Source organism: Pseudomonas sp. P1_F1_2 (genome assembly GCF_056405815.1).
Genome location: NZ_JBFUBK010000026.1, coordinates 1 through 57,671, shown reverse-complemented (window position 1 = coordinate 57,671; position 57,671 = coordinate 1). Strand labels below are relative to the sequence as shown.

Sequence of the window (57,671 nt, the reverse complement as noted above, 5' to 3'; positions counted from 1 at the left end):
AGCTCGATAAGGCCTGCAGTTTGCTCGGCGTTGAGCGCCAAGGGTGGAAGCCCTTGCTCGGCACGTGCTTGTAATTGTTGTACGTAGGTCTCAAGCACTGGGTTTCTCCTGTCATACCGCGTGTTGTTGAGTGAGCGAACAGCGTGCGCCCGCAAAAATAAAGGCAGGTGCAGTTTTTCGGTTGTCGAGGGTGACCACCCGAAACTATCCAATCAACTGCGCCTGCAAAAGGTGTTCTGTCCCGGAATCGGGAAGGCACAGATCTGCATCTGCGCCAATCGGAGGTTTTCGGCAACGGTGGATATTGTCGACACTATCTCGTGATTGAGCCGGAATATAATGATTATCCGCAGGTCAATCAACTACATTGTCGACACATTTGAATCACCGCCCAAGTCGTCACCATAAGGGCAGCGGGCTCAATCGTTCACTTGTGACTATTCGCACATCGATTCGACTGATGACAGCCAGCGCTCTGCGCCGCGGTTTCAGGTGGGAGGCTGAGACTTCACGCAGTCGCCTGCGAGGGATACATGCCTTTGGCATTCACGCGACTGCAAATCAGTCAAAAGGAACGAAAAACCGTAAGTCGATATTGATTGGGTTTGTCCCACGCCATTGGACTGCAGGACTTCGAAAAGGCGCTGTCATGAATAGCCAAGAGACTGTCGCAAAATGAAAAGCGCTCCCGGGCCGGGGGCTTTTTAATGGGCGCTGAAAAGTCGATTGAGCCGATTGGGTCGGTGACACGGCAAATGTAACGAGGCGGGCACTCTGCTAGCCGGTGCAACGCGATGATTTTTCCAGTCCTGTTTGTAGGAACTGCCAAGCCATGGAGGGCCGATATCTGGATTAGGGCCGTACAACTTACCGCCGCTTGAACCGATGGATGCGACTGCACCGCCTGCGTCACGAATGCCTGGTACGCCAGGCAGGAGAATAACAATATGAAATTCGTGAAAAGTCTGCTGGCTACGCCACTCATGATGGCGCTGACCATCGATGCACAAGCCTATGTATCCACTCAGGATGCCGCCCGACTGGGCACCAGCCTGACGTTGGTAGGCGCCGAAAAGGCTGGCAATGCCGACGGTTCCATTCCGGCCTACAACGGAGGCCTGACCACCGCCCCGGCCAGCTTCAAAACGGGTGACAGCATGCGCCCGAACCCCTTCGCCGATGAGACACCACTGCTGGTGATCGATGGCAAGAACGTTGATCAGTACAAAAGCATGCTGACGGCTACCACGGTCGCATTGGCCAAGCGCTATCCAAACTTTCGCATCGATGTGTATCCGACCCACCGCACGGCTTCGCTGCCAGAGGCAGTGCTGGAAAACAGCCGCAAGAACGCCACCGGCGCCAAATCCCTCAACGGTGGGATTGCCTTTGAAAACGTATTGCCCGGTGTGCCGTTCCCGATCCCGCAATCGGGCGCCGAGGCGATGTGGAATTTCCTGCTGCGCTACCAGGGCGTCAACATCCATTCCAAGTACGACTCCTGGAGCGTCGACTCGGCAGGTGTGGCAAGCCTGGCGGTCTCCGGCGAGGCATTCGTGTCCTTCCCGATTTACGAGAACATGTCGAAGCCGATCAACAACTCCGACATCTACTACCAGCTGAAACTGGCCTATACCGGACCCGCGCGACGAGCCGGTGAGTCGGTCATGCTCAAGAACGCCACCAACCCGCTGCAACGTCCTGGTCGTGCCTGGCAGTACCTGCCGGCCCAGCGCCGGGTCAAACAGATATCGATCCTGGCCTACGACACACCGAACCCTGGCACCGCCCGCGCCCTCGAACTGTATGACTGGACGCTGGTGGGCAAGCAAGAAATGATCGTGCCCTACAACACCTACAAACTGACCTATGCCCGGGATGCCAAATCGCTGACCACCCCCAATTACATTTCCCCGGACTTCGTCCGCTGGGAAAAACACCGGGTCTACGTTGTGGAGGGCAACCTCAAGCCCGGTGCAAAGCACATCTACCAAAAACGCCGCTTCTACCTGGATGAAGACACCTGGGCCGCCGTGGCCTCCGATCAGTACAACACCAGTGGCCAGCTCTACCGTGGCTCCTTCGCTTTCCTCAGCCAGAGCTACGACGAGCAAGTCCCGGATGCCACCCCGTTCATGACTTACGACCTGTCGCTTGGCACCTACAACATCAATGGCGTGGTCGGCCCACATGGCGGTATCCACTACATCGAACCGCTGTCGACGGCGCAGTGGGTGCCGGAGTCCATGGCGGGTGCTGGTATTCGCTAAGCCCCCAGTGATGCAGAACCCGATGTCTTGAGCTAGACGCTGGCGAGGGGTCAAGCTCCCTCGCCACAGGTCATCACCGCTTTTTCGTCGGCATATAAAACGCCAGTCCTTTGCCAAGTCGAAAAAACAGACGGTTCTACTGATGTTTCTGGACAGCCGAAGCCGGCGGGACATCCCGTTTTGCCGGTGCGGGTACGCACGAGTTCAATAGCTATATAGCGTGAGCGAGATTCCCATCGCATCTTCGACGTACTCTGACGAGTAGAATGCCAACGCTACTCAGCACTAATGGGATTTGTGGTGGTCAATAAACCCCGCACGAACGTCAGCGGTCGTACTGCTCGGTGCCGACCAGTTCCGCATCGGTATTTTGACCAAGGACAGTGAAAGCATGCTCATCGCCACATAATCAGCAACCGCCACTACGGGGTTCCGTGAATCGGGACTGGCCGTACGTTTACCCCTCAATCCAATTCGAAGATCTAACGCATGTACCTACGCAAAATTGCAGTTGGGCTGTCGGCCCTTGTTTTGCTTTCCACCGGGGCAGAAGCCCGCAGCCTGCTGGATCTCCTCAAGCCGCCCACCCAGCATCAGGACCCAGTATCCCGCTCGGGTTCGATCAGTCAGAACGCGGCACTGGACCTTTATTCAAACAAACAAAAACAGGCATCGTTCGATGGCTGTGCAGATCTGTTCCCGGCAGCCAAACCAATCAACCTGGCTTCCGTGCCTGCAACAATGAACCCCTTGGCCCTGTGTTCCGACAACTTTGCGGTGCTGTACTCGCAAACCAGCAAGACGCCGCTGGTGGTGGTGGAGCGTCTTAATGCAGCCCAGCTTCAGGATGCAAAAGGGGAGGAGCGCACTAACCAGTTCTATCCAGATCCTCGCATTCCCAAGAGTGGACGGGCAGAGTTGAGTGACTACCGTAGCCAACACCCGGCTGTGGACCGTGGCCATCAATCCCCGGCCGCCGATGCACCGAACCCCAATGCAATGGCTCAATCCTTTGCGCTGTCGAACATGGTGCCGCAAGACCCAACCAACAACCGGAAGATCTGGAGCAAGGTTGAGTCTGATGTCAGGAAGTTTGCCAAGCGAGCCGATGGCAATGTTTTTGTCTTTACCGGCCCGCTCTTTGACCCAGGCCATAGCACCATTGGCGACAACAAGGTCTGGGTACCGACGCGCCTGTTCAAGCTGGTTTACGACGCATCGTCCAAACGGGCCTGGGCCTACATACTCCCCAACGCCGAAACCCGTATTGAGAGGCCGATGGACTATGACGCTTTCGTAAAAAGTACGGGGCTAAAATTACTGGGCAATCTACCCGTCACAGGCTCCGTGGGCCGCACTTGAGGGTTCACATTTAACGGGCGGTGGGGGCGCTTGCTCCCTCGCCACGAGTCACTGCTTTTTTACGCGGGCATACAAACGCCAGTCTTTTGAACTGGAGTGGCGTTCAAAAAATTCGACACGCCTCGCTAGAACCGGGCTTTACTGGAATCAGTTGTGCAGATTGCCGTGTGTTGCCGGCTTCCGAGGTCAAAACTACAGCCGTCGAGGTTGAGGACGAGCCCTTGTCCAAATTCCGGTTCCTCCCCTTCAGGTTTTTCCCGCTGCTGCTCGCCGGCTGCACCACTACGCACATGCCCCACGACTTCAGCGAGACGATACCCGCCAGCGATTCGGCTTTCGGGCGCTCGATCCAGGCTCAGGCCGCCGAACATCAGGGGCTTTCGGGTTTTCGCTTGCTGCCCAACAGCAGTGAGGCGTTCCGGGCCCGCGCCGAGTTGATCCGCAACGCCCAAAAGAGCGTCGATCTGCAGTATTACATCGTGCATAACGGTCTGAGCACCCGGGCCCTGGTGCGTGAAATGCTGGCGGCCGCCGATCGAGGCGTGCGTATACGCCTATTGCTCGATGACACGGCCAGCGACGGTCAGGAAGAAGTCATCGCTACCCTGGCCGTGCACCCGAACATCTATATCCGTGTCTTCAACCCTTTGCATCTGGGGCGCAGTACTTTTGTGACCCGAACCATGGGCCGTCTGCTTAATCTTTCGCAGCAGCACCGGCGCATGCACAACAAACTGTGGCTGGCCGACAACAGCGCCGCCATCGTTGGCGGACGCAACCTGGGGGATGAATACTTCGACGCCAAGCCCGATCTCAACTTCACCGACATGGACCTGCTATGCATCGGCCCGGTCGCCCAGCAGTTGGGGCACAGCTTCGATCAATACTGGAATAGCAGCCTGAGCCATCCCATCAGTGACTTCCAGCTCAACAAGCCAACGCCCGAAGACTTGCTCGAGAGCCGTCAACGCCTGGAACAATCGCTCGACAGCACACGGATCGAAAACAAGGCCCTGTACGAGCACCTCATGACCTACCGGACGCACCCGCAACTCGATCATTGGCGCAAGGAGCTGATTTGGGCCCATGGCAAAGCGATGTGGGACGCCCCGAGCAAGGTGCTGGCCGATGACGAACCGGCCCGCGCGCTAATGATGGCCACGCAACTTCGACCTGATCTGGATAGCATCGACAAGGAGCTGATCTTGATCTCGGCCTATTTCGTTCCCCAGGAGTCGGGCATGCGCTACCTCCTGGGTCGTGCCGAGGCCGGGGCTGATGTACGCCTGTTGACCAACTCACTGGAAGCCACTGATGTGCCAGCCGTGCACGGCGGCTATGCGCCTTACCGCAAAACCCTGCTCGAACACGGCGTGAAGCTCTATGAGTTGCGACGACAGGCGGATGACCCCGGTCGCGGTTCTTCGTTTGGCTTCAGTGGTGGCTCGGACTCCAGCTTGCACACCAAGGCCATGATCCTGGACAAACAGAAGGTGTTTGTCGGGTCCTTCAATTTCGACCCGCGTTCTGTACTTTGGAACACAGAAGTCGGGGTGCTGGTCGACAGCCCTGAATTGGCCGGCTACGTACGCGAACTCGCGTTTGAAGGCATGTCGCCAGCCGTGAGTTACCAGGCTCGTCTGGAAAACGGCGAAGTCGTCTGGGTCACTGAGGACAACGGCCGCCTGCATACCTTGTATAAGGAGCCTGGCGGCGCGTGGCGCAGTTTCAAAGCGTGGCTCAGTGACAAGATCGGCATTGAGAAAATGCTCTAGGCCGAAGCCGGCCCCGATCACGCAGTGCGCTGCTGCGCCAACAATCCTTTGCCCTTAACGACGGTTTCACCGGCTATTCCGACAGCGGAACAACCAGGGTCAGCCAGGTATTCCAGCCCTCTGGGCGATTCTTCGCGTCAAACTCGTAGTAACCCTTGAGGTTGGCGTACCAGAGATCTTTACCGACTTTGAAGAAGTGTCCCGCCTGAGGACCTATGGCACTGACCTGGGATTTGAAGTCGCCCAGTGTCGCGCCGCTGCCGCTGTCCCCCGTGACTTGATGGTAAACGTAGCCGACAAGGCCCAGTTGGGTCTGATCGGTGATGAAGTGCGAGGCACTCAGGTCCAGGTGCGCGTCGATGCCGTTTTGATAGTTTGTGTCGGTGTTTTCCCAGTTGTAGGTCATGCCCGCCACGGCGGAAAACTCGTTCTTTTTGTCGAAGTAGGTGTAGCCACCACCGGCATCCAGCGCCGAGTGTCCCAGGCCAATATTGACCAAGCGATTGGGGTCATAAGCACCCACGGGAATGTTGCCCATGCTATAGGCCATGAAATTGTGAACGCCATGGTTCCATTTCATCGTGCCCAGCACATACACGTCGCTCCCCCCCTTGAGGGTGTCTTGGGTTCCACCGGAAAAGCCGCGCCCGCGCGGCCCGACTTGCGTAACGTCGACACTGGCCTCGTCGCGGCCAACCGCGGCCACCACCGAAATCGCAGCCTGGGCCCCGAGTAACGGTTCGGCAAAGGTATACGTGGGGCTGGCGAACAGCAGATCTGCCTTGGCATCCAGACCGAAGGTGGTCCGTCCGCCTCGTGGTATCGCATTGTTTTTATCGTCACTGGCACTGACGTGATAGTAGATCAGCGGCAGACTCCAACCCGGTTTGGTGGGTGCCGCGGCCAGCGCGCCGAACTGGCCAGGTAACCAAAAGCTGATACCGCCGTCATCTGCCTGAGCAAGCATGGCCGGCAAAAACACCGCCAATCCCAGTACAGCTTTATTTCTTGCAATCATCGAAACCCTCAATTCTCGGCCTACCCAATAGTCGCGTGCGCGTTACAGCTTAGTAGCTGTTTCAAGAATGAGCAGGATTGTGGCCAGGGATGGCGCTGGAAAGTCGAGGAGGCGGGGGCAATGGCGAAAGCTCTGATGCCACCGCCCCGATTGTGCCTGTCGTGATTACTGGCTGGAGCGAATGGCCCCGCCGTCAATCAACAGATTCTGCCCGGTGAGGTAGCCGGCATGGCTGCTGCAAACGAAGGCGCAAAGTGCACCGAATTCCTCGGGGGAGCCGAAGCGTTTCGCCGGAATTTCGCTGCGGCATTCGTCAAGGAATACCTCACTGTCTTGTCCCGACTCTTGGGCGGCAGCGACCAGGTTGCCACGCAGTCGATCGGTGTCGAATGAGCCCGGTTGCAGGTTGTTGATCGTCACATTACGGCTGGCAATGTTGTCCTGTCGGGCAAGCCCGGCGACAAATCCCGTCAGCCCGCTGCGCGCACCATTGGACAAGCCCAGGCTTTCGATAGGTGACTTCACCGCACTCGACGTAATGTTGATGATTCGGCCAAATCCGCGAGCGGCCATACCGTCTACCGTGGCCTTGATCAACTCGATTGGGGTGAGCATGTTGGTATCCAGCGCCTTGAGCCAGGCATCGCGATTCCACTCGCGGAAATCCCCGGGAGGAGGGCCACCCGCGTTGTTGATCAAAATATCGAAATGTTCGTGGGCCCCGAGGGCGGCCGCCCGACCCTCAGGCGTTGAAATGTCTCCGGCTACGGCGATGACGGTCACTTGAGGATTGATCGCTCTGAGCTGACGGGCTGTTTCATTCAGCGTGTCTTCGCCTCGTGCGGTGATCACCACGTTCACACCTTCGCTGACGAGTGCCTGAGCGCAGGCTTTACCCAGGCCTTTGCTGGCAGCGCATACCAGCGCCCAGCGTCCTGCTATTCCAAGATTCATGCGTGTTGTCCTGAAAGAAGGTAGCTCAAAGAAAGGGGGTGCCTATTCATGCATGATCCACGGTTGCAGACAGGTTTGGCGATTGGGCATCGATGCCCATGAAGCGTCGCACTCTCTCTCCTTCGGCATCGCGTCGTATGGTTTCAGGTGCGGCATCCAGTTGGATATTGCCGTTCTCCATGAACACGACCCGGTCAGAGATCGACATCGCAAAGTCCATTTCGTGGGTCACGATCAACATGGTCATGCCTTCTTTGGCCAGGTCGCGGATCACGTTCAACACGTCGTTGACCAGTTCCGGGTCGAGGGCCGAGGTCGGCTCGTCGAACAGCATGATCTGCGGTTCCATCGCCAGGGCCCGGGCGATCGCCACGCGCTGTTGCTGGCCGCCGGAGAGCTGGTGCGGGTACTTGTGGGCGTGGGCCAGCAGGCCGACTTTGTCCAGCAGCGCATAAGCGCGATGTTCACTCAGCTCGCCCGGTTGGCCGTGGTAACGCGGCGCCAGTGTGACGTTATCGAGAATGGTGCGGTGCGGGAACAGGTTGAAGTTCTGGAACACCATGCCGATTTGCCGCACGCCTTTGCGCAGACGAGAGCTGTTGGGTTTGTCCGAGGCTTCGATGAATGTTTCGCCGAACAACTGAATGTCGCCCGTATCGATGGTTTCCAGGCCGTTGACCGTGCGGATCAGCGACGTCTTGCCGGAACCCGATGGGCCAATGATCGAGACCACCTGGCCGTATTCGACATTCAGGTCGATGCCCAGCAGCACTTTGTGCGTGCCGTAGCTCTTCTGGATGTTCTTGAGTTGCAGGATTGGGGTGGCGTTGTTGCCGGCGGCTTTGCGCGCAATGTCCGGTAGCGCTTCGGCGCTGGCCTTGAACTTGGCGATGGTGGCCGCGTCGAGCGTGTGCGGCTTGCGGAAGTTCAGGTCCAGGTAGCGCTCCAGGCGCTGCAGGAAAAAGCCGAACACGGTGACGATCAGCACGTAGTAGACGCCTACCGCCGCCAGGGTTTCCATGACCAGGAAGTTAGTGGCATAGAGGCGTTGGCCGACCGTGAGAATTTCGGTCAGGGAGATGACCGAGACCAGCGACGTCAGCTTGACCACCGTGATGTATTCATTGATCAAGGTGGGCAGCGAAATACGAAATGCCTGGGGGATCACGATCAAGCGCTGCATACCGAACAGGCCGACACCCAGTGCGCGCCCGGCTTCCCTCTGGCCCTTGGCCACGGAAATCAGACCACCACGATGGATTTCCGCCATGTACGCCGCTTCGGTGACCACCAGGGCCAACAGTCCGGAGTAGAAGGGGTTGGACAGAATCGGGCCGCTGCCGGGAAATAATTGCGGCAAGTTGTAGACGAAGACCACCAGCACCAGCAACGGGATGCTGCGGAAGAACCAGATATAGACCGCTGCGGGAATACGCAGGAAGGGCGATTGGGAGAGCTTGGCCGTGGCCAGGAGAAAGCCCAGCAGCATGCCAATGAACCAGGCCAGGGCACTGAGCTGGACGACCGTGATACAGGCATTCCAGAAGTCTGGCAGGGAGAACAGCGAGAAAAAATACGACCAATCAAATTGCATAGGGCACCTCGATCTGCCGCCTCCATGCAGGGGCGGCAGATGACCAGACTACAGGGACGCGTTCTTAGTGGGCAGTCGGTTCTTCCAAGGCATATTTCTTAAGAATAGCGGCATATTCACCGCTCTTTTTGGTCTCCTCAAAGGCCTTTTGCACGGCCTGGAACGTTTCGTCATTACCTTTCTTGACGAAGATACCCAGGGTTTGCTGATAGATCGGGTGGTCGGTGGTGATCACCACGCGGCCATTGGTCTTTTCCGCGATCAATTTTGCGGCGCCGGCGATTTCAACCTGAGCCTGAATATTCTTGGACAACAGGGCCTGGGTCACTTCGGGGGCCGAAGGGTACTCGCTGACGGTGATAGCGCCTTTGTTGTTCGGCACGCAGTACTCATCGGACAGCTTCCTGAATTCCTTGACCCAGGTAGTGCCTTGTTCCAGACCCAGTTTCAAGCCGCACAGGTCTTCAGGTTTCTTTGCATTGATCTCGCTGCCCTGGGGCACCATGACCGAGGCCCCGGTGTTGGCATAGGCGATGGTCTGGGCCTGAGTCTGGCGCTCCGGTGTGATGTACATGCCGGAAATGACCGCGTCGTACTTGGCGGAGTTCAAGCCCAGGATCAGGCTCGGGAACTTGGTGTCGACGAACTCCACCTTGGCGTTCATGTGTTTGGCCAGGGCTGTAGCCAGTTCGGGGTCGGAACCCACCACGTTTTTGTCCTTGTCGTAGGACTCGAAAGGAGGGTAGGTGATTTCCATGCCGACCTTGAACGTGTCAGTCGCGGCCATGCTCACCGAGGCACCGAACATACCGGCTGCCAATACGGCCATGCTCAACAGGGCTTTGTTATTTTTTTTCATTATTTACTGCTCCGGCGTAGGTAAGGGGTTAGCTGAAAACTTCAATCAGGACGGTTGAACCTGATTTTTCAAATGTCCAAAACTGGCGGGCTTGCGTGCCTTACCTGGCAGTTGAACTTCCCCATTGGCCACCCTCTGGCGCAGATATTGATACGTCTGCAGCGCCTGGCCATACATGTGTTCGCCGATCGTGATTTCCTCGTAGTCGTTACCAGCCTGGGCGAACCCGGGCAGCGGTTTGATCTGGGTGTGGTAGTCGCAGGCATAGAACAGGGGGAAGGAATAGCGCTCCTCCCTCACGCTGCGCACCCGGTGCGCGGTTGCAACGAAGGCGCCTGCTGTCATCACCTCCAACATGTCGCCGATGTTGACCACAAAGGCATCGGCCATCGGTGGTGCATCGATCCATTGGCCAAGATTGTTCATCACCTCAAGGCCTGGTTTGTCGGCCAGGAGAATGGTGAAGCACTCGTAATCAGTATGAGCGCCAAGACCCGGTGCATCATGGGCCGCACCGTCGAAGGGGTAGTGGATCAGGCGCAGCTTGGACGGCGGACGGGTGACCAGGCTGTCGAAATAGTTTTCTTCCAGGCCCAGGGTCAGGGCGAAGCCACCGAACAGGCGCCGGCCCAAGGCGAAGATCGCTTCGTAGTAGGCCTGCACCGACGCCTTGAAACCGGGCAACTGCGGCCAGTCGTTCGGTCCAAGCAATGGGGTGTTGGCCAGCACCAGCGGGTCATCGGCGGGGACTTCGAAGCCGACGTCGAAGGCTTCCTTGTGGTCCGGCTTGCCTTTGGAATAGACCTCTTCGCCTTCGGGCACAAAACCTTTGTGGGTTTGCGAGGTGCCGATGTAGTGCCGCATCTTGGTGTCGATGGGCTGGGCGAAAAAGTCCTTGGCAGCCTTGCGCAGATTGGCGATCAGTTGCGGGTCGATACCGTGGTCGGTGATATAGAGGAACCCGACCTCGCTGGCAGCGCGCCCCAATTGTTCGGCCACGGCCAGGCGGTGTTCCAGTTCAACACTGAACAGACCGGCGATGCTGACCACCGGGATGCTGTTGAAGTTGGCTTTGAGTGTGTCAGTACTGGCGCTGTTATTTTTATTGTCAGGCATGACGCATCGGCTCCCTAAGGATGGTTTGAGTGGTGGAAACGCTCGAAGTGTTCGCGCTCGGTCTGGCCCATCCACACGTTCAATGACCACAGGTCGGCGACCGGGACATTGGTGAAGGGCAAATGATGCAGGTAGCCATCGGCGCCGAATTCCGGGGTCAGGGTGCTGACCTGATAACCGCGGGCCTGTTGCGAGCGCCAGATGCTTTCCCAGTGCTGCTGATGGAAGGCCAGTTCTTTTGCATATTCGGGAGCCGCCGGGTGCGGAACCTGCGGGCCTTGGTCGTAACCGACCCGGGCCTGGATATGGTGAACGCGCTCGATGAAAGGGCTCAGGTCATCGGCCGGGTCATTCAACAGACGCTCGCAGGTCACGACCCAATGGCTGATGTCACTGGTGAACAACAGATCAGGCAGTTGCCGGATCAACTCCAGGGTCACCCAAGGGTTGAACAGCGAACGCGAGCGATGAGTTTCGAAACTGCAGACCTGGCCATGCTTGCGTGCCAGATCCAGCGCCTGTCCAAAGAACTCCACTTGTTGTGGCAAGGACCAGCGATCGTTGCCCGCCAGTACGTTGACGAAGCGTGGGCCGAGTTCGGCAGCCCAGGCGAGTTTCTGTTCGAGGTCATTGAGGTGTACGGCGGGCGTTGCCGACTGATCCGGCAGCACGTCGTAGGCGGTGAAGACGGTGCTGATATAGCCCAGGCGATTGGCCTTTAGAAAGGCGCCAAACTCAGCCCGCTCACGGGCGTCCAGTGGCAGTCGCGCTTCCATGCCATCAAAGCCTGCTTGCAGCAGCTCTTCAAGCGCCTGAGCCTTGCTGGCGGTGTAACCCCACAGCGTGCGAAAAATTTCCAGCTTCATCGGTGATCCTCAAAAATCCAGGGCCTACTGCAAAAGCACGTCGACGCACCAAGCTATTGAACAATGCCAAGGCTGGTTCGCTGTGGAGCCGATGTTAGGCACAGGCTGAGCGGCGAAAGAATCTGAAAGTTCAAATCAATACTTCAGAGAATTGATAACAAATAGCCAGCTATCTATATCAATTTCCACGGGGGAATTTATGGGCGGGCAGGTGCCTACGCTAACGATTAGCGAGGGATGCCATTGTTACGGCATCATTTTGAAGAGTCCCAAGCGACGATGGGCTGGCGAGGAGAAATCCGTGATAAATCAGGCAGATCGAATATTTTCAAACTTGGCGGCGGCGGGTGGTGCCGTGCTGCCCACCCTGAAAAAAGCATCTCGGGCATAGGGCACCTGGTTCAGGACTACGCTAACGCTGTGTGGGTCGTCGATCAAACGACCCACTTGCGTCCGTCCATGGAGCGCCCAATGCCGCCCATCACCACGCGCCTGGTGGCGCTGTTAGCGCTTTGCCTGACGCTTGAAGTCCCAGCCCAGACCAACGACTGTCCAGCCGGCGAGAAACCCGTGTGCCTGGACAGCTGCGTTTGCTTGCCAGACCTGGGACTGATGGCTGATGGCATTTACCAGATGGCGGCACCTGCCCTGGCGTTGTGGCTGACCCAAGCCCGCGCTGAAGCAGATATCGCCGGCACCCAACCGATTCCACCGCGCATCCGGGAGCAACTGCTGCGCTGGTACGACCCCAATGTCCTTGATACCGCGCGCTACAAAGTCAGCGATAACAGCCAAATGAACGCAGCCACTGCCATGCTGCAAAACCCCGATGTCGGTGCCGTGACGCTGATCGACATCATCCTGTTCCGCGACGCTCAAACCGCAGAACAGGACCTCGCACTCTGGGCTCACGAACTAAAGCACGTGCAGCAGTATCAGGAATGGGGGGTAGAAGGGTTTGCCCAGCGGTATACACAAGACTTCAATGCAGTGGAAGCGCCGGCTTATGCCATACAGGCTGAGGTCAGGCGGTCATTGCGGGAAGGGGCTGACTGAAGGGCATCACCAGCGTTTGCGCTGATACGCGAACAGCGGGTACGGGGCGAACCATGACCCCGGTCGCATAAATTTGAAATGTACGGCGTTGCTCGCCAGAATCGCGCCCCAAGCCGGCCAACGTTGTCGGACGTTCGCGGTGAAAAGGGGCTGTAGTTGAACGAACAGACATTGTCCAAGCGCCTGGAGCGCGTCGCGGCGCAGGTGCCAGTCGGTGCGCGCCTGGCCGATATCGGCTCGGATCACGGCTACCTGCCGGTGGCGCTGATGCGCCGTGGCGCCATCTCAGCGGCGGTCGCCGGCGAGGTGGCATTGACGCCGTTTCGTGCGGCCGAACGCACTGTGCGCGAAAACGGCCTGGATCAGCGGATCACCGTGCGCCTGGCCAATGGCCTGGCGGCGATCGAGCCGGGTGACGGGATCACGGCGATCAGCCTCTGCGGCATGGGTGGCGAGACCATCCGCGACATCCTCGACAGCGGCAAATCACATCTGAGCGGCCAGGAACGCCTGATCCTGCAACCCAACGGCGGCGAGCAGCCACTGCGCCAATGGCTGATGGAAAATGGCTACCGCATCCTCCACGAGGAAGTGCTGCGGGAAAACCGCTTCGACTACGAAATTATCGTCGCCGAGCGGGCAGGGGCGGTGAAGTACACCGCCGAGGAACTGTACTTCGGTCCGTTACAGATGCAGGCACGCAGCCCGGCGTTCCTGCTCAAGTGGCAGCGCATGCTGCGCCTGAAGCAGCGCACGCTGACCCACTTCACCCGGGCGCGGCAGGCTGTGCCCGAGGAGAAGGTGCAGGAAATCGCCCGACAGACTCGCTGGATCACCGAACTGTTGGCCTGAGCTGGATTCATTCCACGACGTGAGCATTCATACGGCGTAGCAAACAGCTATACCAATGAGCGCAAGAAAACAGATCAACTGAATGCAAAAGAAGGTAAACCGAACGGCCACGAACCGGTCGGTTTGCACATGGGAGACGTGAACCAGAGACTGGCACACCCGAGCCACCAGCACGAGTATGGACAAGTCGTTCACTGCGGGGCCGCTGACACCCAAGGCTGAAACCACGAACACGATGGCGCCAAAGACCGGCAGGTTTTCCACGCAGTTGGCGTGTGCTCTTGTCCCGCGCCGATACCAGTCCTCGCCTTCGAGTTGATCGCTGCGAAAAGAGGCAATCGCAACTTTTGAGAACAGGATGGCGACCCAGCGATACACCCCGACGGTTGCCATCAATAGCAGCAACGTCCAGGTCGCAAATCCAAGCAACATCCACTGGGGGATCGTCATGGCGGCCATCCTCGATCAATTGTTTTCAGCACGTCATTGCCCAGTTGCGCGGCCAGTGGTCGGTCGCGCGCTGTCGATCAATGGCTCATGATGGGGGCCAGTGCGGCCTGGATCCTGGACAGTTGCGCTGGCGTTGTCATGCGCGTCAGCAGCCGGCCAAAGTGGGGATGCTGCACGCCCGAGATGATGTATTGCCAGCGGTAGGCGCCCAGCATGCAGGCGTTGATTTGCGCTGTTTCATCGACGCTGAACGGGCGTGAAACGTTTCGAATGAAGTAGTCGGCATCGGCAACCGATTGCGCCTGCAGGATGCCGTCGACAGCCGCCACCAGCGCAATCAGATCGTTAACGGCCTGATCGCGCTCGGCTGGCGAGAGTTTCGCGTGCTCTGCCTTCCACTCCAGTTCATCCAGTACGACGTGCCGGCTCTCATCCATCCAGTGAAACTTGAAGACATCCTTGAATAGCGGGCACAACTCCTCGCGCGGGGCGATGCTTTGCGAGTAGTGCGTTTGCACAAACAGCTCGATATGACAGGTCAACGCCAGCACCGACCAGGTACTGGCCGCCAGTACTGCGCGGGCCACATCGTTTGGATCGGCAACCTGACGATAGCCCGCAGGCAATTGCGCACTCATCATCGTTTCCATGCGCCGGAACAGTTCCTGGTGCTTGATCTCGTCGTTGGAAAAACGCACCAGCGCTTCAAGTGCCAGTTGATCGTCAAAGACATGGGCGCGACCTTGATCGAGCATTTTGGCGCTGATAAACCGTTCGACCAGACCAAAGATATACGCGTAGGTTCGGCCATGAACCTGACTGAGCCGGCGCGCCTCATCCTCGGTGAGGAAGGTCAGCCGGTCGATCCGTGAGAGTCCGTCGGGCAAGAATTTGCGCGAGAAGTCAAAGCTGCGGTCCCGCAGCAAATCACGATCGATCTGCCATTCCGCTTTCTTCGATGATCTGACAAGTTGAGCATAACGGGCGGCGTTGCTCGATTCCGGGTTGAGTAGGGTCGCGACGGTGTTCATTTCGATCTCCTGCTTCGGGCAGTTACGGTTGACGTCGGAACCAATGACCATGGGTGAAGCCTCTGGGGCCAGTCTCGATCGCCGGGTCCGCGTTGGTGCTAATCTAGGCCTCGCCGTTCCGGCGATGAATGACCAGTGCGCCGGATTACTTGCTCCGGACTCCGGAGAGGAGGGCTGGCGAGTGCTGGATGCGCTTTCTGATGTCTTGCGTGTGATTCGGCTGTCTGGAGGGGTGTTCCTCGAGGCGGAGTTCACTGCGCCCTGGTGCATCGGCGGAAAAATCTCGGCCGACGATTGCAAACCGTTCCTGGCGGCACCTCGACATATCATTGCGTCGCACTTTGTCGCCGCGGGGCACATGCAATTGCGGATCGACGGGGAGCCCGCCATCGATGTGCAAGCAGGCGAGCTCATTCTGCTTCCTCGTAACGACACTCATACGTTTGGCAGCGATCTGAGCATTGCGCCGATGTCTGCGGGTGAGGTCATTCAACCGCCAGAAGTCGGCGGCATTGCACGAATCAAGCACGGCGGGGGCGGAGAGGTCACGCAACTATTGTGTGGCTTCCTCGGGTCTGAAACGCCCTTCAGTCCGTTGCTTTCATCGCTGCCATCCTTATTGAAACTAGACGTACGCGCGACGGCTTCGGGCGCCTGGATTGAGAGCTCATTTCGTTTCGCTGTCAGCGAGATCGCAGCGGGGCGCGTCGGCTCGACAGCGGTTATCGCCAAGCTCTCCGAATTGTTATTCGTCGAAGCCGTCAGCCAGCATGTCGCCAGCCTCCCGGCCGAGCGGCGCGGGTGGCTGGCGGGGTTACGAGACCCCCACATCGGGCGGGCACTCGCGTTGCTCCATGCTCGTCCAACCGAGGGCTGGACGGCAGAAGCACTGGCGCTTGAAGTGGGCATGTCGCGCTCGGCATTCGCCGAGCGATTTACGGCATTGGTCGGACAACCGCCCATGCAGTACCTGACGCTCTGGCGTATGCACGTGGCGGCGCAACAGTTGCGCGAAGGCCGCGGGAATGTGGCGCAAATCGGCTTTGCCGTGGGCTACGAATCCGAAGCCGCGTTCAGTCGCGCGTTCAAACGCCAGTTCGGCACATCACCTGGCACCTGGCGCAGACAATCGGGTACCTCGACCGGTTGAATCCACAGCCCCGTCAACGAGCCTCTTCTATAGGGACTGCTATAGTCAGCCAGACCGGCTCAAATCGGCAGTCGCTGGTAAAAACAAACTACTCAGGAGTTCCGTCATGCGAATCGTAGCGGCCTCTGTGTGCACACTTCTGTTATCCCTGGCATTACCTGCGTTGTCCTTTGCCGGTTCAAATTGCGGTGATTCGGGCAGTGCAAGTGACGCCAGAAACTGTGTAAAAAACAACAACGATCAAAAAGGGAAAGGCAATTGCAATAACAATGGCAATTGCGATAAAGCCAAGGACAAGGCCAAAAACAAAGCTGATGATGATCACTCGGTCGAATGCAGAGAGATCAATAACCTTGTGCTGCGCCGTGAATGTCTTGATAGACGTAGAAATTGATCCACGCTGAAGGAACCCTCTATGTTCAGGTTTCGCTCGTTGATTGCAACTGTTGCCTGTTGTGCGCTGGTCTCCGGCTCTGCTACGGCATGGGCCGATCCCGGTAACGGGAAAGGCCAGGGAAGCGCAAAGGGAAATCCTCAAAACACCCAAGACCATGGCAACCAAAAAGGTCATGGAAACAAAGGCAACAATTCCGGGGGCAGCGATTGGGACAATGGTCCAAGCATTAATCGCAGCAGCATTCTCGGGATTGTTGGCGGTTATCCGGACTACTGGAGCCCTGGGCCAGCGTTGCCACCGGGCATTCAAAAAAACCTGGCGAGAGGCAAACCACTTCCTCCGGGCATCGCCAAAAAACTCGATGGCCGGCTGATCGGCAGACTGCCGCACTATGAGGGGTACGAATGGCAGCAAGCGGGTACGGACTTGATACTGGTCGCGCTGGCAACGGGGCTTATTTATGAAGTCTTGAATGGTGCTTTTGATTAAAGCTTGAGCAGTAAGCGCTGTTGGCATGACCTTGCCAGTATTCGTTTTAGCGCGCCTTCTGGCGCGCACGCCTGTTTGGCCAGTACACCGTGCATCCCGTCTGTCGCAAGACTTGAACTGCCAAGGGGATAACGCGTCATAAAGTGCGCGATATCAACCTTATGGAAGCAATCATGCTTTTAAAAAACAAGAGTCTTGTTGCTGTAATGTCATGCGCCATGATGCTTGCAGGCGCCCCGTTACTCCCTGCTGACCTGTCCTTGATGAACTCCGCCTATGCGAAAGACGGTGGTGGTGGTGGTGGTGGTGGTGGTAATGGCGGTGGTCACGGCGGTGGAAATGGTAGTGGAAACGGTGGTGGCCATGGCGGCGGTGTTGGGAGCGGTCACAGCGGTTCAGATCACGCCGGCAACTCCAACAGTAATGGCCACGGCAATGGACTGAGCAGCGATCATGCCGGCAGGTCTGTTCGCGACCATGGCATAAGCGGGAACCACTATGGCAATGATCGCAATGGTGATCGCGCTCATGGTTCAACCACTTCAGGTATCGCCCACTCCAAAGATACTCGCGGTGTTGCTAAAGCCACCGCTGTTTCGAGATCCACCCCTGGGGATCACAACGCCAAAGGATTGAGTAACGCTGCAACGTCGGGATCGAAACATTCGTTTTGAGTCAGTGGCTGGTGAGCGCTCAAGATACTGTTGACTGAACGATCGACAGGTTCAGCTCACACCTGACTTTGCACGAGCGTCCTGCAGAGAAAACACGCGACACCTTTCGACTTTCTCAAAGGTGTCGTGATTTGAACCAGAGGGCCGGTCCAGACGACCCTCTATCGGCTGTGGATTTCACCGATTGAATCCACACCCCAAAGCCGCCATACAGAAGCCGAAACGGATCTGTTTTTTACGGCGGCCTTCACAATCCACATCACACGTTCGATTGCAGCGCCGGGCCAAGAGCGGCAGCCGCTGTTAAATTGCTGCGCGCCCAATTCAAGGGCCGGAAAGTCCCCGTGCTTACAGGGCAAAGTGTTTATGTTTTGGCACGCTTCGAGGGCTTGATGCGTTTGACGGTATCCCCCCAGGGGGGATAGGATGCCGCCGTAATTCATTGAGGCCAGAGGCTCAAGTCATGAGTGAGCACGGACACAACCATTCCCACACCCACCAAAGTCATGAAGCGATTGTCAAACGCCTCAAGCGCGCGGATGGCCATCTACGCGGCATCATCACCATGATCGAAGAGGGCCGTGATTGCGTGGACATCGCTCAGCAACTGCATGCGGTAGAAAAAGCGGTGTGCCAAGCCAAGCGCACGCTCATCCAGGATCATATTGATCACTGTCTGGAAGACACCGTCTCGGCGTTGAACAATGGCGAGCGCGCACCACTGGACGCGTTCAAACAAATCACCAAGTACCTCTAGGCCAGACATGCCCAACTTCGCTGAACTGCTGCAACAGGGTGGGACTCACGCCTGGCTGTACTTCCCGAGCGCAATTTTACTTGGGGCCTTGCATGGCCTGGAACCGGGTCATTCAAAAACCATGATGGCGGCCTTCATCGTGGCCATTCGTGGCTCGGTCAAACAGGCGGTTTTGTTGGGTTTGGCCGCGACGCTGTCGCACACAGCAGTAGTGTGGCTGGTCGCCATCGGGGGCATGTATTTGGGTAAAGGCCTGGATGCTCAAACCACGGAGCCTTACTTCCAGCTGGCGTCCTCGGTATTGATCATCGTGATTGCGCTTTGGATGCTGTGGCGCACCTGGCGCGGTGAACAAATGTTCAAGTTCGAGCAAGGTGACAATCATCACCACGGCGAACATGGCCATGGCCATCATGATGAGACCCACCGCATCGACACTGGCCATGGCCGAATCGAACTGTCGATCTTTGAAGAAGGCATGCCACCGCATTGGCGCCTGAAGGTATTGAGCGGTCATGCCTGGAGAGCCTCAGATGTTCGCCTGATGACGACCCGTCCAGACGGCAGCACTCAATCGTTCTCTTTCGTCGAGCGCGAGGGTTTCCTGGAGTCGGCCGTGGATATCCCGGAGCCGCATGAGTTCAGTGCTCGCTTGAGTCTTGGGCATGCGGGCCACTCCCATGATTACGATCTCGAGTATCAGGAACATAGTCACGGGCACGGGCATTCGGAACTGGAAGGTCTGGAGTTGTCGATTGATGGCTATCAGGACGCACACGAACGAGCGCACGCCAATGATATCCGCAAACGCTTCACCCACCGCGAGGTCACCACGGGGCAGATCGTCATGTTCGGTCTGACTGGCGGTCTGATTCCATGTCCTGCGGCGATTACCGTCTTGCTGCTCTGTCTTCAGGTTAAAGAGGTCGCGCTAGGGGGCATGCTGGTTCTGTGCTTCAGCATCGGCCTGGCGATCACTTTGGTGGCGGTGGGCGCTGCTGCGGCCATTGGCGCTAAGCAAGCGTCCAATCGCTGGCCCTGGCTGGGCGCCGTTGCTCGTCGCGCGCCATACCTGTCCAGCGTGTTGATCATCGGTGTTGGCCTCTACGTGGGCTTTCATGGCTGGATCGGCCTGAATGCGTAAATAGACCATCTCAGGCGATGCTGCCTGCATGGCTCATTAGGCGAGGATGATCTGGTGGGCCCGAAGCCCGCCAATTTTGGTCAACCCGTTCAAGCTCTCTAGCGCAGCAAATGCACTGCCAAACCGGCAAGCGCACAGACCATCAACACCTGAATGACACCGCGTTTGAAGCGGAACAAGGCCACCGCCGCCGCAATGGCGATCAGTGCAGACGGCCAGTCCAGGTTGCCGCTGAAGCCCTTCGGCCAAAGCACGTGATAGCCGAAGAAACACGCCAGATTGAGGATCACTCCAACCACCGCCGCCGTAATGGCGGTGAGCGGTGCCGTGAACTTGAGTTCGTTGTGAGTCGACTCTACCAGCGGGCCGCCCGCGAGGATGAACAAGAACGAAGGCAGGAAGGTGAACCATGTCACCAGGGACGCCGCGACAGCGCCAGCCAGAAACACCTGATCAGCTCCGAAGACTTGCGAGACATAGGCGCCGACAAACCCCACGAAAGCCACCACCATGATCAGTGGTCCAGGCGTGGTTTCCCCCAGCGCCAGGCCGTCGATCATCTGAGTCGGGGTTAGCCAGCCATAGTGACCGACCGCACCTTGGTAGACATAAGGCAGCACCGCGTAGGCGCCACCAAAGGTCAGCAATGCGGCTTTGGTAAAGAACCAGCTCATCTGGGTCAAGGTGCCTCCCCAACCAAAGAGAGCGGTCAAAATCCCCATCGGCAACGCCCATAACGCCGCGCCGATGAGTGCGAGGGAGGCGAGTCTCAACCCGCTAAATCGGGCATGTTCAGGGGGCGGCGTGTCGTCATCGATCAAGGCTGGGCCAAAGGACTTTTTGGCGGCGCTGTGGCCCCCGACCCTGAATTTCTCGGGTGCCARGCGTCCGCCGACATAACCGACCAATGCCGCGCCCAGTACGATCAACGGGAATGGAACATTGAAGGCGAAGATCGCCGTAAATGAGGCCGCAGCAATCACCCACAGCCAATTGTTCTTCAGCGCCCGAGTGCCGATCCTGTGTGCCGCCTGCACGACAATCGCTGTCACCGCAGGCTTGATTCCATAGAAGAGTCCGGCGACCACGGATACTTCACCGAAGGCGATGTACATCCACGACAGGGCGATCAGAATGAACAGCGAGGGCAGCACAAACAGTGCACCCGCAATGACGCCGCCCCATGTTCGATGCATCAACCAGCCGATATAAGTCGCTAGCTGCTGAGCTTCCGGCCCCGGGAGCAACATGCAGTAGTTGAGGGCATGCAGAAATCTGCGCTCGGATATCCAGCGCCGTCGTTCTACCAGCTCCTGGTGCATGATCGAAATTTGTCCCGCAGGCCCGCCGAAGCTTATGAACCCCAGCTTCAGCCAGAACCAGAACGCCTCACGCAGACTGATCGCTTGCGGTCTGGACAGCTCCTCGTCAACGGCCAACGCGCGAGCCTTGCTCATGAATGTGTTCCTCTTGTTTTTTGAAAGACTCGCAACGGATCTCGCGCCATTCCGGGCGACCTCGCACATCAGTGTAGAAACGTTGTTCTGGACAACCTGTAGCAAATAACTCGCTGTCCGTCCCATAGTTGGCATTAAAGCGAATAAAACTATTGAAAAAAACTTCTATTAGCTTTAAACGAGAAGCTCACCGGCACATTGCCAGTAATCAGCATGTGAGTTTCGCCAGTTTTTGGCTCAGGGAGCACTGATGAGTTTTCGTCCATTGACCGACTCCCCGCGGCAATCGACCGATTGCGACGCTGTCGCACCTCAACTGAATGAACAACCCGATACTGTCGGCATGACCTGTGCTGACAATGAAGACACGATCGCCCAATTATTGGACTCAGCTCGTCACTGGGCCCACACCACCGCGTGGGGGGTTTACCGCGCCGGTGAACAAATGCATTTAGTCGGGCAGGGCGACCCTCGGGTGCAATGGCCATCAAGCATTGCAAACGAAGCGTTTGAAGCCTTTTGCCTGACCATGGGCTTGCACCGCTGGCCGACCGGCAAAGGCGAAAGTGTGCTGGGCTGGCTACTCGCGCCAGTCGATGATGCCGCGCAGCCAGCGCTCGCCGAGTTTGCCCGGCGCCTGGGGATTCAGGTACAGACCAATACCCTTGCCCGTGCGCAGATTACTCAGCGCGTACTGTATGAAATTACCTACCTGGCCAGTTCGACCCGCGACCGGTCAGTGTTTCTGGTGGGGGTTCACCGGCTGCTGGCCAGCCTGATCGACGCCGAGAACTTCTATCTCGCGCTGTATGACCCGCACAGCGGCAAGATTGACTATCCGTATTACGTCGACATCATCGACGTTGATGCCCTGGAGTCCGAAAACTACGAATACCTGGACCCTTCGAACTTGTCGCTGACCGGCCAGGTGTTGACCTCCGGCCAGCCGTTGCTGATCGACGCCGCCGGCATTCTCGCGGCTCAGGCCCAGGGCCGATTCTACTGCGTGGGTGATCGTCCAGAGTTCTGGATGGGCGCACCGTTGAAAAATGCTTCGGATGACGTGTTTGGCATGCTTGCCATGCAGGTCTACGACGTTTCTCGTACCTACAGCGCTGAAGACCGGGCGCTGTTCCTGGTGGTAGCCCGCCACGTGGCCATGGCGCTGGACCGGATCCTCCACCGAGAGGACCTGGAAGCGACGGTGATGCGCCGCACCCTGGAGCTGTCGGCACTCAACGATGCCTTGAGGCAGGAAGTGGCGGACCGCGAGCGTGCCGAACATCTGCAGAGCGCGCTGTTCCAGATTGCTGAACTGTCGAGCCAGCCCGGCGACATGGCTGAGCTGTTTCAAACCTTGCATGGCATCGTCGGTGATCTGCTGTTCGCGCAAAACTTCTACATCGCGCTGTTCGACGACGCGACCACTGAAGTGACCTTTCCCTATTATGTCGATGAGCGACAGACGACCCGCCCGGCGGCCCGGCGTGGGCGCCGCGGCTTGACCGAGTACGTGATCCGTCAGCGTCGACCTTGCCTGATTGATGCCGGCGAGGCCGAACGATTGGCTGCGCGCGGTGAAATAGAACTCGCCGATGAGTATGTCCGGTCCTATTCCTGGCTAGGCATCCCCTTGTTTGATGGCGATGCAGTGCGCGGCGTGCTGGCGGTGCAAAGCTATACCTCGCAGGTCTGGTACACGCTGCGCGACCAGGAACTGCTGACGTTCGTGTCGCGCCACATTGACACCGCGTTGTCGCGACGCACAGCCGCCGAAGCGATCCATGCCGCCAACCTCAAGCTCGAAGCCCGGGTACAGAACCGCACCCGCGAGCTCGATCACGCCAACGCCAAATTGCAACACGAAAACTCCCACGATGCGCTGACCGGCCTGCCGAATCGCACCTACCTGCAACAGCGCCTCGGTCTGGCCTGGTCGCAGTTCGGCAGCGAAGGCGGGCACCTGGCGGTGATGTTCATCGACCTCGACCGTTTCAAGATGGTCAACGACAGCCTCGGCCACCATTTCGGCGACCTGCTGTTGATGCAGGCCGCCCAGCGGTTACGCGGTTGCCTGCGCGAAACCGACATGCTGGCTCGCCTGGGGGGCGATGAGTTTTCGGTGCTGGCTCCCGCAGCGCCGCTGGAGGTGGTGATCGAAATCGCCGAACGGATCCTGGTGGCGTTTGACCTGCCGTTTTTCATCAATGGCCATGAAGTTTTTTCGTCGTGCAGTATTGGCATTGTCAGTGCCGACGGCCAATTCCATCACGAGCCGGCCGACCTGCTGCGCGACGCCGATGCGGCGATGTACCGGGTCAAAAGCGCCGGGCGCGACAGCTACGCAGTGTTCAACCAGGAAGTGCGCCGTGAAGTCTCGGACCAGGTTGAGCGGGAAGGGGCCTTGCGCAATGCGCTCAAACGTACAGACGAACTGCTGCCGTATTTCCAGCCGATTGTCAGCGTCGAAACCGGCGAACTGTTGGCCCTTGAAGCGCTGATCCGCTGGCATCAGCCGGGCGGCCGGGTGATCGCACCGGGCGAGTTTTTGCCGGATGTCGAGGGGTTGCGCCTGATCGGTCGACTGGACCTGTACATGCTCACCAGCATTGCAGTAATCCTCGCACAGCCCGAGCACGCCAATTGGCCTGCGGTGCACGTCAATTGCTCCAGCTACAGCATGACGCGCCCGGAATTTGCCAGTGAAGTGCTTGCCCTGTTGGCCCGGTGCGGGGTCGCGCCGTCGCGGATCTGCCTGGAGTTGACCGAAGGTGCGCTGGTGGCTGAGCCGGCCATTGCCCGACTGACCATGCAGCAACTGGCCGACAACGGCATGTCGGTGGTGCTCGATGACTTCGGTGCAGGGTTTTCATCCCTGAGCTATGTGCATCAATACCGTTTCAGCGGCCTGAAGATCGACAAGTCGTTCATCCTCGAACTGACCACCAGTGCTCGCAGTCGCGCCATCGTGCGGGCGATTGTGCGCATGGCCGAATCGCTGGACCTGAGTGTGGTGGCCGAAGGTGTCGAGGACAAAGCGACCCTGGACTTGCTGCGCGAAATCGGCGCTGAGCAGGCCCAGGGTTACTACTTTGCCAAGCCGATGGGGTTGGAGGCGTTGTTGGCGAGTTCGCTGCTTGATCAACGCTGAGCGCCTCGCTTACGCCGACGTTTGATCCTCCTTTCTCCCAGCCCCGCCAGTATCTTTGGACTGTCGGGCACTGCGCCGCAGTTCTTGCGGCGTGCGCCCTACGACTCGCACGAAGCTGCGCAGCATGTGATCGGCATCGCCGAAGCCGAAGCACCTGGCGATCTCCTCGAAGGTTTGGTGTCCGTCCTCGACCAGAGGCCGCGCTGACTCGATACGCAGGCGCTCGATCGCTTTCGCCGGAGTCACTCCGATAGCCGCTGCGAATACGCGACCAAACTGGCGCACGCTCATATGGGTGACGTCGGCCAGTCGTTCAACGGACAGATCGTCACGCAGATGATCGCGCGCGTAGCTCAGCACCGTGCGGATGCGATCCGAGCCCGGGTCGAAATCCAGCAGCGAAGAGAACTGGTATTGACCCCCCGGTCGCCGGTAGTAAACCACCAGCATGCGCGCGACGGAACGCGACACCTCTTTGCCCAGGTCTTGTTCGATCATGGCCAGGGCCATGTCGATGCCCGCCGACATGCCGGCGGACGTCCAGACATTCCCGTCTTCGGTCCAGATTCGATCGCCGTCCACGCGCAGCAACGGATAGCGTGCTTGCAACTGCGGCRCATAGTTCCAATGCGTGGTCGCGACGCGACCGTCGAGCAGGCCGCTCTCGGCGAGCAGGAAGGCGCCGGTACAGACACTGGCCGTGCGGCGAGAGCGCGGGGACATGTCCCGTATCGCAGCCGCCATCGGCATCATCCGGTCATCGATTGGGGCAGTTGGTGCGCCGACGATGATGAGCGTGTCGAGGCGCTCGACAACCTGCATGGTTTCAGTCGCCACTTGCAGTCCGCTCGACGCGTGGATCAACCCGCCCTCCAGTGACGCGACCGTGAATCGATAGCTCGAAGGGCGCGCGCGATTGGCGTTGGTGAAGGCTTCGAGCGGGCCGCTCAGATCCAGCAATACGAAGCCTGGGTAGACCAGGAAACACATGTGACGCTGCATGAACGGAACGCCCAAAGTCTGAATGGGGGAAGCCATAGTACGCGCGTGCTGTCTGGAAGGTCACGAAGGAGTAGCGAGCCCATCCGCCTCCTGCAAGGTGGCTGCGCGTGTCGGCCGAAATCCAGGGATAAATGTCCATTTCGTGCCGTCTTCTCGCCGTACCGTAAATGCACCCCCACCCTTGAGGACGTGCAAATGACCTTCAACAGAACTACCCCCGGAAAAATGATCGCCTGCGCCACCTTGCTCGCGGCGTTCCTGATTGCACCGGGCATTGGCGCCGCCGCCGAGGACCCGTATGCCGACCCGGTCAAACCCGCGCTCCCAGCCTCCACCTTTGAGTGGGATTCCAGCCGAACCGCGCTGGTCGTGATCGACCCGCAGATCGATTTCATGAGTCCAGAGGGCGCGGGCTGGTCAGTCTTCGGTCAGAGCGTTACCGAGCAAAATCTGGTTCCGCATCTGAGCAAGCTGTTCACGGCGTTCAAAAAGGCCGGAGCGACGGTCGCTATCTCGCCGCACTACTACTATCCCCACGATCATAAATGGGAGTTCGAGGCGCCAGCGGAAACCGTTCAGCACAAGCTGGGGCTCTTCGATCGCAAGGGCGCCTTGACACTTGATGGCTTCCGTAACTCGGGCGCCGACTTCATGCAGGAGTTCAAACCCTTCATCGAAGACGGCAAGACCATCGTCGCCTCACCGCACAAGTTGTATGGCCCTCAAAGCAACGATCTGATGCTGCAACTGCGCAAGAAACGGATCGACAAAATCGTCCTCGTGGGCATGGCCTCCAACCTGTGCGTCGAATCGCACCTTCGCGAGTTCCTGGAGCGTGGCTTCGAAGTGGTTGTCGTCCGCGACGCCGTCGCCGGTCCGAAGCTGCCTGACGGCGATGGATACGGTAGCGCGCTGGTCAACTTCCGCTACATCGCCAATGACGTGATGACGACCGACGAAGTGGTGAAAAAACTCGAAGGGCAGTGATCCAGGGTATGTGCCATCTCCTGACCAGAGACGGGGGCCTTGTGGCTCCCGTCTCTGCTGACTGACGCGGAGTACCAAATGAGCAATAACAAAAACAATGGGCCTGCTAGCCCGGACCGGCGAGATTTTATCGTTCTTGGCTTGAGTGCCGCCGCACTGGCGGCGTTTTCTTCGGCGCCTTGCCTTGCAATTTCGTCCGTCAACTCTCCTGACATCAACAGTGGAAGCATGATCATGAGCAAAGTGACTACCCAAGATGGCGTTGACATTTTCTACAAGGATTGGGGGCCGAAGAACGCCCAGCCCATCGTGTTTCACCATGGGTGGCCGCTCAGCAGTGATGATTGGGACAGTCAGGCGCTGTTCTTCGTTGGCTTGGGTTATCGCGTCATCGCACATGATCGGCGCGGCCACGGCAGGTCCTCTCAAGTGAGCGGCGGCCACGATATGGACCACTACGCTGCAGACGTCGCGGCGTTGGTTCAGAACCTGGATCTACGCAACGCTGTGCATATCGGTCACTCGACCGGAGGCGGGGAGGCGACGCGCTATGTCGCCAGGTATGGCCAGGTGCAGAAACGCGTGGCCAAACTGATTTTGATTGGTGCGGTACCGCCTGTCATGGTCAAAACCCCGACCAACCCAGGCGGTCTTCCCATCGGGGTGTTCGATGACATGCGCAAGCAACTGGCAGCCAACAGGTCTCAGTTCTATCTGGATGTCGCCAGTGGCCCGTTCTACGGTTTCAACCGCCCGGGTGCCGCTGTTTCGCCGGGCATGATCCAGAACTGGTGGCGCCAAGGCATGGCCGGCGCGGCAAATGCCCATTACGAGTGCATCAAGGCCTTCTCTGAAACCGACTTCACGGATGACCTGCGGGCGATCACCGTGCCAACCTTGGTCATGCACGGTGACGACGACCAGATCGTTCCCATTGCTGACTCGGCGCTGCTGTCGAGCAAACTGCTGAAAAATGGGTCGCTGAAGGTGTATGAGAAGTTCCCCCACGGAATGTGCTCGACGCACGCCGATGTGGTCAATCAAGAGCTGCTGAAGTTCATTCGTGGCTGATCGGGGCAAGCCATGGTCCTGCTGCTCGCAGGGCCATGGCTGACCGCATTGTTCGCCCGATGTCCAACCAAACAACGGGATTTAACGTTTTATCAAGGAAATCTTGGTTCCTTCAATACTGACGCCAGCCATCAAGCCTTGCTGGTCGATGATGAACGCGTACGCGTCATCTTTGAGCGTCGAGCTGGAAAGGTTTTTCGCAACCCCTTCATCAACCACCACTACCGTGGGTCCTACACCGATTTCCCAACCTTTGGTTTCAGCGACATATTTCACCGCTTTGTCGGTCATCAGAAACAGCACGTAGCCATACGACTGGGCGCCAGCCTGTAGCCCCCATGACCCACTGACAGAGTTGTAATAGTTATCTACTTTCGTGCCCTTCATTAACACGCCTTCGCCATAGCTGCCGCCGAAGACAAGGCCTGCCTTGATGATTTTCGGGAAGACCAAAATCGCCTTGGCCTTGTGCGAGAGGGTTTCGGCAGCGGGAGTTGATTTGTAGAGAAGTTGCAACGCTTGCCGAGAGTCGGCATTCAGGTCCTCGGCGGTGGCCGCACCGGCAGTGTTCAGGAGACTCGCCGATGCCAATGAGGCTGCCGCGAGGAAGAGCGATAGGAAGAACCGCGTTGATTGAGTCATTTGCGTACTCCGATAAGGGAGCATTGGACGCGAGCAGCAGTCAGCGCCTGCCTCAGACAGGAACCGAAACCACTGGAGTATCCGGCGCACCCTGAAATATGTGGATTGCAAGCGTCGCTCTTGATTGCAGGGGACAAGGCCACTGATCGGTTGCGATGCCATCAATGGTTGTGACCACTGTGTCAGTGTAGGGTTCGCTGTCAGATTTGCTACTGGCCGATATCGACCTAGGCAACCTCCGATACTCTGCGCATGCTTGGCCGACACCTTGGGAAATTCCCTACAGGAAAGAGGGCTGTTTCCTACGGCGAGTGCTCACTTTTTTAACCAGTATTCAGCGCTGATCAAGACTGGAAGAGTGACCGACCAAACATGAAATACCCGAGGGTGCTGGTACTGGATGACTACGCATTTACGCGCAACATCCATGTGATGATGCTCCGGCGCTTGGGCGTAACAGATATCCTTCAAGCAACGGATGTCCGGCAGGCACTGCTCGAGTTAGAGGCCTCAGGTGGGGTTGACATCGTATTGTGTGACTTGGCTGGCAGAGACCTTAATCATCTGGAGTTTCTCCAACAGGCGGCGAGAACAGGAATGGTCCGGGCCGTAGCGCTCTGCGGCACCTTGCAGCCAACCGTGAGCCGGGCACTTGAGAGAACGGCGCTTTTAGTCGGCCTTGAGCTGCTGGGGATAATGAGCCAACCCATGCAGATGCGCCCCTTGCATCGGATAATCCAGCAATACCGGCAACGCTGGGGGGTATCGAAGGTAGAGCCCGAAATAGCGAAACTAATACCTAGCGCCTACGATATTCGCAGGGGATTGGCGCAAGGTGAGTTTCAGGTCTGGTATCAACCCAAACTCACTTTGCGCGAAGACACCTTTACTGGCGTCGAGGCACTGGTCCGTTGGGATCACCCGACTCGGGGGTTGTTGTTGCCTCGCGACTTTCTGGCTGAAGTGTTGGCGCACAACCTGATTGGTGAAATGTTCGAGCACGTGCTGGAGCAGGGCCTGACTTTTCTAAGCGACATGCGCAAGCAAAACATGAATGTCGAGATCGCTTTCAATCTGCATGCCTCGCAGATGGCCTCGGATGATTTGGCGGATGACATACAATGCGCGCTTAAGCGACATGAACTCTCAGGCTCGTCATTGATTTTCGAGGTAGCGGAAAGCGGTCTGCTTGATCTCGATCCCAAGGCGCGGGACAACTTGTTGCGCTTGCGTATGCTCGGATGTGGCCTGGCCATCGATGATTTTGGTTTGGGGGCTTCTTCACTGCAACTGCTCTGTCACCTGCCTTTCAGCCAGATAAAACTTGATAAGAAGTTTGTAAATGCACTCCATCATCCTTTCAGTAAAACCATGGTAACCAGCACTCTGGCGCTGGCTCAATCGCTGAATATGAGCCTGGTCATTGAAGGCATCGGCAGCAAATGGGTACGAGACTCATTAGTGCAAATGGGGTGTGAAGAAGGGCAGGGTTTTTTTCTGGGACGGCCGATGTGCGCCAAGGTTCTTCGGACCTGGCTGCGCCAAAGACCCCAGTAACAGATTTGTAACAGAAACTAATGATAGCCTTGCACCTGCCGATCAGAAGGATGTAATGAAACTGTCTGTTGGCTTGGAGGAGGGGTTAACATCATCAATTGCGCCGTGGTTATAGTGGGAGCCAACAAGGACTAACATGTTAAAAGTAATCGTTGTAGATGATCATCCTTTTATACGTTCGTCAGTCAAAATGCTTCTGGCGCATGAAGGTTTTGAAGTCGTCGCGGAAACTGATAATGGCGCCGATGCCGTTCAACTGGTCATTGCTCATGAGCCCGACCTGGTTGTGCTGGACATCACCATTCCGAAGCTTGACGGCCTGGAAGTTATTCGACGTATTCGAGCGTTGGAGGTCCGCACAAAGATTCTGGTATTGACTTCTTTGGCTGCAAAATTTTATTCCATGCGGTGCATGAGTGCCGGTGCGGCGGGCTACATCTCTAAAACCGATGGTCTTGATGAGCTGATCAGGGGTGTCAAAGTCATCATGTCCGGTTATAGCTATTTTCCGGATATACAAGCCCTTTCTGTTCGCCGCAGCGATGGAAGCGCAACCGATGAGGAGTTGATTAGTACGCTCTCGAACAGAGAGCTGGCGATTCTCAAACAACTGGCGAATGGGCTCAGCAATAAAGAAATTGGTGACATCATGCTCTTGAGTAACAAGACCGTCAGCACTTACAAGGCGCGGTTGATCGAGAAGCTTAATGTCACGTCCGTTGTTTATCTGGCAGATTTTGCCAAACGCAACGATCTGCTTTAAATGGTGAAGTCTCTTTCATACTGTCTGTCGCTGGTCGTGCTTGTAATCACGGCCAATTTCACCTCTCCAGTAGAAGCACAACCCAGCACGCTGAGCGTGTTGGGTCGTTCCAGTGTCAACGGTGCTTATCACGTAACACTCGACGGGAGAGATTGGCGTTGGTTGCGCTCAAAGGCCGTATTGGTATTGGGGGCCTCGGCTCCCGATTACGCGGCGTTCGATATGACGATCAATAATGATCAGATGGAAGGGATGACGGTTGACTATGCGCAGTTGATTGCCGAGCTCCTGGGGGTCAAGGTTGAGATTCGCCGGTATGACAGTCGCGGCGAAGTGCTGGACGCGGTCAGAAAAGGAGAAGTGGATTTTGTCGGGACGGCCAATGAGTTCGAGACGCAGTCTCCGAACATTGTGCTCAGCCATCCCTATTCCAACGACAAGCCCACATTGGTCACCCGCAAGGGCGACAGCAGTGATTTGCCGGTAGACCTGAACGGCAAGACCATTGCCATGCTTTACCACTACCTGTCGCCTGATTCCGTCCGCGCTTTTTACCCTAAAGCCACCTTGCAGCTTTATCCCTCCATGCTGGGTGCCATTGGTGCTGTAGCGTTTGGCCAGGCGGATGTTTATCTCGGTGATTCTGTTAGCGCCAATTACCTGATCAATAATAATTTTTTAAATAATGTCGAGTTAGCGGACTTCTCCCGCATGGAAGTTCGCGACTTCAGCTTTGCCATGAATAGCGCAAACCAACCCCTGATTCGTGTCGTCAATGCAGCCGTAGACGCGATTCCAGCGAGTGCACACATGGAAATCATGAACCGTTGGGGGGCGGGCGGGGAGAGCATGCCAGGCAAGCGGCGTCTGAATTTCAGTAGCAGTGAGCAGCGATGGCTGGATGAGCACCCCAGTGTTCGGGTCAATGTCGTGGGGGGGTATCCGCCTTTGTCATTTTTTAACAAGAATGGCGACTACGCAGGTATTGCCCATGATGTGTTGAGCAAAGTATCGCTGCGCACAGGGTTGAAATTTGATATTCGGGTAATGCCGTCGGTTGCTGCGATGGTGGAAAATGTTGGCAAAAATGATTCCGAAATTATAGCCGCGCTCACTCCGAGTTCGGAGCGCGAGCGTGCCTTGCATTTCACACGACCTTACTTGTCTTCGCCCTATGTGCTGATTGCCAAAGCGAACACCGACATTTCATTTGCGCCCGAAAAACTCGCTGGCAAACGCTTGGCGCTGGCTCGCAGTACGGGCATGCACGAATGGCTGGCGGCCAACTTTCCCAAGATCCTGCTCGTCGATGCTGACAACTCTGAACATGCTATGAGTCTGGTCCTGCATGGTGAAGCGGATGCAATGGTTGGTCCGCTGATCATCAGCAATTACACGGTAAATCATCATTTTGACGGGCAGTTACGAGTCGTCAGCACCATCGGTAACGACTTTGCGCGCATGGCCTTCGCGACAAGCCGCGGGGCATTGGAGCTCCATTCCATTCTCGACAAGGCGTTGCTGAGCATTCCACCCGAGGAAATGGATGAAGTAACGAATCGCTGGCGTAACGATGTGTTGATCGAAGACAGCTATTGGACGCGTAACAGAACGCTCTTCATCCAGGCTATTGGTGGCGTGTTGGTGTTGTTGGCGCTGGCGCTGATATGGATCGCCTATATGAAGGTGGCGTTGCGCAGGCGCGATGAGGCTGAGCGGGCACTCAACGAGCAACTGGAATTTATGCGGGTCTTGATTGATGGAACACCCCATCCGATCTACATCCGGGACCGCAATGGGGTTTTGTTGATTTGTAATTCCAGTTACCTCAATGCCTTTAGGGTCGAGCGCGAGGATGTGGTTGGAAAGACCAAAGTGAAGTTGCTCTGCCCTGAGGACGCAAGGAGTTACGAGGAGGAGTTTCAGCGGATCATCAGCAGGGGCTCGCCGATGGTTCGAGACCGTGAAATAACGATGCTGGATGGCCGTAAACTGGAGATTTATCACTGGATGCTGCCTTATCGCGACAGTAATGGCGAAGTAGGTGGGGTGATTGCCGGATGGATTGACATCAGTGAACGCCAGGCACTTGTCGGACAATTGCGTGAGGCGAAGGAGATCGCCGATGAGGCCAAGGAACATGCCGATGATGCCAATCGGGCCAAAAGTCTGTTTTTGGCGACGATGAGCCATGAAATCCGCACGCCTATGAATGCAATCATCGGCATGCTTGAGCTGGCGATGAAAAAGGCCGATCAAGGCGTAACGGACCGGTTTGCGATTGAAGTTGCGTCTGGCGCTGCTCGTGGCCTGCTGGATTTGATCGGCGATATTCTGGACATCGCCCGAATCGAGTCCGGGCGTTTGTCGCTGTCGCCAGAGAGGGCCAATTTACGTGAGCTTCTGGAGTCAGTATTGCGGGTGTTCGAAGGTGTCGCCCGGCAAAAGCGTCTGAGCCTGCTACTGGATCTGGACTTCCAGATGCAGAGTGATGTGCTCATTGACCCTTTACGCTTCAAACAGATTGTTTCCAACCTGCTGAGTAACGCGATCAAGTTCACCCAGGACGGCCAGGTGCGATTGAGCATGCAGGCACGCCCCGCCAAAAATCCGCAGTTCATGGCCGTCGCCCTCGTCATTGAAGACACCGGTATCGGCATTTCGGAGGAGGATCAGCAGAGCTTGTTCAGCCCGTTTACCCAGGCAAGCAACAACACTCAATCCGGGCGCAGTGGTTCCGGGTTGGGGTTGGTGATCAGTCGGACGCTGTGCGAAATGATGGGTGGGCGTTTGCTCATGAGCAGCGTTTTCGGCAAGGGTACAAAGGTTGAAGTACTCATGAGTCTGCCAACGCTGGAACCACTGGCTGAACTGCCCGGGATGATGCCGCATGAAACTGCCGCGCAACATCAGGTGCTGAATGTGTTGGTGGTTGACGACTATCCTGCCAATCGACTTCTGGTGTCTCAGCAACTGAGCCACCTGGGACACCGGGTGAGTGATGCCGTAGACGGCAGGCTGGGTCTGCAAGCCTGGCGCAGTCAATGGTTCGATGTGGTGATCACCGACTGCAACATGCCGGTGATGAATGGCTATCAGTTGACTCAAGCCATTCGCGAAGAGGAACACACCAAAGGCCTCGCACCGTGTTTGATTCTGGGTTTTACCGCAAACGCCCAACAGGAAGAGCTGACCCGTTGCATCAAGGCGGGTATGGACGACTGCCTGTTCAAGCCTATCGGGCTGGAGGAGTTGAAGTCGTGCCTGGATGCCGTAGTGCCTGTTGTACGCAGTGAGGTGGAGACCTCGATCCAGCGCAGCAACGAGATTGACCTGACCAGTGTCGAGCAACTGACCAGGGGAGACAAAGCGTCGATCAATAGCCTGATTGATGATCTGTCCACCGCGAACGAAGAAGACATGGCGCGGCTGATCAAGTTGTTTACCCAACACGACCTGAATGCATTGTCTGACCTGGCTCACCGAGTGAAGGGGGGCGCGCGAATCATCAGGGCGCAACGACTGATCGAGTGCTGTGAACGTCTTGAAGAGGTTTGCAATGGCCGCGACACCTCTCAATTGGCTCAAGCGGTGGATGAGCTACAACAAGAGATGGAGCAATTGGCCGAGAAGCTGAGCCTCTACGTGGCTTGAACGCAGAGGCCGAAAGGCCGGTTGTTTTGACCGGGCCGGAAATCAATCACGGCATAAACTGGGTTTATGCCGGATTCGCCAGGGAACACCAGAACACTACAAAGCCGTTAACTTCCTTGTATCGCCCCTAGTGCCCCTCGTTTTAACCAATAGAAGACTTCCTGCGATGCTCGCTCAGCGAAGCATGAATGGCCAAATGTGCCTGATAGAAAAAACAGCCGCCCTTGCACGTCAACTTAATTAAAACTATCGCGGCCTAACATCAACTCTATCAAGCACCTCTCATCGATATTCAGTTACATCATCCTATTGTTGGAAATGTAAGGCGAAAGCCAACTACTTGTAGGAAATTTCCTAACAAAAGCAGGTGGGCCAGTAGTGCGCCGAAATATGTTAGCGAGGTAATAACGCTAGGAAGTTTCCTACATTAAACACCAATGAACTTATCTACAGTCGCCCCATGGCCTCGGGTAGTTCATCTGTGGGCCCAAGCCCCCTCAGCAGGAAATGTAGCGTAATGAACAAAATATTCAGGTTGGTTTGGAATGCGGCACTCAATACTTGGGGTGTTGCTTCGGAACTTGCAACTGCCAAGACCAAATCCAATCGTTTAGGCGCCCCCCGCGACGCAACCACTGCCGCTGCGTCGAGCGTGGAACTGTTTATCGGGAGCGTTGCGGCCAGCGGCCACAAGAAGATCAATTCGGTAACTAAGCTTGCCGCTGCAGCATTGTTGTTTGGCGCCGGCTCCCTAAACGTTGCTTACGCAGGCAATACCTGTTTGGTCAATGGCACATGGGTGACCGCGCCCACAGCCTCTGGGGACAATGCTCTCGCATGCGGCGAGAAAGCCAGCGCATCAGAGGTGGATGACCTGGCGCTGGGTAGTGGTGCGAACGCTAATGGCGCTATAGCGCCCGATGGGCACATAGGCGGCGCAATAGCCATCGGCAAGAACTCGAAGGCCCAAATGTACAACGCCATCGCGCTCGGGACCGGGGCGGCCGCCTACGGGACGGAAACTATGGCAATTGGTCAAGGCGCAACTTCGGGAGTGAGCGGTAACACCAGTATCGTGAAATCTTTGGCCTTGGGTTTCTCGGCTATTGCGTCTGAAGGTTATACGGTTGCCATTGGTTCAGGCACCAAAGCCACCGGCTACAGTGCTGTCAGTATCGGTAATGCTCCGATTGCTTCAGGTGCGAATGCGGTCGCGATAGGTACTTGGACCACTGCATCGGGCTTCAACAGCACGGGTATCGGTTATCTGGCGGTGGCGAATAATTCGAGGGCCACTGCGATAGGTGAATCAGCAAAAGCTTCCGGGGCCAGCGCCATCGCACTGGGTACTGGTGCTCGTGCCGAGGGCACAGCCAGCATCGGTATCGGCGATCTGAACGTAGTCACCGGCAATAAATCCGGTGCCATCGGGTCCGGAAGCTCTGTCAGTTTTAGCGGCGTATCCGGCAACAGCAGCTACAGCCTCGGCAACGGAAACGTTATCGCGAATAACAACACATTCGTGGTCGGCAATAACATCACCACCACGCAAGACAACAGCGTAGTGCTTGGCAACAACAGCACCGACAGAGCTGTCGTGGCCACGCCCACCGGCATCATCAACGGCACGACCTACAACTACGCGGGCGGGTCACCCACTGGCGTGGTGAGTGTGGGTTCGGTCAACGGCGAGCGCCAGATCATTAACCTGGCGGCTGGCCAGGTCAATTCCACCAGCACCGACGCCATCAATGGCAGCCAGCTGCACGCGACCAATCAGGCCATCGCCGCTGTCGACGCTGATGCGGTCAAGTATGACGACGGCACCCACAACGCTATTACTCTGGGTGGCACTACCTACGACAACAGCACTCACACCGGCGGCACCCGTATCACTAACGTGGCGGATGGCAAGGCGCCAAGTGATGCGGTGAACTTCTCCCAATTGACCCAAACCAATAACAGCATCACCACCCTGGGTAATTCGCTGACCAACCTCTACGAGACCGGCACCAAGTACTTCCATGCCAACTCCACCGGCACCGACTCGGTAGCGTCAGGTCAGGATGCAGTGGCGATCGGCATGGGCGCGGTAGCGAGCCACGACGGCAGCGTCGCATTGGGCGCAGGCTCGGTAGCAGACGGCAGCACCTTGGGGCACAAGGCTTATCTGGTCGCAGGGACCGCAACAGGCGAAGTCAACATCGGCGACCGCCGCATCACTGGCCTCTCCGCCGGTGCAGACGATGCCGATGCGGTTAACGTCGAACAATTGAAAGCCGTCGCTGCGGGCGCCGCTGCCTCTGTGGCCGACGTGGTCAAATATGACGACAGTACCCATAACACCATTACCCTGGGTGGCAATACCTACGACAGCAGCACCCACACCGGTGGCACCACGATCACCAACGTGGCGAACGGTGTAGATGACAGCGATGCGGTGAACATGTCGCAGCTCAATCAAACCAATAACCAGGTGAGCAACAACACCACCAACATCACAAGCCTCAAAAATGACGCACTGCTGTGGGATACCAGCCTGGGGGCTTTCAGTGCCAGCCATGGCGGTGTCACCGTTAACAAGATCACCAACGTGGGTGCGGGAGATCTGAGCGCCAACTCCACGGATGCGGTCAACGGTTCGCAGTTGTATGCCTTGGGCCGACAGGTTACCGGCATCGATAATCGGGTAACGACTATCGAAAACAGCTTCAACACGATCAACAACGGTGGGGGCATCAAGTATTTCCGTGCCAACTCCTCGGGTGCTGATTCGGTGGCCAGTGGGGCCGAGTCGATTGCCATGGGGCCGAATGCCGTAGCGTCGGGCGCAGGCTCCGTGGCTTCGGGGAACGGTGCGAATGCGGCGGGCAATGGGGCTGTTGCCGTGGGCGAAGGCGCAAAGGCTTCTGCCAATGGCAGCGTTGCGTTGGGTAGCGGGGCCAGCGATGGCGGTCGTGGTGCTGAAAACTATACCGGCAAGTACTCCGGTGCCAATAACACCACCGCAGGTACGGCCTCCATCGGCAACGCAGCAACGGGCGAAACTCGCACACTCAGCAACCTCGCGGACGGTAAGGAAGCCACCGATGCGGTTAACCTGCGTCAGCTCGATGGCGCTGTGGCCGAGTCGAAGAAGTACACCGATGACTCGATCAGCTCGATCAACAACTCCGTTGCGAATCAGGACAAACGGGTGACCGACGTCGACAACCGTGTGACCCAGGCGGTGACGAATGTCACTAACCTGCAAAAAGGCACTGACGGCATGTTCCAGGTCAACAACACGAGCAACCTGGCAAAACCGTCAGCGACAGGCGACGACTCGATGGCCGGTGGTGCGGGTGCCAAGGCATCAGGCAAGAACAGTTCGGCCGTCGGCACCAACGCTATTGCCGCGGGTAACAACTCGACGGCAATCGGCAATGGTTCCACCGCCAAGGCGGACAACTCGGTAGCGCTGGGTGCCAACTCGGTGGCTGATCGCGCCAACAGTGTTTCGGTAGGCGCTGCGGGCAACGAGCGACAGATCACCCATGTGGCCGCCGGCACGGCGCCGACGGACGCGGTCAACCTTAGCCAGTTGAACAAGGGATTGGCTGACGCCACCAACAACGCCAATGCCTACACCAATTCGGTCTACAACTCGCTGAACAAAAATATCAAAGAGCTGGACAGCGACTTGAGTGCCGGTATCGCCGGTGCAATGGCCATGGCCGCACTGCCTCAGCCCTATACCGCTGGAGCAAGTATGACCTCCGGTTCCTTGGGCACCTATCGCGGGGAATCGGCGATGGCGTTGGGCGTGTCGCGGATCTCCGATAACGGCCGGTGGGTCACCAAAATGCAAGCCACCACCAACACCCAGCGCGACTTCGGCGCATCGGTGGGTGTGGGTTATCAGTGGTAACCCTTTCACGTTGATCCAGAGCCCGGCGCAGGCCGGGCTCCTCTTCCTATTTATCGTGTCGAGAATCTTATGCAAAAGCCCAATACATCACAGGTGAGCCTGTTTCTGAGCGCGTGCCTGGCCGCGACGCTGGCAGGTTGCGGTACCAACCCAAGCCATGTTGATGATCATGGCAAGTCCAGTGCCCCAGTGTTCCCGGCGCTCAAGGATGCCAGCCGTACCGAAGGCAGTTATGTGAGCGTGGAGAACTTGCGCAAGGTCGTGCCCGGCCTGACCAAGCCGCAGCTTTATGAACTGATTGGTTTGCCGCACTTCTCCGAAGCGATGTTCAACGTTCGCGAGTGGGACTACCTCTTCAAATTCCCACGGCCCGGTACCCGCGAGCCAATGGTTTGCCAGTACAAGGTGATGTTCGACGACAATAAAGTTGCGCAGTCGTATCTGTTCTTGCCGCCATCCTGTGCCCAGGTGCTGAACATCAATGCCGAGGAGGGCGCTGCTGCTCCTGTCTCCCAATAGCGTTGAATTTAGCGCCACTGCCTGCTGAAACAGTGCTGCAAAAAAGAAGGCCCCTATGGGGCCTTCGTCGTTTCTGGCGTTTGCACGGGGTTCATGGGAGAGATGCAGGGGATAGACGCGACAGCAAATCTGCGCTGCTCATGGGGCTGGCATAAAAATATCCTTGCCCCCTTGAACAACCCAGATCAAGCAGCGTGTCTCGTTGCTCCAGGGTTTCGATCCCCTCGATGACAACTGACATGCCCAATGAGTCGCCCAGTGCGAGCGTGCTGCTGATAACTGCCTGGCAGCGTGGCTCGTGCAAGGTGCGCACGAACTCGCCATCCAGTTTGATTTCGTTGAACGGCAACTGGCACAAACGCTTCAAGGAGGAAAATCCGGCGCCAAAGTCATCAATGGACAGTTGGCAACCCATCATGCGAAGCCGAACCAGTGTTTCAAGGCTGGCCGCTGTCGCGTCCAAAAGCCCGCCCTCGGTCAACTCAAACGTCAGGCCATCGCCTGGCAGGTCGAAGTGATCCAGTATCGATTTGATCCGCTGCGTCAGTTGACCGCCCACCAGTTGAGACGTTTGCAGGTTGAAAGCGAAATTCAGGGCGATGTCTTTTTCGCGCAATTGTTTCTGCAGCGCCAAGGCCTGGTTCAACTGGTCGAACAGCAACTCGTCCATCATCTCGCACCGCTCAAGCGTCGGCAGGAAGACCGCGGGCGATAAAATTCCCTTGATGGGGTGTAGCCACCGGGCGAGTACTTCGACGCCATACATCTCGCCGGTACGCAGATTGATTTTTGGCTGGTAATACGCCTTGATCTGACGGTCACGCAAGGCCTGGGTGACTTCCTGGCAATCAGGCAGGACCAGGTCCGGGGCTCGACTGGAGGGCTTGTATGAGCTGGCCGAGTACTTCTCCAATAACGGTGCCAACACTTCCGGTTGCAGGGGTTTGCCGACATCGCCCAGTAACTGCATACCCAACAAAGAGATAATTTTCTGTACCGAATACCGCAGATCCAAAGACATCGAACTGCTGATGATGATCGCGCCGACCAAATTGGAGTGGCTGGCCTGCTGCAAGAATTCCAGGCCATCCATGCCATTCATTCGCAGATCGCACAGCGTGATATCCACGGCGCCCACCTGTTGTAACAGTGCCAGCGCCTGTGATCCGTCTTCAGCCTGGAAGATCTCGGTGCACCCCAAGTGTTGGAGTACCTTGACTGCAAACGCTCGCTGAAAGGGATGGTCCTCAAGAACCAGTGCGCGGAGCGAAGGTTTATTCATCGCAAATGATCTTCATTATAGAAATATGGCCTGATAGTGCCGCACTAGAGGCCAACACTTTGTAGGCATGAAGCCACTGATGTGTAGGAAAAATCCGAGTGATCGCTTGGTGTAACGGCACCACGGGTATGCCCAATTCGTCATCAATCTTGCCTAAAGCGCTCAAGCCGCAACGCTTGGAATGGGCCAGTCTGGACGGTCTGTCCAAGGAGTTGATTATGATCCGACTGTCCCTGATCGAAGCCCGCACGCTGGCCGAATCGATCCTGCTGCACAACGGTTTCAACGCTGCACACGCCCAAGCGGTAGCCGCCACGGTGATTGCCGGCGAGCGCGATGGCTGTGCCTCCCATGGTTTGTACCGGATTCTGGGCTGCGTCAATTCGCTGCGCGCCGGCAAAGTGCGGGCCGATGCCGAGCCGCTGGTGATCGATCAGGCCCCTTCGATCGTGCGTGTCGATGCGGCGGGTGGGTTCTCGCAGCTGGCTTTCCAGGCCGGTCTGCCGCTGCTGGAGGAGAAAACCCGGGCAAACGGAATTGCGGCGCTGGCCATTAACCGCTGCGTGCATTTCTCTGCACTATGGGTGGAGATCGAACAACTGACCGCCGCCGGCCTGGTGGCGCTGGCCTGCAATCCGAGCCATGCCTGGGTCGCGCCTGCGGGGGGAAGCCAGCCCGTGTTCGGCACCAATCCCATCGCGTTCGGTTGGCCGCGTGCGGGTAAAGATCCATTCGTGTTCGACTTCGCCACCAGTGCGATTGCCCGTGGCGATATCGAACTGCATCGGCGTGCCGGCAAGCCGATCCCCGAAGGGTGGGGAGTGGACGCCGACGGGCAACCGAGTACCGATGCCAATGTGGTGCTCGATGCCGGCGCGATGTTGACGTTTGGCGGGCACAAGGGCTCGGCGCTGGCCGCGATGGTGGAGCTGATTGCCGGGCCGTTGATTGGTGACTTGACCAGTGCCGAATCGCTGGCCTATGACGCTGGMAGCAAGTCGTCGCCGTACCATGGCGAGCTGATCATCGCACTTGATCCGCGACGTTTTCTCGGCGAGGCCACCGAGCAGCACCTGGCGCGTGCCGAAACGTTGTTCGAAAGCATACAAGGGCAAGGTGCCCGCTTGCCGTCGCAACGGCGATATGAAGCGCGGGCGCGCAGTCTGGTGGAAGGGGTGCAAATCCCGCAGGCCTTGTACAACGACTTGAAGGCATTGCTGGATTAAAAGAAGACGGGCGCCCATGGCGCCCGTTCGGTTTACAACTGTTCGCAGTGGTTATGGCCATCGACCAGGCGATTGATCCCCAGCGGGTTGGCGTTTTGAAGCGCTTCGGGCAACAACGCATCCGGGCAATTCTGGTAGCAAACCGGACGCAGAAAGCGCTCGATGGCCAAGGTGCCGACCGATGTGCCACGGGCGTCGGAAGTGGCCGGATAAGGCCCGCCATGCACCATCGCATCGCACACTTCAACACCGGTCGGGTAGCCATTGAACAGCACGCGGCCGACCTTTTGTTCCAGCAGTGGCAGCAGTTCACCATGGGTTCGCAGGTCGCCAGCCTCGGCAATCAATGTGGCCGTAAGCTGACCGTGCAGGCTGTGCAGCGCTTGGTGCAGTTCTGCCTTGTCGGCCACTTCGACGATGAGGGTGGTCGGGCCGAACACTTCTTCCTGCAACAACGGATCACCATCAAGCAGCAGATTGACGTCAGCCTTGAACAGCTGCGGTTGAGCTTGATTGCCTTGTTGGACCTTGCCGGCCAGATGACTGATACCCGGATGGCGCAGCAGGGCTTGCACACCCGTGCCGTAGCTGGCGAGTGTCCCGCTGTTGAGCATGGTTTGAGCCGGCTGCTCGTTCATCAAGTGACTCAGCCTTGCGGTGAACGCACTGAACGTCGAGGAGCGAATGCCAATGATCAGCCCCGGATTGGTACAGAACTGACCACAACCTTGGACTACCGATGCCACCAGCTCGCTGGCGATTTTCTCGCCACGCACTTGTAGCGCTTCGGGCAACACCACTACTGGGTTGATGCTGCTCATTTCGGCAAACACCGGGATCGGCTGCTTCCGGGCGGCGGCCATATCGCAGAGGGCGCGACCGCCCTTGAGTGAACCGGTGAACCCCACGGCTTGAATGGCCGGATGCTTGACCAGTGCTTCGCCGACGCCGGCACCGTAGATCATGTTGAACACGCCGTTGGGCATGTCGGTTTGCTCGGCGGCGCGCAGGATCGCATCGGCCACCCGCTCGGCGGTCGCCATGTGCCCGCTGTGAGCCTTGAACACCACCGGGCAACCCGCTGCGAGGGCGGCTGCGGTATCGCCGCCGGCGGTGGAAAATGCCAGCGGGAAATTGCTCGCGCCGAACACCGCCACCGGGCCGACGCCGATCCGGTACTGACGCAGATCGACCCGTGGCAGCGGCTGACGCTCGGGCAAGGCCCGGTCGATGCGCGCGCCATAGAAATCGCCACGGCGCAGAACCTGGGCGAACAGACGCATCTGGCCGCTGGTGCGCCCACGCTCGCCTTGTATGCGCCCGGCAGGCAACGCCGTTTCACGGGTTACCAGCGCAACGAAGTCATCATCCAAGGCATCCAGTTGCGCGGCGATGGCCTCAAGAAACTCGGCGCGCCGACTCGCCGACAGAGCCCGAAATGCCGGGTAAGCGGCAGCGGCCGCTTGGGCTGCGGCATCGACTTCCTCACCCGTGGCCTGCATGAACGAATAGGGCAGCGCTTCACCGGTGCTGGCGTCATGGCTTCGCAAGGTGACAGTACCGGCGGCGCTGCGCGCACCGCCGATGTAGTTGTGGCCGATGATCTCGGGCATGGAAAACTCCTGTAGGGGAAGGGGGATCAGGCCAGCGAATCGCCTCGGCGAGTGGTGGCCGGTTCGGTGCTGTCCAGGCCAGCAATCCGCGCCGCGGATTCACTGTCCACCTGATGCAGCGACTTGCCACGGGTTTCACGCGTCAGCCCGACGGCAACTATCGAAATCAGCGCGGCGCCGACCAGGTAGAAAGCGATGGGTGTCGAACTGTTGTACTTGTTGAGCAGGGTGAGGGCGATCAGCGGGGCCAGCGAACCGGCGAAGATCGGCGCCACCTGATAGCACAGGGACAGCGCGGTGTAGCGCACGTGGGTCGGGAACATCTCGGCCATCAGCGCCGAGTAGGGCGCATAAGTCATCGATTCAATGGCCAGGCCCAGGGTAATGGCCGCCATGATCAGCCAGTTGTTGCCGGTATCCATCATCGGGAAACCGATAAAACCCCAGAACGCCGTGAGCACCGCGCCGGTCAGGTACACCGGTTTACGCCCGACCAGGTCAGACAGATACCCCATCAGCGGGATCAGGAAGAAGTGCAGCAAGTGCGCGCCGAACATCAGCAACAGGATCTGTGACGTGTCCTTGTGCACCACCAGTTTCAGGTAGGTGATCGAGAACGTCACGACGGTGTAATAGAGGATGTTTTCGGCAAACCGCGCACCGATACCGACCAACACGGCGCGCCAGTGGTGACGCAACACTTCGACCACACCCAGTTGCTGATGCTTGTTTTGCGCCTGCCGGGCCTGGGCTTCCTTGAAGATCGGTGCGTCATCGACGCTGGTACGAATCCAGTAGCCGATCAGCACCACCACCGCCGAGAACCAGAACGCAACGCGCCAGCCCCACGCGAGGAATTGTTCTTGCGACAGGGTCGACGACAACAGCAACAGGGCGAGGGTGGCCACCAGGTTGCCGGCCGGGACACCGGCCTGCGGCCAACTGGCCCAGAAGCCTCGACGATTGTCCGGACAATGTTCGGACACCAACAGAATCGCACCGCCCCATTCACCGCCAAAAGCGAACCCCTGAATCAACCGCAACAGCACCAGCAACACCGGCGCTGCATAGCCGATCTGATCGAAACCGGGCAGGCAACCCATCAGGAACGTGGTGATGCCGACCACCACCAGACTCAGTTGCAGCAGACGCTTGCGGCCGAATTTGTCACCGTAGTGACCGAACACCAGGCCACCCAACGGACGGGCGAGAAACCCGACGGCGTACAAGGCGAAAGCGGCGAGGATGCCGTCGACCGGGTTGCCGGTCTGGCGAAAGAACAACTGGCCGAAGACCAGTGCCGAGGCGGTGCCGTAGAGAAAGAATTCATACCATTCGGCGACGGTGCCGGCCATGGCGGCTGCCACGACGCGCTTGAGTCCCGAGGGTGTGGTTGCGCTGGACGAGCTTGGGGGATTGGACATGCTGACGTTTCCTGTGGGGGCGCAAAAACAGGCAGCCGGTTCGGGCCCCTAAGGGCCCGCCCGGCAATCACTCAGAGACCGACGTCCGGCAGCTCCGGACGGTTGGCCAGGGCCTTGGCCATGATCTGCTCGACGAACACGCGGTCAGCTTCCGGCAGGGCCAGGCGTGGTGGACGGGTCAGCGCGCTGCCGCGACCGGCGATGGCTTCGCACAGCTTGATGCACTGCACCAGGTCGGCACGGGCGTCGAGGTGCAGGATCGGCATCAACCATTCGTAGATCGGCATGGCTTCGGCGAAGCGACCGGCCTTGGCCAGGCGGAAGATGGTTTCGCCTTCTTTGGGGAACACGTTGGACATCCCCGAGACCCAGCCTTCGGCGCCCACCGCAATGCTTTCCAGCACCACGTCGTCGAGACCGGCGAACAGCACAAAACGATCACCGACTTCATTGCGCACGTCGATGAAACGGCGCGTGTCGCCAGAGGAGTCCTTGAAGCACACCACGTTGTCGCAGTCGGCCAGGGATATCAGGATGTCCGGGGTGACATCGTTTTTGTAGATCGGCGGGTTGTTGTAGACCATCAGCGGTACGTCGGCGTTTTTTGCCACGTAACGGTAATGCTCGGCGGTTTCGAACGGCTTGGAGCCGTAGACCAGTGCCGGCATCAGCATGACGCCGTCGACGCCCACACGGCGTACTGCGTTTGCGACTTTGGCGGCGGCCACACTGGTGAACTCAGCTACTCCGCAGATCACCGGAACGCGACCGCGAGCGGCGTCGACCGCGACTTCGGTCACGGCGATTTTTTCTTCGGCGGTCAGCGAGGTGTTTTCCCCCACGGAACCGCACACCACCAGGCCCGACACGCCGTCACGGATCACGTTGGAAATCACCTGATGGGTTTTTTCCAGGTTGATGGAAAAGTCGTCGTTGAATTGAGTGGTCACCGCGGGGAAGACGCCACTCCAGTTAATGCGTTTGCTCATTGTTGCCTCCGATGGGTTCGTTCGTATTTCGTATACGATATTGCAAGTGAGTAAATTCGGCTAGCGCTTTTTTCGGGTTTCAAGGGGTTTTTGCTAGCCGTTGGTCAGTGTTTCGACGGCAGGGATCAGGCGCCAGGCCAGGTGTCAGACAGTCGGTAGCCTTGTGGCCATGGATCGCTCGGATCGAGCAGCAACTGATGAGTCCCGGTGATCCAGGCTCGTCCGGAAATACACGGGTAGATCGCCGGTCGACCGGCCACCTCCGTCAGCGAATCGATGCGGCAGTGGAACTCGGAACCGATGATCGAGCGGCCAATAAAACGATCGCCCACCTGCATCAAACCCTTGGCTTGCAACACCGCCATGCGCGCCGAGCAGCCGGTGCCGGTGGGTGAGCGGTCGATTTTGCCGGGTTGAATCACCACCGCATTGGCGCCGGTGGCGATGCCGTTTTCATGGACGATGGGCGCGGCGATCTGGCAGAAGGAAATGTGCGACCACTCGGGGTTCAGCGGATGTACGAAGCCCAGTTGTTCGTTGGCCGCCCGGGTGATTTTCAGCCCGGCCTCGACCAGGTCAGCCGCCTCGTCGGGACGGATGGAGAACCCCAGGCGCTTGGCATCGGCGATCACAAAACTGTCGCCACCGTACGCAGTGTCAACTTGCAGTGAGCCCAGGCCTTCGACTTCGATCCACGCATCAAGACGGTCAGCGAAGGAGGGTACGTTCTTGATTTCCACCCGCTCGACCTTGCCATCGCGGCAATCGGCGACGGCCTCGATCAGCCCGCCCGGGGCTTCGAGTACCAGCCGGGTTTGCGGTTCGGTCATCGGCAGAATACCGGTGTCGAGCAACACCGTGGCGACACACAGCGAGTTGGAGCCGGACATCGGTGGGGTGTCTGCCGGTTCCATGATGATCCAGGCCATTTGCGCCCGTGGGTCCTTGGCCGGCACCAGCAGATTGACGTGGCGAAATACTCCCCCGCGTGGTTCGTTGAGCACGAAATTGCGCAGGGTTTCATCCCGGGCGATCCAGCGTGATTGTTCCCAGACGGTGGCGCCTGGTGGCGGGGCAACGCCCCCAACGATGACATCGCCGACTTCGCCTTCGGCGTGGCAGCTGACGACATGTATGACTTTCGATGAGCGCATGACTTGATCCTTTTGTTGCCTGTTAGGGCCTCATCGCGGGCAAGCCCGCGATGGGCCATCCGTTACTTCACCGATTTAAGAAACGCCGCCGTTTCCGCATGCACCGGGTTGCCGATAACTTGCTCGGGCGTGCCGATCTCGTGCACCAGGCCATTGCGGAAAAACGCCACGCGGTCCGACACGTCGCGAGCGAAGCGAATCTCGTGGGTCACCAACACCATGGTCATGCCGTCTTCGGCGAGCATGCGCATGGTGTCCAGCACTTCGCCCACCAGTTGCGGATCGAGGGCCGAGGTGGCTTCGTCGAACAACATGTAATCCGGTGACATGGCCAGGGCGCGGGCGATGGCCATGCGCTGCTGCTGACCGCCGGACAATTTGCCGGGAAAGGCCTTGAGCTTGTCACCCAACCCCACGTGGGTCAGTTGCCGCACCGCCAGCTCCTCGGCTTCAGCCTTGCTTTTTCCGAGGACTTTGCGCGGCGCCAGCATCACGTTCTCCATCACGGTCAGGTGCGGAAAGGCGTTCCATTGCTGGAACACGATGCCGATCTTCTGCCGCAGGCGATTGAGGTCGGTGGCGCTGTGGTGAACCTCGACACCGTCCACGCGGATATTGCCTTTCTGAATCGGCTCCAGGCCGTTGATGCACATCAGCAGGGTCGACTTGCCCGAGCCCGAGCCACCGATGATCGACACCACTTCACCCTTGCTCACGGTCAGGTTCACGCCCTTGACCACCTCCAGGTTGCCGAAGGATTTGTGTACGTTGTCGATCTCAATCATTTTCTTGCCACCTTCTTTCCAGACGAGCGCCAAGGCGGGCAACCACCAGGCTCATGACGTAATAGATGAGGCCCGCGATGCACAGCACCAGCAACGGTTCCTGGATGCGGGTCACGATGGTTTGCGAGGCGCGCAGCAACTCGACGATGCCGATCCACATCACCAGCGCGGTGTCTTTCATCACACCGAGCACGAGGTTCAGCCAACCGGGAAACGCTACGCGCGTGGCGATCGGCAAGACGATCCAGCGCAGGTCCTGGAAGAAGCTCAGGCCCAGCGAGCGACTGGCGCGGCGCACGGTAAACGGCACCGCGAGCACACCACCGCGCACGATCTCGGTGAAGTACGCGGCGGCGTAGACCCCGAGCACGATGCAGCCAACGCTGAAAGCGCTGATGTCCAGACCGACGATGCTCTTTAGCGAGTTGAACAGCACAAACTGAATCAACAGCGGCACGCTGCGAAACACGTCCAGCACCCAGGCCAGTGGCAGGCTGGCGCGTGGCAGCAGCGCCCGCAACAAGCCGAACACCAACCCGGCGACAGAGCCGAGGATGATCGACCAGAACGTCAGTTGCAGAGTGACCCAGGCGCCATTGAGCAGAAACTGCAGGTCATTCCAGGAAAAACTGGTGGTAAACATGGTCAGGTCCTCAGTAACGGAACAGCCGCCAGGCCATCAGCCGGGCCGTCGCGACGATCGCCTTGGCAATCAGGTAATACAGCACCGCGGCAATGGCGAAGTATTCGAAGGTGCGGAACGTCTTGACGTTGAAGTCCTGGGTCACCCCGGTGAGGTCATTGTTCAGGCCGACAATCACCCCCAGCGAGGTCATCAACACCGCCCATACCATTTGATTGCTCAACGGGTAGAACACGATCCGCAGCAACTGCGGGACGATGATCATCCGGTAGGTCTGGAAGGCACTCATGCCCAGCGATCGCGCGGCCCGCACTTGTGTGCCGGGCACAGCCTTGAGGCCGCCGCGGAAGTTTTCCGCGAGGTAGCCGGCGTTGTTGAAGGTGATCCCCGCCAGCAGGGCGAACCAGGAGCTGACATGCAACTCCAGTGAGCCAAGGCCGAAGTAGAGGACGTAAACCTGAAACAGCGACGGGGTGTTGCGGGCGATCGACACCCAGCCGTTGCCGAAGCCGCGCAGCACCGGGTTTTTGGCTTCGCGCATCACCGTCAGGGCCAGGGCGATGAGCACTCCGAAGATCATCGACAAGGCGGCGGTTTCGAAGGTGACCACCGCCCCGGCGAGCATGTCCGGCAGGGCGCGCAGGGCCGAGCGCCATTGGAAGGTGTAATCAAACATGCGCGGTGTTCTCCAGGTGGACAGCCGGTTGCAGCCAGGCGGGCAAGCGTCCGCTGGCCGTAGCGCTGCAGGCTGCATCGACGCATTCGGCAAGGTTGGCGAAGTGCACCTTTCGACCGACCAGGCCGGGTGCGTAATGGGCGTATTTGCCCGAATTGGTCATCAAGGTTTTGGCGTCCAGCGGGATCACCGGTTCACCGAGCATGCACCAGCAGGTATCCGTGACGAGGGTTGCGCCGAAGGCTTCGATCACGCTGATGTGCCCAGCCTCGCGCGCCTGCTCCAGCACCGCGCGGCCGCAGGTGATGGCAAGGACCACGTCGGGATGCTTGACCCGGTTGCGACACAGTCGCGCCAGGTGAGCGAACTCGCCGAGGGAAAAGTGCGGATTGCCCAGCGAGACCACATCCACCCGGTTCTCACGCGCACTGTTGAGCTTGCGCCAACTGTGCAGCAGGTCCTTCAGGCAAATGGTTTCCACCGGCAGGGTTTGATCCGGCTCCAGAACCTGTGCCGGGTCGAGGGCTTCCGGGGTGACACCGGCGATATGGAACAACGGTGCGGCAGAGGTGGTGGCAAACGCCGCGCCGAAGGCTTTCAGGTCATCCAGGCTTGGCGTGCGCCGTTCCAACCCGTACACCAACGGAATCCGGCTGCCCGCCAGCGCGCCAATGTGATAGCCCAGCAACGGATAGAACGCGTCATCCAGTTCACCCAATGCGGGTAACTCAATGTGCAAACGGGCTTTGCGTTGAGCGTCCAGATGGCAGCCAATCAAGGGCGCGCGACCGGTCAGGGCGATGCAGATATCCAGGTAGTCCGGGTACTTCAGCGTCCGTGCACCGAGCACACTGTTGGCGTAAACCACAGCGTTTGATTCGGCCCAGACGATCTGTTCACCGGCCTTCGGCGCGCTGTCCAGCAGGTAGGGCGCACAGGTAAAGCTCAGCTGCGCCCCCATTGCCATGTAGGCATCACCCAAAGCGCTGGCCGGTACGCCAAGCGCGGGATCGATGCCCAATTCTCGCCAACGACGCTGGTCGACGGAGATTGAATTGAGGGTCGTCGGCACCCGCACTTTTGCGCCCCACTGCACCAACTGTTCGGCAAACCGCAGGCTGGCCGGGCCGGTATAGATGCAGCCGTCGATGTGCGCTTGAGTGACATCCACCAGGCATCGGGCACCTTGCAGTTCGGCCATGCGCAGGACGATTTGCATGGCAATTTGTGCCGCCTTGCCATGCTCACCATCGAGCAGCGCCCGGTCGAGTTCAGTGAGCTCGATCGAGGCGCTTGTTTCGACGGTTTGCGATGAATTTTCGAGTGCCTGCCAGGCATCGCCGGGCAGGTGTTCGAACAGTGTCACCGATGAATTCTCGACCCGGGCAAACGCCTTGCCGCGCAAGGCGGCGAAGGCCTCCTGACCGATGCACAGCACCGGCAGGGAACGCTCGAAAATGGTCTGTGCCACCAGCACGCCCAGGGTCAGGATCTCATCGGGTTCGGCCAGCACCAGTGCGGCCGGTGCGTGACCATTACTGATCAACTCCATCAGGACACTGCTGCCAGTGCACGAGCCGCGACCGCTGGGAATGGCCAGCACACGACCGGCCAAATGCTCGCCGCTGAGCGGGTGATGACGGTCGATGACCTCACCGCTGAACGGGTCAACGCCGCCCCAGAAACTCAGCCCGACATCGGCGAACAGCWGGGCGCCTTGTGCGGCGCCCGCGACCAGACTGCGACCGGAAAGGGAAGTGGCCCCAGGCATGCCGGACATCTTAGTAGTAGACCTTGGGCACGGTCAGGTCGGAAGGCTTGATCTCGGTGCCGACCCATTTGGTGAACAGTTCCTCGTAGCGGCCGCTACGGACTTGCTGGTTGACGAACAGGTTCAGGTAGTTGAGCAGGCCATACTCGTTACGCTTGGCACCCAGGGAGACATAGTCAATGGTGTACGGTGCGTTACCGGCGACCTTCAGGTTCTTGTATTTGCCCGACTTGATGGTGGCGGCGGCCACGGTATTGGTGACGACGGTTGCGTCGATGTGGCCCTGAGCGACGGCCAGCAACGTATCGTTCTGCGACTGATAAGCGCGGAAGGTGCCGCTGCCCCAGTTCTTCACGTCTTTTTCCAGGGCGATGGCTTCATAGGTGCCGCTGGTGTTACCCAGGGGTTTGCCTTTGATATCGGCGAAGCTGTTGATGCCGGTGTTGTCGCGGGTCAGCACCACCATCTGGAAGGCAAAGTACGGCACGGTGAGGCCGACAGTCTTGGCCCGTTCCAGGGTGTCGGAGGTTGACGCAACGATCACGTCGGCGCGCCCGGAGATCAGCGCCGGAATGCGGTCAGGGAAGGGGGTTTCAACCACTTCGGCTTCGACCCCGAGGACTTTCGCCAGGTCGCGGCAGTAGTCCACGTCGAACCCGGCCGGGTTGTTACCTTCATCGCGGAACCCCATCGGCGGGAAGTCCAGGGTCACGGCGCAACGCAGCTTGCCCGAACCGATAATATCGTCGAGCTTGTCAGCCTGGGCGGTGGCGATGAAGGAAGTGCTGAGGACAGCGCTGAGGGCTACGGCAAATGCGGGGTTTTTCATAGAGGCCTCGTTGTGGTTGTAGTGTCGTCAGATATCGTATTGGGGATTTCGTATACGATATTAGCAATAGCAATGGACGTGCCTGTTTTCCTCCCGAGACCAGAATTAATTTCCAGCCCTTGAATCAGACGGGTTGCGCGACGATGAGTCGGTAGAGGCGAGAGGGTGCGGATCAGGAAGGTGTTACAGAAGGGAGCACAGTCGCCCCATGACGCGCCTTAAAGGAACACCTTAACGGCGGCTGTCGCGGTATTGGCTCGGTGCCAGGCTAGTCAAGGCGCGGAACTGTCGGCTGAAGGCACTGTGGTCGGTGTAACCACAGCGCAGGGCGATCTCTGTGATGGGCAGGTCGGTGTGCAACAACAGCCGCGAACCTTCTTCCAGCCGGGCCTTGTGAATTATCTGCCGTGGCGTGAGCTGGAACACGCGTTTGCAGTGGCGCTCCAGTTGCGCCACGGAATACCCGGCAATCGCCGTCAATTCGGCGAGGCTGATAGGGCGGGCGAAATGCTTGCGGATATGCGCGTCCACCGCAGCGAGTTTCGGGAACGCCGGATGGCTGGACTGGGGAAGTTGCAGGTCGCGGGAGATGCCCGCCAGGCCAACGATGCGGCCCTGTTCATCGTGCAGGGCCAGTTTGTGGGTCAGGCACCACATTGGCTGATTGCCGAAATACAGATGCAGTTCGAGTTGATCGGCCAGTTCGCGCCCGGTGGACAGCACGCGCCGATCCTGTTCGGTGTACAGCGGGCCGTAACGCTCGGGAAAGACCCTGTCGGCGGTGAGCCCAAGCAACTCGTCAGGGTGTTTGAAGCCGCAACGTCGGGCCAGGGTCTGGTTGACGAACGCGTAGCGGGCCTCGCTGTCCTTGATGAAAAACACCACGTCGGACAGGGTGTCGAGCAGCGGCGCAATCGGCTGCAAGCTGCTCAACAGGGTTGGCAGGTCACAGGGTTTGAACGTCGTGAGCGAGGCATACATGGCGCTGGGCGTCTGGTGGCAATGCCGAGGATCATAAAGACTCGGGCCGGCTATCGAAAGCCCTGGCCCGGTATTCAAACGGGCGGGTTGTCGTCCAGGCACAACAAGGTCTCGATCCGTGCCGGGCTGAACGGCGGGCGTGGCACCGAGGGTTGCCAGCCGAACAAGTGCTGCAAGGCGCCGCCACACACTCGACCCTGACAAGCGCCCATGCCGCAGCGGCTGGCCAGTTTGGCTTCGCGCCAGTCCGCGTGCCCGGCGAGCCCCGCGTAGGGTACGTCTTCGCAGCGGCATAGCAGGGTGTCGGGTTGTGCCAGCGACTTGAGTTGCGGGCCGAGCGCGAATGCCTGGTTCAGCGCATTGGCGAATCCCTGCCACCGCGCGCGCCGAGAGAACAATGCTTGAGCCGCCTGACGGTCGTCGACCGCTGCGTATCCCGCAATCGCACCTTCGACCAACGCCAGTTCACTGCCACCGAACCCCGTGCATTCTCCTGCGGCATAGTGATCAACGCGGCGGGTGGCTTGCCAGGTATCGACCGCGAGGGCGTGGCCATCGAGATCACAGCCCAGGGCCTGGCCAATTTGAGTGTTGGGGATCAGGCCGAAGCCACAGGCCAGGCGATCACATTCCAGTTCGACGATTTTCCCTTGCTGTTGCAGGCGTATGCCTTCCAGCCGCTCGGTACCCAACGCCGCCAACACGTGGGTGCCGGTGCGGTAATGGCGATCGAACAACGTGAACGACTGCAGCAGTTTGTTGGGCCAGCGCGGCAGTTGTGCGGCGAACCCGGCGACTGCCGCCGTTGAAGCCTGCTCGGCGATGCGCAGCACCCGGGCACCCTTGTGTTTTGCGGTCGCGGCGCTGGCCAACAACAACGGCCCGCTGCCGGCGATCACCACGCGTTCGCCCTGTACCGGCAGGCCGCCCTTGATCAATGCCTGAAGGCCGCCCGCGCCTGTTGCGCCGGGCAGTGTCCAGCCGGGGAAGGGCAGCAGCAACTCACGGGCGCCGGTGCACAAAATCAGTTTGTCGTACGCAATCAGCCAGCCACGATCAGCATCTTCGACCAATAATTGTTTCGGCCCGGAGCAGGCGATCACCCGGGCCCCGGAATGGACGCGGATGTTGTCGCAGCGCTGTAATTGATCACGCAGATCACGGGCCAGCGTCGGCAAATTGGCCTGAGGCCCGTCGCGCCAGATTTGTCCGCCCGGCGCGGGGTTGTCGTCGAGCATGACGATACGTGCACCGCCAGGCGCGGCGGCGAGGGCGGCGGCCATACCGGCAGGGCCGGCACCGATAATCAGCACGTCGGCATATTCGCTCATGTGCGTGTCTCCACTTGCATGCCGTCACGGCACAGTGTCTGGCAGGCCAGACGGCGTCGACCGTCGATGGTCACCCGGCATTCCTGGCAAATACCCATGCCGCACAAGGGCGCGCGGCGTTGACCACTGACCGAAGTCCGACTGCAACCGTCGCTTCCCAATGCCAGCGCGGCCGCGACACTGGTGCCCTCGGCAACGCGCAGGGAACGGCCATCGAGCATCAATTCAGGCATAAACGGGCTCTCCCAGAAAACGCTGCGGCAGATATGGATGTGCGGCGAGCGGCGATGTTTCGTTGAACAGTTGCGCGACCAGCAAATCGGCCGTGCCGGGGGCCGTGGTGACGCCCAGTCCTTCGTGGCCGACGGCCAGCCACAGGCCCTTGCGCTTTGGGTGCTGACCCACCAGCGGTAAGCCGTCGGGGCTGGCGGCGCGAAAGCCGGTCCAGGCGCGGATGCCATTGAGCTGCGCCAACCCCGGCATGTATTCGATCGCACGCTTGAGCATTTTGGCGAGCATCCAGCCTTCGACCTGCGGGTCAGTGGTGCCGAATTGCCGCGAGGCACCGATGAACAATTGCCCGGTTGGTCGAGGTTGAATGTTGCAAGCCGTCGAGGGGCCCGAGGCGTTATGGGCACTGGTGACATAGCCGAGCTCCACCAAGGTGTGCGTGACCTTGGCGGGGTAGCGGTCGGTGATCAGCAAGTGGCCTTTCTTCGGTTCGATTGGCAATTCCGGGCATAACTCGTTGGCCTGAACGCCGTTGGCCAGAATCACGGCTTCGGCACTCAGCCAGCGACCGTCATCCAGGCGTACACGGTTGCCATCGACTTCACTGACTCGCGCCCGCAGCTGCTGGATGTTCGTCGTGTCGAGCATCCAGTTAGCCGTCGCCGGGGCATAGAGAATGCCGTCGCCATTGATTAACAAACCGCCTTCCAGGCCCTCGCGCAACTCGGGTTCGCGCTCGCGCAACGCACGGCGGCTAATCAGTTCACAGGCAACGCCTTGAGCTTGAAGGTTCAGGTATTTGCTGTGGGCGACCGTCATTTCTTCGGCGTTGGCCGCCAGCCAGAGGGTGCCGTTGCTGCGGTAGGCGCAGCCGTCGGGCAGATCCGGCCCGTGTTCGCGCCAGCGTTGCAGGGAATATTGACTGAGGGCCAGTTCAGCCGGGTTGTCGTCCAGGACCAGCAGGTGACCCATGCCTGCCGCTGTCGCACCGGGGATGCCGGCGTCCACCACCAGCACGCGCAAGCCACGGCGGACAAGCGCCTGGGCACAGGCGGCGCCGATGATGCCGGCGCCAATCACGATCACATCGGCGATCAGGCCTTCACTCACGGGCGAATGCCCCAAGCGAATGGATCGTCCTGTTCGATGATCAGGCTGGCTTCGGCGCTGATGTAGGCACGACCGCGAATCGTCGGCACGATGCGCTCGCCCTGAAGTTCGTATGAACCCTCGAACTCGCTGCCGATGACGCTGGCCTGGCGCCAGATCTGTCCCGGCTGCAATTTGTCGTCAGCCGCCAGGCACGCCAGTTTGGCACTGGTGCCGGTGCCGCAGGGTGAGCGGTCGTAGGCTTTGCCGGGGCAGAGGACGAAGTTGCGACTGTCGGCGTGTTCGTCATCGGCGAACAGCTCGACGTGATCGATCAGCCCGCCGTCTTCACCGCGAATGCCCTGGGCTTCCAACGCTTGCTGCACGGCAAAGGTATACGCGGTCAATGCATCGAGGTTGTCACCGGCCACACGCAGGCCATGCTCGGCGATCAGKAAAAACCAGTTGCCACCCCAAGCCACATCGCCGACCACCGTTCCAACACCTGGCACTTCGAGCGCCAGCGCCTTGCGGTAACGGTAAGCGGGCACGTTGCGTACGCTCACTGAATGGTCTTCGTGCAGCGTTGCCTGCACTGTGCCCACTGGCGTTTCGATGCTGTGTACGCCCGGGCCGATCTTGCCCATATGGGCCAACGAAGCCACCAGGCCAATGGTGCCGTGGCCGCACATACCCAGATAACCGCTGTTGTTGAAGAAGATCACGCCGGCACACGCGGTCGGATCGACGGGCTGGCAGAGCAGGGCGCCAACGAGTACGTCGCTGCCCCGTGGTTCGAGCACACACGCGGCGCGCCACCGATCATGCTGCTCAGCCAGCCGCTGCCGACGTTCGGCCATGCTGCCGGAACCCAGGTCGGGAAAACCTGCCGTCACCAGGCGGGTAGGTTCGCCGCCAGTGTGGGAGTCGATCACGCTGATTCGTTTCATAACAGGGCCACGTCCGTTCAGATGAGTGAACGAAAGAGTGGCCCGTGCGGGGGGGCGCCGGCTTGATGGTTTTATCCAGCGCCGATGACGATATCGGCACAGTGCGGCGAGCGGTTAGTGATGGTGCGGCAGGTGCTCGAACAGCGTCTTGCAGACCCCGGCAATGTGCTCGTCGAGCAGCTTCACCGCCAGGTCCACGTCGCCGGCGCGACAGGCCGCCAAAATCTCCCGGTGTTCATGATCGGCGCGATCCTTGCCGGCCGAGAGGCTCATCTGCATGCGCAGGTAACGCTCCAGTTTGTCGTTGACCGAACGAATCAGGCCGACCAGAAACGGGCGTTGCGCCGGTTCGTAAAGGCAGGAATGCAGTTCCCAATTGAGCTCGGCCCAGCGTCCCACGTCATCTTCGCCGATGAATTCCTGGCAGATACGTTCGGCACGGGCGAAGGTTTCTTCGGTCATGTTAGGGATGGCCAGGCGCAGCACTTTGTCTTCGAGCAGCATGCGCACTTCGAACATCTGCGCCAGTTCTGCGTCGGACACCCGCGTCACCATCGCCCCGCGATTACGCTGGAACATCACCAGGCCTTCAGCCTCCAGGCGCTTGAGCGCTTCGCGCACCGGGATCTTGCTGACGTTGAACTGCCGCGCGATGTCGTCCTGGCGAATCGGCTCGTCCTCGTCAAAATGCCCGGCAACGATTGCGTCCCGCAGATGGCGAGTGATGATTTCCGACGTCGAAGGCGCATTGCCAAGGTCTGGAGCATTGAATTTGGTTTGGGTCACGGCGGCGGTCGTTCGGAATGAATTGTAGATATGGTATACGAATTTTGCCGGGTGTTGCTCAACCGCACTGTCGATGGCAAATGGCTTACGCAATGGGTCTTGATCATGGAAATCGAGCAGGTGGACGACCGGCAACAAGGGGGGAGGAGGGATAACTACAATCCCTGGACAGGCAGAGCCCTCAACCAACCGGCTCGGCCGTACAGCTTACTTCCCCGGCACCAGGCTTCTGGAAATAGACCCCGTTTTCGTTTTGCCGAAAGCTGTAGTTCCCCTGGTAATTCTTGCCGGTGTATCGGGTTTCAAAATCACTTTGCACCTGGCTCAGGGTGATCGAGGAGTTCGCCCATTTCAGGTAAACCACGCCTGGCTGCGTATTAAAAAATGTCGCAGTCATCAAGTCGCTAAGCCCGGTACAACGGAACGCCTGGGGGCCTTCGGTCAGTCTGTCTGGATCCTTGGTTCTCACAATGGCCGAGCCTTGGCGGAGCTGATACGCACGTTCGGCATAACTGCGGATCACGCATGCCTTGGACTCCGGCCCGGAACCACACTGGTTGCGGGCCTCGATCCAGAACTGCTGGTCGATCATGACTTTGTTTGCGGGCGGCACCGAATGCTCATCCGTGAGCGCCAGTCGATAGAGACGCATCAGTTCAATATCCATTTGCGCCAGTTGCGGATCGCGGCAGATGAGTTTCTCGACGGATGCTTTTGTGTCGGCGCAGTCGAAGCTGGTCTTGAAGGTGCGCGCAGGTGACGCAGCATTCGCGCAGGAGATCGTGACCGCGCATACGCTGGCAACATGCAAGCAGGTGAAAAGGGCCGTGAGCGTTTTCATGTTGACGTCACCCGGATCATTTTCTGTACGGGGCTTTTCTGTACGGGACTATAACCTCAAGCGAGAGAAGTTCCATCCAGCCACATCTTAACTGAGCGATGAAAGTGGGGGGGCTTCGCTGATTTTAATGATGTCTGGCTATTAGCGTTACAACAAAACAGTCATTGGGCTTTTACAGTTAATTATTGTTTTACTTCGACGCTTTATAACTATTGGGTATTGGCCTTTGGCGGCAGCCCTTTAAGTTCAGGTGCTTATAGAACTAAAAATATCAATAAGCCATTAGCTAAAGATGGAAATGCTTGAATTTGCGTAATAAAAAAAACGATCTATAGCTATCCATACCTTTCGGATCGTGGGCTGTCAGTTCCCATAAGAAATATGAACTGCGTCCAGGTCGTCAACGGTTTCCGGGCAGTGGATGGGTTCGGATGTAGTTGTGTTGGTTGTGAGGCGACGTTGTATCTGCCTCTGAAGGGATTTGGCCATCAACCTCCTGCATCCAGCCCGGAAAGGATCCGTCATGCCTGCCCAACTCAGCTA

The 57,671-nt window shown here is 58.5% G+C and carries 49 protein-coding genes (1 of these 49 running past the window's edge); 20 read left to right on the top strand and 29 right to left on the bottom strand.

Annotated features, from left to right (window positions below; translation table 11 throughout):
- Positions 1–98 carry part of the coding region annotated (locus AC1D2P_RS10370) for a bifunctional aconitate hydratase 2/2-methylisocitrate dehydratase (RefSeq protein WP_477811418.1) on the bottom strand (this coding region is incomplete at its 3' end). The annotated region extends 1,810 nt beyond the left edge of the window, so 98 of the 1,908 annotated nt are shown.
- 849 nt (positions 99–947) lie between these two features.
- Here AC1D2P_RS10370 and AC1D2P_RS10365 point away from each other — a divergent pair.
- The 3 genes from AC1D2P_RS10365 (at position 948) to AC1D2P_RS10355 (ending at position 5,407) form a co-directional block, all read left to right on the top strand.
- A complete protein-coding gene (locus AC1D2P_RS10365; protein ID WP_077430134.1) occupies positions 948–2,270 on the top strand; it encodes a DUF1329 domain-containing protein in 1,323 nt (440 codons plus the stop codon).
- 489 nt (positions 2,271–2,759) lie between these two features.
- Complete coding sequence (locus AC1D2P_RS10360) at positions 2,760–3,632, top strand: DNA/RNA non-specific endonuclease (protein WP_077430135.1); 873 nt, start codon at positions 2,760–2,762, stop codon at positions 3,630–3,632.
- 290 nt (positions 3,633–3,922) lie between these two features.
- Positions 3,923–5,407, top strand: coding sequence for a phospholipase D family protein (locus AC1D2P_RS10355; protein WP_223524872.1), 1,485 nt, complete (start codon positions 3,923–3,925; stop codon positions 5,405–5,407).
- 73 nt (positions 5,408–5,480) lie between these two features.
- Here AC1D2P_RS10355 and AC1D2P_RS10350 read toward each other — a convergent pair whose 3' ends face one another.
- The 6 genes from AC1D2P_RS10350 to AC1D2P_RS10325 all read right to left on the bottom strand — a co-directional run bounded on the left by AC1D2P_RS10350 (position 5,481) and on the right by AC1D2P_RS10325 (position 11,814).
- On the bottom strand, positions 5,481–6,425 hold the full coding sequence (locus AC1D2P_RS10350) for a SphA family protein (protein WP_109787154.1): 945 nt from the start codon (positions 6,423–6,425) through the stop codon (positions 5,481–5,483).
- A 165-nt stretch (positions 6,426–6,590) separates the two neighbouring features.
- On the bottom strand, positions 6,591–7,379 hold the full coding sequence (locus AC1D2P_RS10345; RefSeq protein WP_477758335.1) for an SDR family oxidoreductase: 789 nt from the start codon (positions 7,377–7,379) through the stop codon (positions 6,591–6,593).
- A gap of 46 nt (positions 7,380–7,425) precedes the next feature.
- Positions 7,426–8,973, bottom strand: coding sequence for an amino acid ABC transporter permease/ATP-binding protein (locus tag AC1D2P_RS10340; protein WP_046027163.1), 1,548 nt, complete (start codon positions 8,971–8,973; stop codon positions 7,426–7,428).
- Between the two features lie 64 nt (positions 8,974–9,037).
- A complete protein-coding gene (locus AC1D2P_RS10335) occupies positions 9,038–9,832 on the bottom strand; it encodes an ABC transporter substrate-binding protein (RefSeq protein ID WP_077430137.1) in 795 nt (264 codons plus the stop codon).
- A gap of 45 nt (positions 9,833–9,877) precedes the next feature.
- Positions 9,878–10,948, bottom strand: a complete 1,071-nt coding sequence (locus AC1D2P_RS10330; protein ID WP_077430138.1) for an isopenicillin N synthase family dioxygenase — start codon at positions 10,946–10,948, stop codon at positions 9,878–9,880.
- A 14-nt stretch (positions 10,949–10,962) separates the two neighbouring features.
- The gene (locus AC1D2P_RS10325) at positions 10,963–11,814 is read right to left on the bottom strand and encodes a sugar phosphate isomerase/epimerase family protein (RefSeq protein WP_046027166.1); all 852 of its coding nucleotides are present in this window, start codon (positions 11,812–11,814) and stop codon (positions 10,963–10,965) included.
- A gap of 471 nt (positions 11,815–12,285) precedes the next feature.
- Between AC1D2P_RS10325 and AC1D2P_RS10320 the strand changes: the two genes are divergently transcribed.
- Both AC1D2P_RS10320 and AC1D2P_RS10315 read left to right on the top strand, forming a co-directional pair.
- On the top strand, positions 12,286–12,870 hold the full coding sequence (locus tag AC1D2P_RS10320; protein WP_477758334.1) for an eCIS core domain-containing protein: 585 nt from the start codon (positions 12,286–12,288) through the stop codon (positions 12,868–12,870).
- A gap of 156 nt (positions 12,871–13,026) precedes the next feature.
- On the top strand, positions 13,027–13,722 hold the full coding sequence (locus tag AC1D2P_RS10315) for a tRNA (adenine(22)-N(1))-methyltransferase (RefSeq protein WP_477758333.1): 696 nt from the start codon (positions 13,027–13,029) through the stop codon (positions 13,720–13,722).
- 27 nt (positions 13,723–13,749) lie between these two features.
- On the opposite strand, the gene AC1D2P_RS10310 is transcribed toward AC1D2P_RS10315, so the two are convergent.
- Both AC1D2P_RS10310 and AC1D2P_RS10305 read right to left on the bottom strand, forming a co-directional pair.
- Positions 13,750–14,172: an MAPEG family protein gene (locus AC1D2P_RS10310; RefSeq protein ID WP_460163894.1), complete on the bottom strand. Its 423-nt coding sequence runs from the start codon at positions 14,170–14,172 to the stop codon at positions 13,750–13,752.
- 77 nt (positions 14,173–14,249) lie between these two features.
- Complete coding sequence (locus AC1D2P_RS10305) at positions 14,250–15,203, bottom strand: diiron oxygenase (RefSeq protein ID WP_477758332.1); 954 nt, start codon at positions 15,201–15,203, stop codon at positions 14,250–14,252.
- A 181-nt stretch (positions 15,204–15,384) separates the two neighbouring features.
- Between AC1D2P_RS10305 and AC1D2P_RS10300 the strand changes: the two genes are divergently transcribed.
- From AC1D2P_RS10300 to AC1D2P_RS10275, 6 genes are all read left to right on the top strand, one after another.
- On the top strand, positions 15,385–16,353 hold the full coding sequence (locus AC1D2P_RS10300; RefSeq protein ID WP_109787158.1) for an AraC family transcriptional regulator: 969 nt from the start codon (positions 15,385–15,387) through the stop codon (positions 16,351–16,353).
- A 106-nt stretch (positions 16,354–16,459) separates the two neighbouring features.
- Positions 16,460–16,747: a hypothetical protein gene (locus tag AC1D2P_RS10295; RefSeq protein WP_146206184.1), complete on the top strand. Its 288-nt coding sequence runs from the start codon at positions 16,460–16,462 to the stop codon at positions 16,745–16,747.
- Between the two features lie 21 nt (positions 16,748–16,768).
- Positions 16,769–17,239, top strand: coding sequence for an anti-virulence regulator CigR family protein (locus tag AC1D2P_RS10290; RefSeq protein ID WP_258665705.1), 471 nt, complete (start codon positions 16,769–16,771; stop codon positions 17,237–17,239).
- Positions 17,240–17,412: 173 nt separating this feature from the next.
- Entirely contained in the window at positions 17,413–17,913 is a 501-nt protein-coding gene (locus tag AC1D2P_RS10285) for a hypothetical protein (protein WP_477758338.1), read from the top strand.
- 463 nt (positions 17,914–18,376) lie between these two features.
- Positions 18,377–18,670 carry a metal-sensing transcriptional repressor gene (locus AC1D2P_RS10280; protein WP_046027176.1) on the top strand — a complete coding sequence of 98 codons (294 nt, stop codon included), beginning with the start codon at positions 18,377–18,379 and terminating at the stop codon, positions 18,668–18,670.
- A 7-nt stretch (positions 18,671–18,677) separates the two neighbouring features.
- A complete protein-coding gene (locus AC1D2P_RS10275) occupies positions 18,678–19,814 on the top strand; it encodes a nickel/cobalt efflux protein RcnA (protein ID WP_477758331.1) in 1,137 nt (378 codons plus the stop codon).
- Between the two features lie 98 nt (positions 19,815–19,912).
- Here the strand turns inward: AC1D2P_RS10275 and chrA are convergent, their stop codons facing one another.
- Positions 19,913–21,271 (bottom strand): chromate efflux transporter, encoded by a 1,359-nt coding sequence (chrA, locus tag AC1D2P_RS10270; RefSeq protein ID WP_109787160.1) that lies wholly within the window; start codon positions 21,269–21,271, stop codon positions 19,913–19,915.
- Between the two features lie 250 nt (positions 21,272–21,521).
- Here chrA and AC1D2P_RS10265 point away from each other — a divergent pair, with 250 nt between their 5' ends.
- A complete protein-coding gene (locus AC1D2P_RS10265; protein WP_477758330.1) occupies positions 21,522–24,422 on the top strand; it encodes a sensor domain-containing phosphodiesterase in 2,901 nt (966 codons plus the stop codon).
- Positions 24,423–24,431: 9 nt separating this feature from the next.
- Here the strand turns inward: AC1D2P_RS10265 and AC1D2P_RS10260 are convergent, their stop codons facing one another.
- Positions 24,432–25,460, bottom strand: coding sequence for a GlxA family transcriptional regulator (locus tag AC1D2P_RS10260; protein ID WP_477811417.1), 1,029 nt, complete (start codon positions 25,458–25,460; stop codon positions 24,432–24,434).
- Between the two features lie 159 nt (positions 25,461–25,619).
- Here AC1D2P_RS10260 and AC1D2P_RS10255 point away from each other — a divergent pair, with 159 nt between their 5' ends.
- Positions 25,620–26,411 carry a cysteine hydrolase family protein gene (locus AC1D2P_RS10255; protein ID WP_109787162.1) on the top strand — a complete coding sequence of 264 codons (792 nt, stop codon included), beginning with the start codon at positions 25,620–25,622 and terminating at the stop codon, positions 26,409–26,411.
- A 234-nt stretch (positions 26,412–26,645) separates the two neighbouring features.
- Complete coding sequence (locus AC1D2P_RS10250) at positions 26,646–27,482, top strand: alpha/beta fold hydrolase (RefSeq protein WP_046027180.1); 837 nt, start codon at positions 26,646–26,648, stop codon at positions 27,480–27,482.
- Positions 27,483–27,563: 81 nt separating this feature from the next.
- On the opposite strand, the gene AC1D2P_RS10245 is transcribed toward AC1D2P_RS10250, so the two are convergent.
- Positions 27,564–28,124, bottom strand: coding sequence for a lipid-binding SYLF domain-containing protein (locus AC1D2P_RS10245; RefSeq protein ID WP_046027182.1), 561 nt, complete (start codon positions 28,122–28,124; stop codon positions 27,564–27,566).
- Positions 28,125–28,511: 387 nt separating this feature from the next.
- On the opposite strand from AC1D2P_RS10245, the gene AC1D2P_RS10240 reads away from it, so the two are divergent.
- From AC1D2P_RS10240 to AC1D2P_RS10220, 5 genes are all read left to right on the top strand, one after another.
- Entirely contained in the window at positions 28,512–29,681 is a 1,170-nt protein-coding gene (locus AC1D2P_RS10240) for an EAL domain-containing response regulator (protein WP_158283932.1), read from the top strand.
- A 136-nt stretch (positions 29,682–29,817) separates the two neighbouring features.
- Positions 29,818–30,444: a response regulator transcription factor gene (locus AC1D2P_RS10235; protein WP_046027186.1), complete on the top strand. Its 627-nt coding sequence runs from the start codon at positions 29,818–29,820 to the stop codon at positions 30,442–30,444.
- Positions 30,445–34,098, top strand: coding sequence for a transporter substrate-binding domain-containing protein (locus tag AC1D2P_RS10230; RefSeq protein WP_477758329.1), 3,654 nt, complete (start codon positions 30,445–30,447; stop codon positions 34,096–34,098). It begins immediately after the preceding gene.
- Between the two features lie 460 nt (positions 34,099–34,558).
- On the top strand, positions 34,559–38,008 hold the full coding sequence (locus AC1D2P_RS10225) for a YadA-like family protein (protein ID WP_477758328.1): 3,450 nt from the start codon (positions 34,559–34,561) through the stop codon (positions 38,006–38,008).
- A 69-nt stretch (positions 38,009–38,077) separates the two neighbouring features.
- Complete coding sequence (locus AC1D2P_RS10220) at positions 38,078–38,527, top strand: outer membrane protein assembly factor BamE (protein WP_046027188.1); 450 nt, start codon at positions 38,078–38,080, stop codon at positions 38,525–38,527.
- 91 nt (positions 38,528–38,618) lie between these two features.
- On the opposite strand, the gene AC1D2P_RS10215 is transcribed toward AC1D2P_RS10220, so the two are convergent.
- The gene (locus AC1D2P_RS10215; protein ID WP_477758327.1) at positions 38,619–39,809 is read right to left on the bottom strand and encodes an EAL domain-containing response regulator; all 1,191 of its coding nucleotides are present in this window, start codon (positions 39,807–39,809) and stop codon (positions 38,619–38,621) included.
- Positions 39,810–40,027: 218 nt separating this feature from the next.
- On the opposite strand from AC1D2P_RS10215, the gene AC1D2P_RS10210 reads away from it, so the two are divergent.
- Positions 40,028–41,035, top strand: a complete 1,008-nt coding sequence (locus AC1D2P_RS10210; RefSeq protein ID WP_477758326.1) for an Ldh family oxidoreductase — start codon at positions 40,028–40,030, stop codon at positions 41,033–41,035.
- A 32-nt stretch (positions 41,036–41,067) separates the two neighbouring features.
- On the opposite strand, the gene AC1D2P_RS10205 is transcribed toward AC1D2P_RS10210, so the two are convergent.
- From AC1D2P_RS10205 to AC1D2P_RS10130, 16 genes are all read right to left on the bottom strand, one after another.
- A complete protein-coding gene (locus AC1D2P_RS10205; RefSeq protein WP_477758325.1) occupies positions 41,068–42,648 on the bottom strand; it encodes an aldehyde dehydrogenase (NADP(+)) in 1,581 nt (526 codons plus the stop codon).
- A 26-nt stretch (positions 42,649–42,674) separates the two neighbouring features.
- Positions 42,675–44,072 carry a fosfomycin efflux MFS transporter AbaF gene (gene abaF, locus AC1D2P_RS10200; RefSeq protein ID WP_046027191.1) on the bottom strand — a complete coding sequence of 466 codons (1,398 nt, stop codon included), beginning with the start codon at positions 44,070–44,072 and terminating at the stop codon, positions 42,675–42,677.
- Between the two features lie 71 nt (positions 44,073–44,143).
- On the bottom strand, positions 44,144–45,061 hold the full coding sequence (locus AC1D2P_RS10195) for a dihydrodipicolinate synthase family protein (protein ID WP_046027192.1): 918 nt from the start codon (positions 45,059–45,061) through the stop codon (positions 44,144–44,146).
- A 125-nt stretch (positions 45,062–45,186) separates the two neighbouring features.
- Positions 45,187–46,215: a trans-3-hydroxy-L-proline dehydratase gene (locus AC1D2P_RS10190; RefSeq protein ID WP_109787170.1), complete on the bottom strand. Its 1,029-nt coding sequence runs from the start codon at positions 46,213–46,215 to the stop codon at positions 45,187–45,189.
- A gap of 62 nt (positions 46,216–46,277) precedes the next feature.
- Complete coding sequence (locus AC1D2P_RS10185; RefSeq protein WP_046027194.1) at positions 46,278–47,000, bottom strand: amino acid ABC transporter ATP-binding protein; 723 nt, start codon at positions 46,998–47,000, stop codon at positions 46,278–46,280.
- Positions 46,993–47,643, bottom strand: a complete 651-nt coding sequence (locus AC1D2P_RS10180; protein ID WP_046027195.1) for an amino acid ABC transporter permease — start codon at positions 47,641–47,643, stop codon at positions 46,993–46,995. The genes AC1D2P_RS10185 and AC1D2P_RS10180 overlap by 8 nt, the downstream gene beginning before the upstream one ends.
- Before the next feature lie 10 nt (positions 47,644–47,653).
- A complete protein-coding gene (locus AC1D2P_RS10175; RefSeq protein WP_046027196.1) occupies positions 47,654–48,319 on the bottom strand; it encodes an amino acid ABC transporter permease in 666 nt (221 codons plus the stop codon).
- Positions 48,312–50,090 carry a cis-3-hydroxy-L-proline dehydratase gene (gene lhpI, locus AC1D2P_RS10170; protein WP_477811416.1) on the bottom strand — a complete coding sequence of 593 codons (1,779 nt, stop codon included), beginning with the start codon at positions 50,088–50,090 and terminating at the stop codon, positions 48,312–48,314. The genes AC1D2P_RS10175 and lhpI overlap by 8 nt, the downstream gene beginning before the upstream one ends.
- A 10-nt stretch (positions 50,091–50,100) precedes the next feature.
- Positions 50,101–50,919: an ABC transporter substrate-binding protein gene (locus tag AC1D2P_RS10165; protein ID WP_046027197.1), complete on the bottom strand. Its 819-nt coding sequence runs from the start codon at positions 50,917–50,919 to the stop codon at positions 50,101–50,103.
- 231 nt (positions 50,920–51,150) lie between these two features.
- A complete protein-coding gene (locus tag AC1D2P_RS10160) occupies positions 51,151–51,900 on the bottom strand; it encodes an AraC family transcriptional regulator (RefSeq protein WP_477758323.1) in 750 nt (249 codons plus the stop codon).
- A gap of 74 nt (positions 51,901–51,974) precedes the next feature.
- On the bottom strand, positions 51,975–53,231 hold the full coding sequence (locus AC1D2P_RS10155; protein ID WP_477758322.1) for an FAD-dependent oxidoreductase: 1,257 nt from the start codon (positions 53,229–53,231) through the stop codon (positions 51,975–51,977).
- Positions 53,228–53,464, bottom strand: coding sequence for a (2Fe-2S)-binding protein (locus AC1D2P_RS10150; RefSeq protein WP_109787173.1), 237 nt, complete (start codon positions 53,462–53,464; stop codon positions 53,228–53,230). The genes AC1D2P_RS10155 and AC1D2P_RS10150 overlap by 4 nt, the downstream gene beginning before the upstream one ends.
- The gene (locus tag AC1D2P_RS10145) at positions 53,457–54,572 is read right to left on the bottom strand and encodes an NAD(P)/FAD-dependent oxidoreductase (RefSeq protein ID WP_477758321.1); all 1,116 of its coding nucleotides are present in this window, start codon (positions 54,570–54,572) and stop codon (positions 53,457–53,459) included. Before AC1D2P_RS10145 ends, AC1D2P_RS10150 begins: the two co-directional genes overlap by 8 nt.
- Complete coding sequence (locus AC1D2P_RS10140) at positions 54,569–55,501, bottom strand: 4-hydroxyproline epimerase (RefSeq protein WP_477811415.1); 933 nt, start codon at positions 55,499–55,501, stop codon at positions 54,569–54,571. The genes AC1D2P_RS10145 and AC1D2P_RS10140 overlap by 4 nt, the downstream gene beginning before the upstream one ends.
- A 114-nt stretch (positions 55,502–55,615) precedes the next feature.
- Positions 55,616–56,287 (bottom strand): GntR family transcriptional regulator, encoded by a 672-nt coding sequence (locus AC1D2P_RS10135; protein ID WP_046027847.1) that lies wholly within the window; start codon positions 56,285–56,287, stop codon positions 55,616–55,618.
- A gap of 181 nt (positions 56,288–56,468) precedes the next feature.
- Complete coding sequence (locus AC1D2P_RS10130; RefSeq protein WP_223525364.1) at positions 56,469–57,128, bottom strand: lysozyme inhibitor LprI family protein; 660 nt, start codon at positions 57,126–57,128, stop codon at positions 56,469–56,471.
- Between the last annotated feature and the right edge of the window lie 543 nt (positions 57,129–57,671).

What these genes read in the sequence shown, in the direction of transcription:
- AC1D2P_RS10320 (WP_477758334.1), top strand. Translation starts at nt 12,286, where the DNA reads ATGCCGCCCATCACCACGCGCCTGGTGGCGCTGTTAGCGCTTTGCCTG.
- AC1D2P_RS10230 (WP_477758329.1), top strand. Translation starts at nt 30,445, where the DNA reads ATGGTGAAGTCTCTTTCATACTGTCTGTCGCTGGTCGTGCTTGTAATC.
- AC1D2P_RS10180 (WP_046027195.1), bottom strand. Translation starts at nt 47,643, where the DNA reads ATGTTTACCACCAGTTTTTCCTGGAATGACCTGCAGTTTCTGCTCAAT.
- AC1D2P_RS10220 (WP_046027188.1), top strand. Translation starts at nt 38,078, where the DNA reads ATGCAAAAGCCCAATACATCACAGGTGAGCCTGTTTCTGAGCGCGTGC.
- AC1D2P_RS10305 (WP_477758332.1), bottom strand. Translation starts at nt 15,203, where the DNA reads ATGAACACCGTCGCGACCCTACTCAACCCGGAATCGAGCAACGCCGCC.
- AC1D2P_RS10190 (WP_109787170.1), bottom strand. Translation starts at nt 46,215, where the DNA reads ATGCGCTCATCGAAAGTCATACATGTCGTCAGCTGCCACGCCGAAGGC.
- AC1D2P_RS10360 (WP_077430135.1), top strand. Translation starts at nt 2,760, where the DNA reads ATGTACCTACGCAAAATTGCAGTTGGGCTGTCGGCCCTTGTTTTGCTT.
- AC1D2P_RS10280 (WP_046027176.1), top strand. Translation starts at nt 18,377, where the DNA reads ATGAGTGAGCACGGACACAACCATTCCCACACCCACCAAAGTCATGAA.
- AC1D2P_RS10310 (WP_460163894.1), bottom strand. Translation starts at nt 14,172, where the DNA reads ATGACGATCCCCCAGTGGATGTTGCTTGGATTTGCGACCTGGACGTTG.
- AC1D2P_RS10160 (WP_477758323.1), bottom strand. Translation starts at nt 51,900, where the DNA reads ATGTATGCCTCGCTCACGACGTTCAAACCCTGTGACCTGCCAACCCTG.
- AC1D2P_RS10255 (WP_109787162.1), top strand. Translation starts at nt 25,620, where the DNA reads ATGACCTTCAACAGAACTACCCCCGGAAAAATGATCGCCTGCGCCACC.
- AC1D2P_RS10265 (WP_477758330.1), top strand. Translation starts at nt 21,522, where the DNA reads ATGAGTTTTCGTCCATTGACCGACTCCCCGCGGCAATCGACCGATTGC.
- AC1D2P_RS10325 (WP_046027166.1), bottom strand. Translation starts at nt 11,814, where the DNA reads ATGAAGCTGGAAATTTTTCGCACGCTGTGGGGTTACACCGCCAGCAAG.
- AC1D2P_RS10340 (WP_046027163.1), bottom strand. Translation starts at nt 8,973, where the DNA reads ATGCAATTTGATTGGTCGTATTTTTTCTCGCTGTTCTCCCTGCCAGAC.
- AC1D2P_RS10215 (WP_477758327.1), bottom strand. Translation starts at nt 39,809, where the DNA reads ATGAATAAACCTTCGCTCCGCGCACTGGTTCTTGAGGACCATCCCTTT.
- AC1D2P_RS10130 (WP_223525364.1), bottom strand. Translation starts at nt 57,128, where the DNA reads ATGAAAACGCTCACGGCCCTTTTCACCTGCTTGCATGTTGCCAGCGTA.
- AC1D2P_RS10350 (WP_109787154.1), bottom strand. Translation starts at nt 6,425, where the DNA reads ATGATTGCAAGAAATAAAGCTGTACTGGGATTGGCGGTGTTTTTGCCG.
- AC1D2P_RS10175 (WP_046027196.1), bottom strand. Translation starts at nt 48,319, where the DNA reads ATGTTTGATTACACCTTCCAATGGCGCTCGGCCCTGCGCGCCCTGCCG.
- AC1D2P_RS10365 (WP_077430134.1), top strand. Translation starts at nt 948, where the DNA reads ATGAAATTCGTGAAAAGTCTGCTGGCTACGCCACTCATGATGGCGCTG.
- AC1D2P_RS10155 (WP_477758322.1), bottom strand. Translation starts at nt 53,231, where the DNA reads ATGAGCGAATATGCCGACGTGCTGATTATCGGTGCCGGCCCTGCCGGT.
- AC1D2P_RS10185 (WP_046027194.1), bottom strand. Translation starts at nt 47,000, where the DNA reads ATGATTGAGATCGACAACGTACACAAATCCTTCGGCAACCTGGAGGTG.
- AC1D2P_RS10225 (WP_477758328.1), top strand. Translation starts at nt 34,559, where the DNA reads ATGGCCTCGGGTAGTTCATCTGTGGGCCCAAGCCCCCTCAGCAGGAAA.
- AC1D2P_RS10235 (WP_046027186.1), top strand. Translation starts at nt 29,818, where the DNA reads ATGTTAAAAGTAATCGTTGTAGATGATCATCCTTTTATACGTTCGTCA.
- AC1D2P_RS10165 (WP_046027197.1), bottom strand. Translation starts at nt 50,919, where the DNA reads ATGAAAAACCCCGCATTTGCCGTAGCCCTCAGCGCTGTCCTCAGCACT.
- AC1D2P_RS10330 (WP_077430138.1), bottom strand. Translation starts at nt 10,948, where the DNA reads ATGCCTGACAATAAAAATAACAGCGCCAGTACTGACACACTCAAAGCC.
- AC1D2P_RS10275 (WP_477758331.1), top strand. Translation starts at nt 18,678, where the DNA reads ATGCCCAACTTCGCTGAACTGCTGCAACAGGGTGGGACTCACGCCTGG.
- AC1D2P_RS10345 (WP_477758335.1), bottom strand. Translation starts at nt 7,379, where the DNA reads ATGAATCTTGGAATAGCAGGACGCTGGGCGCTGGTATGCGCTGCCAGC.
- AC1D2P_RS10250 (WP_046027180.1), top strand. Translation starts at nt 26,646, where the DNA reads ATGAGCAAAGTGACTACCCAAGATGGCGTTGACATTTTCTACAAGGAT.
- AC1D2P_RS10295 (WP_146206184.1), top strand. Translation starts at nt 16,460, where the DNA reads ATGCGAATCGTAGCGGCCTCTGTGTGCACACTTCTGTTATCCCTGGCA.
- AC1D2P_RS10285 (WP_477758338.1), top strand. Translation starts at nt 17,413, where the DNA reads ATGCTTTTAAAAAACAAGAGTCTTGTTGCTGTAATGTCATGCGCCATG.
- AC1D2P_RS10335 (WP_077430137.1), bottom strand. Translation starts at nt 9,832, where the DNA reads ATGAAAAAAAATAACAAAGCCCTGTTGAGCATGGCCGTATTGGCAGCC.
- AC1D2P_RS10205 (WP_477758325.1), bottom strand. Translation starts at nt 42,648, where the DNA reads ATGCCCGAGATCATCGGCCACAACTACATCGGCGGTGCGCGCAGCGCC.
- abaF (WP_046027191.1), bottom strand. Translation starts at nt 44,072, where the DNA reads ATGTCCAATCCCCCAAGCTCGTCCAGCGCAACCACACCCTCGGGACTC.
- AC1D2P_RS10355 (WP_223524872.1), top strand. Translation starts at nt 3,923, where the DNA reads ATGCCCCACGACTTCAGCGAGACGATACCCGCCAGCGATTCGGCTTTC.
- AC1D2P_RS10245 (WP_046027182.1), bottom strand. Translation starts at nt 28,124, where the DNA reads ATGACTCAATCAACGCGGTTCTTCCTATCGCTCTTCCTCGCGGCAGCC.
- AC1D2P_RS10150 (WP_109787173.1), bottom strand. Translation starts at nt 53,464, where the DNA reads ATGCCTGAATTGATGCTCGATGGCCGTTCCCTGCGCGTTGCCGAGGGC.
- AC1D2P_RS10195 (WP_046027192.1), bottom strand. Translation starts at nt 45,061, where the DNA reads ATGAGCAAACGCATTAACTGGAGTGGCGTCTTCCCCGCGGTGACCACT.
- AC1D2P_RS10290 (WP_258665705.1), top strand. Translation starts at nt 16,769, where the DNA reads ATGTTCAGGTTTCGCTCGTTGATTGCAACTGTTGCCTGTTGTGCGCTG.